Source organism: Microbacterium sp. BK668 (assembly GCF_004362195.1).
Lineage (GTDB): Bacteria > Actinomycetota > Actinomycetes > Actinomycetales > Microbacteriaceae > Microbacterium.
Genome location: NZ_SNWG01000001.1, coordinates 226695 through 284365, shown reverse-complemented (window position 1 = coordinate 284365; position 57671 = coordinate 226695). Strand labels below are relative to the sequence as shown.

Genomic DNA, 57671 nt, shown 5'->3' with positions numbered 1-57671 from the left:
GCCCGAGACGCTCAAGGACAAGCAGCTCTACTCCCTCGACCTCGGCTCGCTCATCGCCGGATCCCGCTACCGCGGCGACTTCGAGGAGCGCCTCAAGAAGGTCACGAAGGAGATCCGCACGCGCGGCGACATCATCGTCTTCATCGACGAGATCCACACGCTCGTGGGTGCCGGTGCCGCCGAGGGCGCGATCGACGCCGCGTCGATCCTGAAGCCCCTCCTCGCCCGCGGCGAGCTCCAGACGATCGGTGCCACGACTCTGGACGAGTACCGCAAGCACTTCGAGAAGGATGCCGCGCTCGAGCGCCGCTTCCAGCCGATCCAGGTCGCCGAGCCGTCGCTGCCGCACGCGATCAACATCCTCAAGGGGCTGCGCGACCGGTACGAGGCGCACCACAAGGTCCAGATCACCGACGGCGCGATCGTCGCCGCGGCCAACCTCGCCGATCGCTACATCAGCGATCGTTTCCTGCCCGACAAGGCCATCGACCTGATCGACGAGGCCGGCGCCCGCCTGCGTCTGTCGATCCTGTCGTCGCCGCCCGAGCTGCGCGAGTTCGACGAGCGCATCGCGAAGGTGCGTCAGGACAAGGAGCAGGCGTCGGAGGACCAGGACTTCGAGAAGGCCGCATCGCTGCGCGACGAGGAGAAGTCCCTCCTCGCCGAGCGCCTGCGCCTCGAGAAGCAGTGGCGCTCGGGCGACGTGGCCAGCCACGCCGTGGTCGACGAGGGCCTGATCGCCGAGGTGCTCGCACAGGCCACCGGCATCCCGGTCTTCAAGCTGACCGAGGAGGAGTCGAGCCGCCTCGTCTTCATGGAGAAGGCGCTGCACCAGCGGGTCATCGGCCAGGAGGAGGCGATCGCCGCCCTCTCCAAGACCATCCGCCGTCAGCGGGCGGGCCTCAAGGACCCGAAGCGTCCATCGGGCTCGTTCATCTTCGCCGGCCCCACGGGCGTCGGGAAGACCGAGCTCGCCAAGGCGCTCGCGGAGTTCCTCTTCGACGACGAGCAGGCGCTGATCTCCCTCGACATGTCGGAGTTCGGTGAGAAGCACACCGTCTCGCGGCTGTTCGGCGCTCCCCCCGGATTCGTCGGGTTCGAAGAGGGCGGCCAGCTCACCGAGAAGGTGCGGCGCAAGCCGTTCTCGGTCGTGCTGTTCGACGAGATCGAGAAGGCCCACCCCGACATCTTCAACTCGCTCCTGCAGATCCTCGAGGAGGGGCGTCTGACCGACGGTCAGGGTCGCGTGATCGACTTCAAGAACACCGTCATCATCATGACGACGAACCTCGGGTCTTCCGCCATCGCCGGCGGCCCCGTGGGCTTCCAGGTCGAGGGCAACAGCGGCACGACGTACGAGCGCATGAAGGGCAAGGTGAATGAGGAGCTCAAGCGCAACTTCAAGCCCGAGTTCCTGAACCGCGTCGACGACATCATCGTCTTCCCGCAGCTCGACAAGGACGAGCTGCGCCAGATCGTGGGTCTGTTCACCAAGCGTCTCGGCGAGCGGCTGCTCGACCGCGACATGACGGTCGAGCTGACGGATGCCGCAAAGGACAAGCTGATCGAGATCGGCTTCGACCCGACCCTCGGCGCCCGGCCGCTGCGCCGTGCGATGCAGCGCGAGGTCGAGGACCGCCTGAGCGAGAAGATCCTGCACGGCGAGCTCAACACGGGCGACCACATCACCGTGGACGCGCAGAACGGCGAGTTCGTCTTCGAGAACGGCCCGCGCGGCGAGAAGGTGTCGGTCGGCGTCGGCTCGACGCCCGAGATCACGGCGACGCCGGATCTGGCGATCACGTCGGACTGACCCGCACGGACGAGCACGAAGGGGCGGATGCTGCGGCAACCGCCCCTTCGCCGTCCGCGGCCCGCGCGCGCCGGGGTGGAAAGCAGCGCGGGAGCGGCGCGGCCGGTCCGTCCGGCCGCCGGTCGTAGGCTTGTCGGGTGACCTCCTTCCGCGTACGCCCGGCCCGGACGGCCGACGTTCGCGGCATCCAGCAGATCCTCGAGCCGTTCGTGCAGCGGCGGATCCTGCTGGGCAAGGACATCGTCGTCCTGTACGAATCGGTGCAGCAGTTCCTCGTCGCGGAGGACGACAAAGGCCGCCTGATCGGCTGCGGCGCGCTCCACGTGATCTGGGAGGACCTCGGCGAGATCCGAACGCTCATCGTCGTCGACGAGTGGCTCCAGCACGGCGTGGGCCGCGCGATCGTCGAGGGCCTCGAGGAGAACGCCCGTGAGCTCGGCGTCACGCGGCTGTTCTGCCTCACCTTCGAGGTCGACTTCTTCACACGGCGCGGGTTCTCGCCCATCGGCGAGCAGGTCGTCGACCCCGACGTCTATTCGCAGCTCATCCGCTCTCCCGACGAGGGTGTGGCCGAGTTCCTCGACCTCGCGCACGTCAAGCCGAACACGCTCGGCAACACGCGGATGCTCAAGCAGCTCGTACCATCCGGGTGATGGGCTTCAGTCGAAGAGCTCGCTGAGCCAGCTCTCGCGCTTCTTCTTCTTGCCGTGGTACCGCGGGTCGTAGCTCGCTTGTCCGTACCCGGGCTGCGACGGGTAGCCGGGCTCGGGGTAGCCCTGCGGGGGATACCCGGGCTGCGCACCGCCCGACCTGCTGCCGTAGCCGGAGTCGCTTCCGGACCCCGACGGCGCTGACTCGCGGGCGGCGCGCTCGAGGATCTTGTCGAGCTCACCGCGGTCGAGCCAGACGCCTCGGCACGTCGGGCAGTAGTCGATCTCGACGCCGGCGCGCTCGCTCATGACGAGGACGGCGCCGTCATTGGGACACTGCATTGTTCCTCCTAGGTCGGTTCGACCATATGCCAGACGCTAGGCGTCGTTCCTGAGCGAAGGCCCAGTCGGCGCGCCGAGAGCCGGCCGCGCGCGCCGGGGAGCACCGAGCGGCGCGCGCGCTTAGCCTGGAGTCATGCCCCCATCGAGCACGACGCGTCGGCGCGCCCACTCGGCCGCCGTGTACCGTCGGCGACGGCTCGCCGTGCTCGTCGTCGGGCTCGTCGTCGTTTCGGCGATCGTCTGGCTCCTCGTCGCCCAGCCATGGCGGGGCCTCGCGTTCGCATCGGATCCGATCCCGTCGCCGACGCTGTCGTCGACGCCGACCCCGTCATCCACGCCCACCCCGACTCCGACGCCCACTCCGACCCCGGAGCCGACGCCGACCGACACGCCGACGCCCGATGCCACCGGCACGGCGAAGCCCTGCCTCTCGAGCGCCGTGCTCGTCGAGACGGTGACGGATGCCGACACCTACGCCGCCGGACAGAATCCGCAGCTGTCGATCCGGCTCACCAACGAGGGCGCCGTCGACTGCACGCTGAACGTCGGGACGACGACTCAGGTCTTCACGATCACGAGTGGGAGCGACGTGTGGTGGCGGTCGACGGACTGCCAGACCGAACCGAGCGACATGATCGTGACGCTCGCTGCCGGTCAGACGGTCTCCAGTGCGGCGCCGCTCACGTGGGACCGCACACGTTCGTCCGTGTCGACCTGCGATACCGGCAACCGGCCGCTGGCGCCGGCGGGCGGAGCGTCGTATCACGTGACCGTCGAGATCGGCGGGATTCCCGCTACGGCCTCGAAGCAGATCCTGCTCTACTGACGGCCTCCTGCCTGACGGCCTTCCTCCGCGTGCCGGGCACCCGCGCGGCGGGCGAAGGGCCGGGCACCCCCGCGCCCGGCCCCGCCCCCCTGCCGGGTCGGATTCAGGGCTTGCCGTCGAAGACCTCGTTCTCCATCGCGTCGTAGCCCTCCGCCTGCGGGTCGCCGTGGTGGCCGCCCGACAGCGCGTACTCCTCCTCCGGCGACAGCACGAGGCGGTGGCGGAAGTAGAGCGCGAAGCCCACCAGGATCACGACGTACACGATGAAGATGGCGATGATCGCGGGGACGAACGTCGGGTTGAGGAGGAAACCGACGAAGATGAGCGCGGCGATGACGGCGGCGATCACCGCGCCCGGCACGCCCCACGGGCTGCGGTACGGGCGCTGCACGTTCGGGAACTTCCGACGCAGGATGACGAACGAGATCATCTGGAGGAGGTACGCCAGCACGGCGCCCCACACCGCGATGTTGAGCACGATCGCGCCGGCGACGGCTCCGGCGCCCTCGTTGACGGCCGCGACCGTGTCGAGCACCGCGAGAGCGATGAAGCCGATCACGGCGCCCACGGTGAGCGCGACCCACGGCGTCTGCCGCTTGCCGGTGAGCGAGAGGAAGCGGGGATAGTAGCCGGCGCGCGAGAGGGAGTACATGTTGCGTCCGTACGCGAACATGATGCCCTGCAGCGACGCGAGGAGGCCGACGAGCGCGAAGAGTGCGAGCAGGGCCGCGAGCTGGTCGCCGACGATCGCGCGGAATCCATCGAGGAGCGGCTCCGCCGCGACACCGGTCGCCTCAGCGCCGAGCACGCCGGTGTTGAGGAACAGGACCAGCAGGCCGGTGACGATGAGCGTGCCGCGGGCCCAGAAGCCCGCCTTCGGGATGTCGCGCACGGGGTCGTGCGCTTCTTCCGCGGCGAGCGGCAGCTCTTCGATGCCGAGGAAGAACCACATCGCGAAGGGCAGGGCGAACAGGATGGGCAGCACCCCGTGCGGCAGGAAGGCGGTCTGCCCGGGATCGGGCGCCATGTCCCACAGGTTCGCCCACTGGAAGGCGCCGGAGAAGATCGCCATCGCCGAGAAGACGAGGATGATGCCGATCGAGATGATCGAGACGACGATGGCGAATTTGAAGGAGATGTTCGCCCCCGCCGAGTTGAGAGCGATGAACACGACGTAGAGGATGATCCACCAGACCCACGTCGGCATGGAGAACTGCAGCAGCTCGCTCGTGATGGCATCCGCATAGGAGGCCGAGAAGTAGACGATGACCGCGGTCGTCGCGACGTACTCGATGGTCTCGGCGGCACCGGTCACCAGGCCGCCCCAGGGCCCCATCGCCGAGCGCGCGAACGAATAGGCGCCGCCGGTGTGCGGCATCGCGGCGGCCATCTCGCCGATCGAGAAGATCATGCCGTAGTACATCAGCACGAGGATCGCGAAGGCGATCAGCATCCCGCCGAAGCCGGCGAAGTCGATGCCGAAGTTCCATCCCGAGAAGTCGCCGGAGATGACGGCGGCGACGGCGAGACCCCACAGCCCCCAGATGCCGGCGGAGCGCTTCAGCGTCCGTTTCTCGAAGTACTCCTGCCCTGCACGGTTATAGGTCGCTCCGGCGACCTTCCGGGCTTCGCTCCTCGACTCAGTCATCGGTCCTCCGTGCGCTCGGGTGCGGCGCGGGGGATGCGCCTTGCGCAAGATTGTGACGCCATTGGTTGGTTCTGTCTACCTTTGCGGGGAACTTGCTGGTTATGGTGGACGGGCGCCACCGCCGGGAGGCGCGAGAGGAAGGTGACCGATGCCGGGGAACCTCAGCGTGCCGGAACTCGAAGCCGCCATCGCCGCCGGCGAGATCGACACGGTCGTCGTCGCCTTCGCCGATGCCCAGGGACGGCTCGTCGGCAAGCGCGTGTCGGCGCGCCTCTTCCAGGAGGAGGTTCTCCCGCACGGCGCCGAGGCGTGCAACTACCTCCTGTCCGTCGACGTCGACATGAACACCGTCGACGGATATGCGATGTCGAGCTGGGAGACCGGCTACGGCGACATGATGCTCGTGTCCGATCCCGCGACGCTCCGCCGCATCCCGTGGCTCCCCGGATCCGCCCTCGTCATCGCCGACCTCGGCTGGGAGAGCGGCGCCCCCGTCGTCCAGTCGCCCCGCGACATCCTCAAGGCGCAGCGGAAGCGCCTCTCGGACCGCGGTCTCGTCGCCTACTCGGGCACCGAGCTGGAATTCCTCGTCTTCGACGAGACCTATCGGGATGCCTGGGCCAAGGGCTACCGCGACCTGAAGCCGTCGACCGACTACAACGTCGACTACGACATCCTCGCCTCGGGGCGCCTCGAGCCCCTGCTGCGCGACATCCGACTCTCGATGGACGGCGCCGGCCTCTACACGGAGGGCGTGAAGGGCGAGTGCAACCTCGGACAGCAGGAGATCGCATTCCGCTACGCCGAGGTGCTCGAGACCGCCGATCAGCACACCATCTACAAGAACGGCGCGAAGGCGATCGCCGACCGGCACGGCAAGGCGATCACGTTCATGGCGAAGTTCAACGAGCGTGAGGGCAACAGCTGCCACATCCACCTGTCGCTACGGAGCGAGTCCGGCGAGCCCGTCATGGCGGGGGACGGCCGGCACGGCTTCAGCCCGCTCATGGAGCACTGGATCGCGGGCATCCTCGCGACGCTTCGCGAGTTCACGCTGCTCTATGCGCCGACGATCAACTCGTACAAGCGATACGCCAAGGGCTCCTTCGCGCCGACGGGAGTCGCGTGGGGCGTCGACAACCGCACGTGCGCACTGCGCATCGTCGGTCACGGGTCGTCGCTGCGCGTCGAGAACCGCGTGCCGGGCGGTGACGTCAACCCCTACCTCGGCATCGCGGCCATCATCGCGGGCGGGCTGCACGGGATCGAGCACGAGCTGCAGCTGCCCGAAGCGCTCACGGGGAACGCCTACGCGTCGGGAGTGGAGCACCTGCCGACGACGCTGCGCCAGGCTGCGCAGCTGTTCGACGAGTCCGCCATCGCGCGAGCCGCATTCGGCGACGACGTGGTCGAGCACTATCTCAATCAGGCCCGCATCGAGGTCGAGGCCTTCGATGCGGCAGTGACGGACTGGGAGCGCGTGCGTGGTTTCGAACGACTCTGAAGATCCCGCTCGCCGGACGCGACCCGCCGGTCCTGCGACGCCTCCCGTCATCGGACTGACGACCTATCTCGAGCAGGCGAAGCAGGGGGTCTGGGACGTGCGGGCCGCCTTCCTGCCCGAGCAGTACTTCCTCTCGGTGACGGATGCCGGCGGCATCGCGGTGCTATTACCGCCTCAGCGCGGAACCGCCACGGGGGTGGACACGGATGCTGCGGCCGCCGCCGTGCTCGACGGTCTCGAGGGCCTCATCCTGACCGGCGGCCGCGATGTGCAGCCCGAGCTGTACGGCGCCGAGCGGCATCCCCTCACCGACCCGGCCCGGGCCGATCGAGACGAGTGGGAGCTCGCCCTCTTCCGGGGCGCGGAGGAGCGCCGGATGCCGGTGCTCGCGATCTGCCGGGGGCTCCAGCTCGTCAACGTCGCGCGGGGCGGAACGCTCCACCAGCACCTGCCCGAGGCGCTGGGCACCGAGCGGTACCGCGTCGGCGGCGGGGTCTTCGCGACGAACACCGTCGAGGTGGCTGCGGGCTCGCGACTGGCCGGTCTCCTCGGGCCGGGGGCTTTCGACGTGCACAGCTACCACCACCAGGGCATCGACCGGCTCGGCGACGGCCTCGTGCCGGTCGCGGCGACCGACGACGGCCTCGTGCAGGCGGTCGAGTCCGACGACGAGCAGTACCTCCTCGGGGTGCAGTGGCATCCCGAGGAGAACTCCGACGACAAGCGGCTCTTCGAAGGGCTGGTGGCCGAGGCATCCGCGTTTCGTCTCGCTGCGCTCGCTCGACGACCGGAGTCCCGCTCGGTGAGCGAGGAGCGAAGCGACGAGACGAAACGCCTCGGACCGACGGGAGCGGTCGCATGACCTCGACGTTCACGCTCGTCGATCCTGCGACGGGTGAGGGCTTCCAGGACGTTCCGCGCGCATCCCTCGAGGAGGTGGATGCCGCGGTCGCCCGCGCGATGGTCGCGCAGCGCGCCTGGGCAGGCCTGCCTCCGCTGGCGCGCGCAGACGCGCTCCGGGCGTTCGCGCGCGTCGTCGAAGAGCATGTCGAGGAGCTCGCCGCCCTCGAGGTGCGCAATTCGGGGCATCCCATCTCGTCCGCCCGGTGGGAGGCGTCGCACGTCGCGCAGGTGCTGAACTTCTATGCGGGGGCGCCCGAGCGCCTGAGCGGGCAGCAGATCCCGGTCGCGGGCGGTCTCGACGTCACCTTCCACGAGCCGTACGGCGTGGTCGGGATCATCGTGCCGTGGAACTTCCCCATGACGATCGCGTCATGGGGCTTCGCGCCCGCGCTCGCGGCGGGCAACGCCGTCGTGCTCAAGCCCGCCGAGCTCACTCCCCTCACGGCGGTGCGCATCGGCGAGCTCGCGCTGCAGGCCGGGCTCCCGGAGGGGCTGTTCACGGTCCTCACGGGAGCCGGTTCGGTCGTGGGTCAGCGGTTCGTCTCGCACCCGGACGTACGGAAGGTGGTCTTCACGGGGTCGACGGAGGTCGGCGTCTCGGTGGCGGCCGGCTGTGCGGAGGGCCTCAAGCCCGTCACGCTCGAGCTCGGCGGCAAGAGCGCCAACATCGTCTTCGCCGACGCCGATCTCGAGAAGGCCGCCGCGTCGGCGCCCGGCGCGGTGTTCGACAACGCCGGGCAGGATTGCTGCGCCCGCAGTCGCATCCTCGTCGAGCGATCCGTATACGACCGGTTCCTCGAGCTGTTCGAGCCCGCGGTGCGCCGCTGGCGGGTCGGCGACCCCGGGCTCGAGACGACCGAGATGGGGCCGCTCATCTCGGCGGCGCACCGTTCCACGGTGGCAGGGTTCCTCGACGGAGCGGACATCGCCTTCCAGGGCGAGGCTCCGGCCGGTGCCGGCTTCTGGTTCCCGCCGACGGTGGTCCTCGCCGGGCGCCACGACCGCATCGCACGCGAGGAGGTCTTCGGTCCGGTCGTCGCGGTGCTTCCGTTCGAGGACGAGGCCGACGCCATCCGCCTGGCGAACGACACGATCTACGGTCTCGCCGGGTCTTTGTGGACCGAGAACCTCGGCCGAGCCGTCCGCGTCGCGCGCGGTGTCAAGAGCGGCGTGCTCTCGGTCAACTCGCACTCGTCGGTGCGGTACTGGACGCCGTTCGGCGGCATGAAGGCGTCGGGCCTCGGCCGCGAACTCGGTCCCGACGCCGCCGAGCACTTCACCGAGACGAAGAACGTCTTCTTCGCGACGGATGCCTGAGCCCCCAGAAAGGAACCCCACCACGATGGATCTGACGCAGCGCCTGAAGGACCGGGTCGCGATCATCACCGGCGGCGCGTCCGGGATCGGCCTCGCGACCGCGCGCCGGTTCGCCGCAGAAGGAGCCGCCGTCGTGATCGCCGACCTCGACCCGACGACGGGCGAGAGGGCCGCGGCGGAGGTGAAGGGGCTGTACCGTCGCGTGAACGTCGCGGACGAGGCATCCGTCGACGAGCTCTTCGACGGCGTCTTCGACCAGTTCGGGCGCCTCGACATCGCCTTCAACAACGCCGGCATCTCGCCCCCCGACGACGACTCGATCGAGACGACCGAGCTTCCCGCCTGGGACCGCGTGCAGGACGTCAACCTCAAGAGCGTGTACCTCTGCTCGCGCGCGGCGCTGCGGCACATGGTCCCGCAGGGCCGGGGGTCGATCATCAACACGGCCTCGTTCGTCGCGCTGCTCGGATCGGCGACGTCGCAGATCTCGTACACGGCGTCGAAGGGCGGCGTGCTTGCGATGACGCGGGAGCTGGGGGTGCAGTTCGCGCGCGAGGGCATCCGGGTCAATGCGCTCTGCCCGGGGCCGGTCAACACCCCGCTGCTGCGCGAGCTCTTCGCGAAGGACCCCGAGCGCGCGCAGCGCCGGCTCGTCCATGTTCCGATGGGGCGCTTCGCCGAGCCGGAGGAGATGGCGGCCGCCGTCGCGTTCCTCGCCTCCGACGACGCCTCGTTCATCACGGCGACGGCGTTCGTCGTCGACGGCGGCATCACCAACGCGTACGTCACCCCGCTCTGAGGCTTCGATGGGTGAGGCGCCCCTGCAGGAGGTGCGACGGGCCGTCTACCGGCCGGTGCGCGAGGGCAATGCGCTCGAAGACACCGTCGCCCGCATCGCGCAGACGATCCGACTCGGAGTCGTCGCGCCGGGGGAGTCCCTGCCGCCCGAGCGGGAGCTCGCGGCGCTCTACGCCGTGAGCCGCGACACCGTGCGCGAGGCCATCCGGGAGCTCGCCGACACGGGCTTCCTCGTGCGACGCCGTGGACGCTATGGCGGCACGTTCGTCGCCGACCCGCTTCCGCGTCCGTCGGAACCCGTCGTCGTGCCGGTCGCCGAGCTCGAGGACGTGCTCGGCCTCCGGCGCGTGCTCGAGGCGGGCGCGGCACGCACCGCGGCCTCACGAACGCTTCCTCCGGAGACGCGCGACGAGCTCTGGGCGCGTCACGAGGCGGCGGCTGCCGCAGGCGAAGGCGACTACCGCCGCCTCGACACCCTGCTGCACCTCACGATCGCGGAGGTCGCGGGCATCCCCTCCCTCGTCGCGCTGGTGGCTGACAACCGCGCACGCGTGAACGGCTGGCTCGACACGTTCCCCCTCCTGCCGCGCAACATCGAGCACTCGAACGAGCAGCATGAGCGCATCGTGACAGCGATCCTCGCCGGGCGAGCGGATGCCGCGGAGGCGGCGATCCTCGAACACCTCGCCGGGTCGGAGGCCCTCCTCCGCGGGTTCCTGGCCTGACGCCGTCCCCTCTCGAGCGCGGGGCGCGTTTCGTCTCCGCTTCGCTCCGCTCAACGACCGGGACGCTGGGCGAGTTTCGTCTCCGCTTCGCCCCGCTCGACGACCGGAGCGCCGCCGGTCCCTGAGCCGGTCGAACCGCCCGCGCCGGCCGACCGGGCGGCCGCGTCTAGGGTGGAGGGATGGCCGGGAAGAAGCGCCCGAAGAAGCCGGGGCCCGACGAGTTCCGCAACACCGCGCTGAGCGACGCTCTGCAGACCCAGGATGTCGCGGCCGTCGCCTTCGCGCTGCGCCACGGTCCGACGATCATGCCGCTCATGGCGCCCGGCGATCGCGACAATCCGCTCGACGTGGGCGAGGTCTGGACCTATCGCGACGCCAACACGGGCGACATCGCGCTGCTGCTGTTCAGCGACGCGAAGCACAAGCCGGCGGCCCTCCCGCCCGCCGTCGCGCTGCAGTCGCCCGCCGCGCTGCGGGCGTTCCTCGGGGCCCATGGCGAGTCCATCACGACCGTCTTCTTCGACATCGCCGGCCCGCACCCCATGCAGGCGACCCCGTCCGAGGTTCTCAAGGCCCTCGACGCCTGATCCGGGCGCCGGCTCTACTCAGAAGTCGGGCAGGCCCTCGTCGCCGCTCGGCACGCCGCGCGTCGCGAGGTCGCGCAGGGCCTTCGCCAGCGACTGGGACGAGGCATCCACCACCGTCCGGTACCCGAGCCGCGCGGCCTCAGCCCGCCGCTGCCCGCCCTGCGTCACGGGGCGGATCTCGCCCGCGAGACTGAGCTCGCCGATCGCGGCCGTGCCCTTCGGCAGGGCCTTGTCGCGCACGGCCCCGGCGACCGCGACCGCGATCGCCAGGTCGGCCGCGGGCTCGACGAGCCGCACTCCGCCGACGGTGGAGACGTAGACGTCCTGGTCGGACACCACGACTCCCGCCCGCCGTTCGAGCACGGCCAGCACCATCGCGACGCGCGCCGCATCGACCCCGCTCACGATGCGGCGGGGGTTCGGGCCGCTGTTCTTGATGGTCAGCGCCTGCACTTCGACGGGGAGGGCGCGACGCCCCTCGAGCGCGATCGTGACGCACGTGCCGGCGACCGGAGCGCCGTGCCCGAGGAACAGGGCGCTGGGGTCGGCGACCTCGGCGATGCCGGCGCCGGTCATGTCGAAGCATCCCACCTCGTCGGTCGGACCGAAGCGGTTCTTGAGCGCGCGGACGAAGCGCAGCGACGTCTGCCGGTCGCCCTCGAAGTGGCAGACGACGTCGACCAGGTGCTCGAGGATGCGGGGGCCGGCGATCGAGCCGTCCTTCGTCACGTGACCGACGATCACGACCGGCAGGTCGCGCTCCTTCGCGATGCGGATGAGGGTGGATGCCACTTCCCGCACCTGCGACGGGTGCCCGGCCGTGCCGTCGGACAGCGCCGACGAGACCGTCTGCACGGAGTCGACGATGAGCAGCTCGGGCTGCACGTCGTCGACGTGGCCGAGGATCGTGGCCAGGTCGGTCTCGCTCGCGAGGTAGAGCTCGTCGTGAAGGGCCGCGGTCCGCTCGGCGCGGAGGCGCACCTGCGCCGTCGACTCCTCGGCCGAGGCATACAGCACCCGCCGGCCCGCCCGCGCGGATTGGGCCGCCACCTCGAGGAGCAGCGTCGACTTGCCGACGCCCGGCTCGCCGGACAGCAGTATGGCAGCGCCCGGCACCAGGCCGCCCCCGAGCACGCGGTCGAACTCTCCGACGCCCGTGGTGCGGCGCGACGCCTCGCTCGTCGTCAGGTGCGTGATGGGGCGCGCCGCTCGGTCGGCAGGCGGCGAGAGGGGGGCGACCGATCGCACGATCCCCGTCTGCTCGGCGGCCTCGACGACCGTCCCCCACTGCTGGCACTCGCCGCAGCGACCGACCCATTTGACCGCCGTCCATCCGCACTCGGTGCACCGGTAGGGCGCGGTCGTCGGCCGTCGGGTCGCCATGCGTTCAGGCTAACCGGGGGCGGCGACATCCGTCCGCGGCTCGGCGTATCGTGAGCGGCATGCGGGTGGATTCCGCGTCGCGGCTCGTCCGCGGGACGCCCGATGAGGTGTTCGACGCCTTCACCGACGCGGAGCGACTGCTCGCGTGGCTGCCGCCCGACGGCATGACCGGCCGCTTCGAGCGGTTCGACGCGGACGGCGGCTATCGCCTCGTGCTGACGTACGAGACGCCGCCCGAATGCGGCGGAAAGGCGTCGGCCGACGCGGACGTCGTCGACGTCGCGCGCGTCGAGACGACCCGGCCGCGGCGGATCGTCGAGGTCGTCGACTTCCCCTCGGCCGACCCGGCATACGCCGGCACCATGACGATGACCTGGACCTTCGAGCCCGGCCCCGACGGCACGCTCGTCACGGTCGAGGCGACGGATGTGCCGTCCGGCATCGACCCGCACGACCACGCGGTCGGTCTCGCGTCCTCGCTCGCCAACCTCGCGCGCGTGCTCGGCTGAGAGCGGCAGCGCAGCCGTCGCCGCGCGTCGGCGGCCGGAGTCGCGGTCAGTCCCGGAGCGACCGGGCGACGTCGCGCAGCGCGTCCGCCGAGCGGCGAAGCAGTCCCAGCTCGCTGGGCGAGAACCGCGTCTCGCGGATGGGCGCCGCTCCCGACGCGCTCACGATCGACGGCACCGACAGGGCGACCCCGTCGACGCCGTGGAAATCGCTCAGCACCGTCGAGACCGGCATGACCGCGTGCTCGTCGTTCAGGATCGCCTCGATGATCCGCGCGGTCGACAGTCCGATCGCGTAGTTCGTCGCGCCCTTGCCCTGGATGACCTTGTACGCGGCATCCCGGACGTCCACGGCGATCGCGTCCAGCTCGTCCACCGTCATCGGAGGATGCCCGTGGTTCTTCCACTCGAGGATCGGCACCGTGCCGATCGTCGCTGCCGACCACATCGGGAACTCGGTGTCACCGTGCTCGCCGACGATGTAGGCGTGCACGCTGCTCGTCGACACCCCCGCGCGTCGCGCGAGCAGCCAGCGCAGGCGCGAGGTGTCGAGCACGGTGCCGGAGGCGAAGATGCGCTCGGGGGGAAGGCCGGTCGCCTCCTGCGCGAGCACCGTCAGCACGTCGCAGGGGTTGGTGACGATGACGTACACGGCGTTGGGTGCGGCCTCGAGGAGCTGGGGCATCATCGAGCGGATGATGCCCGCATTCACTCCCGCCAGCTCGATGCGCGTCTGACCGGGCTTCTGCTTGGCGCCCGCCGTGATGACGACGACGTGCGAGCCCTCGACGACCGACAGGTCGCTTCCGCCGACGATGTCGCTCGATCCGGTGAACTGCGTGCCGTGCGCGAGGTCGAGCACCTCGGCCTCGACCTTTTCGGTGGCGATGTCGTAGAGCGCGACGTGCCGGGCCGACCCGCGGATGAGCGCGGCATACGCCGCGCTCGAGCCGACGCTCCCCGCGCCGACGACGGTCACCTTCGAGTTCTCGATCACGCTCATGCCGTCAGTCTGGCAGTGGCGCTGGGCGGCGTGCCAGCCGGAGGGTGTCACCCCTCTCGGCCTGGAGAGAGAGGACACGGATGCCGCGTCCCGCCCCCTTCGCCGGTCCGCGCGGAGGGCGGGCTGGCGCCGATTCGCCTTGCCGCGCGGCGTGACGTAAACTCTTCGGCGGTGACGTGTCCGAGCGGCCGAAGGTGCAACTCTCGAAAAGTTGTGTAGGGTAACCCCCTACCGTGGGTTCAAATCCCACCGTCACCGCCATGAAAACCCCTGTTGATCAGGGGTTTTCTGTTTGCCCGGCCGCCGTTTGACAAGACTCGACAAGAACGCCGGCTTGTTTGCGGCCAGCTGCGGGCGCACCCGCCGCCCTCGAGGTGCGGAATTCCGCGGACTGGCGGCCACTTCGCGGCCTAAGTCGGATGTTTAGTGCTAAACTATCGTCGTGCGATCCCAGGCGACCTACGCAGCGATGCTGCGCTTCATCCACGCCGTCGCCCAAGAGGGTGCGGCGGAGCTGCGCGAGTTCGGGCTCACGCCGGCGCAGTACCAGCTTCTCGTGCAGGTGGGGCGTCGGCCGGGGGTGGCCCAGTGGCAGCTCGTCGAGGCGTTCGGGGTGACGAAGGGGAACGTGAGCCAACTCGTCAAGCGGCTCGAGCAGGCGGGGCTGGTGGAGCGGGCCCGGGTCAAGGCTTCCGATGAGCTGTCCTTGACCGACTCGGGTCGGGCGCTTCTAGAACGAGTCATGCCCGCGCATGACGAGTTCATGGACCGACAGTTCGCCGCGTTGGACCGCGGCGAGCTCGATACCCTCATGCGGCTGATCATGCGCCTCGCGCGGCCGTGAGCAGCGATGCCGCCGAAACTTCGGACATACAAATGTTTAGAACTAAACACTCGTTAGGAGAACCGATGACCCGTTCCACTCCCGCCACTCGCACCAGCGTGCCCTGGACGAGAGCGCTCGTTGCGGTGGGGATCGCCACCGTGCTCAACGTCGCGATCGCCGCGGTCGCGGCCGCCGTGCTGGACGCCGGAGAGTTCGTCGCCCTGCAACCCGGCCCGGTGGCGACCGTCACCGTGGGGACCATGCTCGCCGGAACCCTGTTCTTCGCGGTCCTCATCCGAGTCACGGCGCATGCTGCGCCATGGTTCACCGTGATCGCGCTCGGCGTCGCACTCGTCAGCCTCGTCGCACCCGTCGCTCTCGCCGTGGACAGCTCGGGCAGCTTCCCCGGCAGCTCGCCGGCCGCAGCCCTCGCATTGATCCCGCTTCACCTGATCCCGGCCGTCACGCTCGTGGCGGCACTCACCCGCACGCCTGAGGAGGCACGCTCATGAACACCCTGACCGGACGATCCGCAGTCGTGACCGGCGGCACCGACGGCATCGGTGCGGCCACCGCGCTCGAGCTCCGCGCCCGCGGCGCGGAGGTCACGATCGTCGGCCGTTCCGCGACCAAGGCCGACGCCATCGTGGCGCGCGCCGCCGCGCTGCCGGGGCCCGGCAGCCTGCGCGCGATCAGCGCCGATCTCAGCCTCATGCGTACCGCGCGAGACGTCGGGGAGCGGCTGGCCGACGAACTCGGCCATATCGACCTGCTGCTGAACGCCGTCGGCATTCTGATCACCCGCACCGCGCACACCGAAGAGGGCATCGAGCTCGACTTCGCCGTCGGCTACCTCTCCCGTTTCGTCATTCTCGAGACCCTGGCCGAGCGCGGCGCGCTCCGCCTCGAGGGCCGGGTGATCACGATCGCCGCGTCGGGCCGCGAGGTGCCGAAGTTCGCGCGGATGGAGTTCCACGACCTCGTCGCTGTCGAGGCGCGTACCGGGATGACGAGCCACGGCCAAGCGCAGCTCGCCAACGATCTGCTCACGGCCCAGGCGGCCGCCCGGTACGGCATCATCGCGATCGGCTACGGACCGGGAGCGGTCGACACCAGCATCCGCCGTGAGGTGCCTGATCTGATCCGCGCGATCATGAAGCCGTTCTACGCCCGCCGAACGCGCCGTCCGGAAGACGTCGGGCGTCAACTCGCGGACATCTTCGCCGATCCCGCACTCCAGCCGGGCGACACCGCGTTCTTCGATCGCGACGGGCGCTTCCCGACACCCGCGTTCATCGCGGACGATCAAAGGCAAGCGGACCTGCTCCGCGCCAGCCTCATCCTCGCCGACAAGGCCCTCACGCCTCGCTGAGCGCCGCTCGGCGAAGGCATCCTGAGGCCGATCATTCACGTCGTCTGGGCGGTCATCGTCGGCGCGGGCCCGTGGAGGCGCGTGCCACCAGCAGCGGCTCGGCTTTCATTTCCCGTGCGACGGGGCGGCCGCCGGAGAGCTGTGCGCTCATGGCCCGTGCGACTGCCGCGCTGATCCAGTCGAAGGGCTGGCGGACGCTGGTGAGCGTCGGCGTGGCGATCGTGCAGAGGACGGTGTCGTCGTAGCCGATGACACTCAGGTCGCGGGGGACGCCGAGCCCGGACTCGTGCGCGACGCGGAGCGCGCCGAGCGCCATCACGTCGCTTCCGGCTACGATCCCGGTCACCCCCGCTGCGAGCAGCTCCTCTGCTGCTTCGCGCCCTCCTTCCATCGTGTAGTGGGTCTCGGCGACGTGACCGTTCAGGCCCAGCCGCGCGATCTCAGCGCGGAACCCGGCGAGCCGGTGCACCGAGGGCCGGTAGAAGCCCTCGCCTCCGGCCAGCCCGATGACCTCGTGCCCGAGATCGGCGAGGTGGCGCACGGCGAGCACAGCGCCGAGCCGCTCGTCTGTGCTGATCGAGGGGATCGGCAGGCCCGGGACGCTGCCGTTGATGAGCACCATCGCGACGCGGCGGCGTGAGAGCTCGCGGTAGAGGCTGTGATCGGCCTCTGGGTTGGCGTGGGAGCCGGATGCGAGCACGAGACCGTGCACGCCGTGTCTGAGGAGGGTCTCGACGTAGTTCTCCTCCGCGTATCCGACGAGGGTCGAGCTGCCGATCATCGCGGTGACGCCGTACCGCGCCAGTTGAGTCTCGATCGCGAAGGCCAGGGAGGCGAACGCGGGGTTCTCGAGCTCGGGCACGATGATGCCGACGAACGGCGTCGACCGGCCCGGCTGAGGTGCCGTGGGGTAGCCGTCGGCGCGGATCGCGTCCAGGATGCGCTGTCGCAGCTCGGGGGAGACGCCGGGCCGATCGTTGAGGACGCGACTGACGGTGGCCGGGCTGACATTCAGATCCCGCGCGAGCTGTCTGACCGAGGTAGCCAATTCGCCTCCCAGAAACATGTTGCAGATTTGTTGCCCAGCGTTTCGGGCAACTCTACCGTGGGTGCCATGCAGTCCGGAAGCACCCACCGCATCGACGTGGCGCCAGAGCAGGCCATGAAAGGCCACGAGTGGGCAGACCGCTGGGCGCTGGATGTGCTCGAGATCGCCACGTCGCGAGGGAAACGAACTGTTCGCGTGTTTCACCCTTCGCCCCTCGACGCGTCCGTCACGCTCCCGCTCGTCGTGTTCCAGGACGGCCAGCGAGTGTTCGCGACGGAGGGTGCGTCGTGGCGTGCAGCCGAGACGATCGCGAGCCTCGTCGAAGCGCGGCTCATCCCGCCGGTCGTCGCGGTCGGGATCGACAACGCGGGACCGGAGCGTGCGGTGGAGTACTCCCACGTCGTGCCGTTCCCACGCCAGCCGGGAGCGCCCGCCGAGGGCGAGCGCTACGAGGAGCTTGTGATCGACGAGATCATCCCTGAGCTGCGCGAGCGCTACCCGCTGACCCGGGATGCGGCACACACTGCGGTGATCGGCTCCTCACTCGGCGGACTCGTCTCGTACCACCTCTCGTTCCGGCATCCCGAGGTGTTCGGCCTCGCCGGCATCCTGTCCCCATACCTGGCGCACATCGATCCCCATCGGGGAAGCGAGCACCGGGTGTGGGCGTCGTTCCCCCAGGCCGGTCCGCGACGGATCTGGCTCGATGTCGGCGACACGGAGGCGACGCTCACCGTGGCGCAGATCACCGACCTGCGCGATCACCTCCTCGACCTCGGCTACCGCGACGGCGAGAACCTCGCCTGGAGGCTCCACCGCGGCGGGACCCACAACGAAGAGTGCTGGGCAGAACGACTTCCGAGCGTGCTCCTCCACCTCTTCGCACCCCCGGCGCCGATCGTCGAGGCAGGCCTCGACCTCCCGCACGAGATCCCCGTGGGTCAGCGCCGGATGCCGGTCGCTCCGCTCGTCACGCACGAGAACGGGATGCAGCGCAACACGCTCCTGCCCGTCCAGGTGTTCGACGATCACACCGCCACGGCCGGCCGCCTCGGCGACGTCCTCGTGCGGGAGCCAGGCCAGTTCGCGGCCGCCATCTCGACCTCGATCGGGGACCTCCGCGGAGCGGTCGAGGTCACCCCCTCCCCGCACGTCGCGCGGCTGCAGGTCACCGTGCACGGCGAGGGACTCGACGGCGAAGACGCGCTCACCTACTCGTGGCTGCCGCTCGAACGACTCAGCCAGAACACCTTCGGCGGCGTCTTCCACCTGCCGGTCGGCCTCGCATTCGACGGAAGCCTCACTCGACATTCCGACTCCTTCACACCCGCCGACAGCAACGGCAACCCGGAACGGTGGCCCCTCCGCCTCCTCGCGGACGACACGGTCGACATCACCGTTCACCGGTGGATGCCGAGCCCCGACCCGCTGTGACCTCTCCCCATCCAGCACGCAACGAAAAGGAACGCCGATGTCCCGAACAGCTAGACATCTCACCCGCTCACCCCTGATCCGCCGCCGACTCGGCGTCGGCGCGGCGGCCGTCGCGCTCGCCGTCGCGCTCGCCGCCTGTTCGGCCGGTGGCTCGGCCGAGTCGACCGGCGACGCCGACGGCGGAGGCGCGGCCACGTCCGAACTGACCGTCTGGGCCGACGCCAAGCGCGTCGCCGCCCTCGGCGACCTCGCCGCCGCGTGGGGCGAGGAGAACGGGGTGTCGGTCACGTTCGAGGAGATCTCCGAGGATCTGCAGACGAACTTCGTCACCGCGAGCCAGGCCGGCACAGCTCCGGACGTCGTGATCGGCGCACACGACTGGATCGGCAACCTGGTGCAGAACGGCGTCATCGCCCCGGTGAACCTCGCCGATCCCGACGCGTTCGATCCGGTCGCGGTGGAGGCGGTCACCTTCGACGGGCAGCCCTACGGGGTGCCGTACGCGGTCGAGAACCTCGCCCTCTTCCGCGACGTGTCCAAGGCGCCCGACGCGCCCGCCACCGTCGAGGAGATGGTCGCCGTCGGCCAGGCGGCCATCGCCGAGGGCGTCGCGACCGAGGCGGCGATCCTGCCCGTCGGCCAGAACGGCGAGGTCTACCACATGAACCCGCTCGTGACATCGACCGGGGGCGGCATCTTCGGCACCACAGCCGACGGCGACTGGGATCCCGATAACGTCATCGTCGACTCCGCGGAGACGAACGACGCGATGACCCGGGTGCAGGGCATGGCGGAGACCGGCCAGAACGTCTTCAAACGCTCGATCGGCCCGGAGAACGCGATCGCGACGTTCACCTCCGGCGCATCCCCGTTCCTGATCTCGGGTCCGTGGGCTCTCACCGACATCCGCAATGCGGGAATCGACTACGCCATCTCGCCCATCCCCGGCTGGGAGGGTGCGGGCCCCGCCCGGCCGTTCGTGGGCGTTCAGGTCTTCTATGTCGCCGCGCAGGACGAGAACCAGGCCCTCGCTCAGGAGTTCGCGACCGCGTTCGGATCGCTGGAGTCCACCCAGATCGCCCTCTACGAGGCGGAGCCTCGCCCGCCGGCGCTGCTCGCCGCACGTGAAGCGGTCGCGGCCGACGACCCCGACCTCGCCGCATTCGCCGAGGCCGGCGCAGGCGGACAGCCCCTGCCGTCCATCCCGCAGATGGCTGCCGTGTGGGACCCGCTCGGAAAGGCCGAAGCCGCGATCGTCGGCGGCGCGGACGTCGCCAGCACGCTGTCGGCAGCGGCAGAGGCGATCCGCACCGCGATCGGATAGGACCATCCGATGACCGCAGTCGCCTCCGGGCCCCGTCGCTCCGTGCCGAGAGTCGCCCTCTCGGCACGGAGCACCGCGGGCCTCGTCGCCAAGATCGGCGTGCTCGCCCTCGTCACCGCCCTCGCCGTCGCCCTCACCGTCCCCCTCATCGCCGAAGGATCGTGGGGTCTCGTCGCGATCCTCGTCGCCGTGACCCTGGCCATCTACGCCATCTACCTCATCCCAGGACTCATCCCGGCGAAGTACCTCGTCCCCGGAACGCTCCTGCTGATCGCGTTCCAGGTGATCCCGGTGATCTTCACGATCTTCATCGCGTTCACCAACTACGGCGACGCGCACCGCGGCACGAAAGAGCAGGCGATCACCGCCATCCAGACGAGCTCCGTGCGCCAGGTCGAGGGAGCGCCGGCTTATCGACTGGCCGTCGCCGTGCCGGCCGATGACCCTGGCGGTGATGTCGTCTTCCTCCTCCAGGATCCGTCGACCGGCGAGGTGCTGCTCGGCACCGTCGACGGCCTCGAACCCATCGACGCCGAGGTAAGCGCCACCGGAGGGATCACGGCACCCGGCTACACCACCCTCACCGTCGCGGAAGCCTCCGCGCGGAGCGCCGACGTGCAAGCCCTCATCGTTCCTACCGAGAACGGCGGCATCGCTGCCCAGGGATTCTCGCAAGCCTTCGAAGGCGTCGCGACCCTCTCCTATGACCCGGACTGCGACTGCGTGACCTCGGTCGACGGCGACGTCTACTCCGCGGACGAGACGCGCGGTGCCTTCGTCAACGAGGAGGGCGATCGGCTCGCGCAGGGCTGGCAGGTCCCGGTCGGACTCAGCAACTTCGCACGAGTGCTCACCGACCCCATCATCCGTGCGAACTTCCTCAGCATCCTGGTCTGGAACCTCGTCTTCGCCACGGCGGTCGTCGGGGTCACCTTCGGGCTCGGACTCGTGATGGCGCTCGCGCTCAACTCGCCGCGCGTCCGCGGGCTCAAGACCTTCCGGGCCTTGATCGTCCTCCCGTACGCGATGCCCGCGTTCGCGATGATGCTGCTCTGGCGAGACATCTTCAACCGTGACTTCGGCCTGATCAACACCCTCCTGGGGATCGACGTCAACTGGTTCGGCGACCCGACCACCGCCCGCATCGCCGTCGTGCTCATCCAGGTCTGGCTGGCGTACCCCTACATGTTCCTGGTGTGCACCGGCGCGCTGCAGGCGATCCCCGCCGAGCTGAGCGAAGCGGCGACCCTCGATGGGGCGGGGCGATTCCAGAACTTCCGGCACGTGATGTTCCCGCTGCTGCTCGTCGCCGTGGCGCCGCTCCTCATCGCGAGCTTCGCGTTCAACTTCAACAACTACAACGCCATCGCCCTCACCACCGAAGGCGGGCCGTTCCCGCCGGACTCCCCGCAGGCGGGCGCCACGGACCTGCTCATCTCCTACACGTACCGACTCGCATTCGGGTCAGCCGGCGCCGACTACGGTCTCGCGGCGGCGGTATCCGTCTTCATCTTCCTCATCGTCGCGGTCATCTCCCTCATCGGATTCCGCCGCACGGCCGCGCTCGAAGAGATCAACCGAGGAGGCTGACCATGTCCCCCTTCCGCCGCTTCACGACACTGTGGTTCCCCGAAGTGGGATGGCGCTACCTGGTCGCGATCGCCGCCGTCATCGTTTCGCTCTTCCCCGTCGTCTTCGTCGTCTCGGCCGCGCTCAACCCGCAGGGCACGCTCTCGTCGGCGAAGCTCATCCCCGACGAGATCTCCGCGACCAACTTCCAACGGCTGCTCACCGAGACGGACTTCCCCCGCTGGTTCGCCAACTCGATCCTCATCGCCACGTTCTCGTCGTTCGGCGCGGTGTTCGTCTCCGCCCTCGCCGCCTACGCGTTCTCGCGCTTCCGGTTCCGCGGCCGACGTCCAGGGCTGATGTTCCTCCTGCTCGTGCAGATGTTCCCGCAGTTTCTCGCCGTGGTGACGATCTACCTGATCTTCGCGAGGGTGACCGAGCTGTACCCGCCGCTCGGGTTCAACTCCGGCTGGGGGCTGATGCTGCTGTATCTCGGCGGGGCGCTCGGCGTGAACACCTGGCTGATGAAGGGGTTCTTCGACACCGTCCCGTCGAGTCTCGACGAAGCCGCCACGATCGACGGGGCCAGCCACGCGCAGACGTTCTTCCGCATCCTGCTGCCGCTGGTCGCACCCGTCCTCGCTGTGGTGGGGCTGCTGTCGTTCATCACGATCATGAACGAGTTCCTGCTCGCGAACATCTTCCTCACGCAGTCGCCGTCGAAGACCCTCGCGGTGGGGCTGTACGGTCTCGTCGCCTCCCAGCGCGACAACAACTTCGGCCTGTTCTGCGCGGGGACCCTGCTGACGGCGATCCCCACGGTCGCGATCTTCTACGGGCTCCAGCGGTTCATCGTCGGCGGTCTCACCGCCGGCGCTGTGAAGGGATGATGACCATGCACGCACACCACGACGGATCTTCTCTCTACGTGTCGACCCGCTCCCCCCGGCTGGGCGAACGCGTGACGCTCTGGCTGCGCGTCACCGACGCCGAGGCCCCACCGGCCGTCTGGGTGCGATCCGCGCCCGACGCCGAACCCTGGTACGACGCGGCCGAACGCGTTGGCGAGCACGCGGGATGGTGGTGGTACCGCGCCCGCGTCACCGTGCACAACCCCGTCATGCGGTACCGCTGGCTGCTCAGCGCCGACGAGGGATACTCGTGGTTCACCGGTGGCGGGCTGGTCGCGCACGACGTGCCGGACGATCAGGACTTCACCCTGCTGGTCAGCGACCCTGCCCCCGAGTGGGTGACGAGCGCCGTCGTGTACCAGATCTTCCCCGACCGCTTCGCCCGCTCGGATGCCGCCTCCGAGCGCGAGCTCCCGTCGTGGGCTGTCGCGAGCGGGTGGGATGACCCGGTCGAGCAGCGCCGCCCGGATGTCGCCTACCAGGTATACGGAGGCGACCTCGACGGGGTCGGCGGCAAGCTCGACTACCTCGAAGACCTCGGGGTGGACGTGATCTACCTCACCCCGTTCTTCCCCGCGGGGTCCTCGCATCGCTACGACTCGACGACCTTCTCCGAGGTCGACCCGCTGCTCGGAGGCGACGATGCTCTCTCGCGACTCACCTCCGCGGCCCACGCCCGGGGATTGCGGGTGATGGGCGACCTCACCACCAACCACTCCGGCTGGGAGCACGAGTGGTTCCTCGCGGCACGGGCGGATGTGGATGCCGCGGAGCGCGACCTGTACTTCATGCAGCCGGATGGCACCTACGTCGGCTGGTACGCCCTTGCCACCCTGCCGAAGTTCCGCCCGAGCGACGAGTTCTTCGATCGCCTGATCGACGGCCCCGACTCGGTCGCGCGGCGATGGCTTGCCCCGCCGTTCGAGTTGGACGGGTGGCGCATCGACGTCGCTAACATGACCGGCCGGCAAGGAGAGGTGGACGCGAACCGGGAGGTCGCGCATCGACTACGCACCGCGATGGTCGAGGAGCGCAGCGACGCCTACCTCGTCGCCGAGCACTGCCATGACGCCAGCGCCGATCTGCGCGCCGGAGGCTGGCACGGCGCGATGAACTACGCGGGATTCCTCCGCCCGCTGTGGTCGTGGCTGCGCTACCCGGGCTACCGCTCGAACTTCCTCGGCCTGCCCGCCGACGTTCCACGGTCGTCCGGCGAGTCGGCGGTGGCCACGGTCACGGCCTTCATCGCGGCGACCCCGTGGCGCGAGATGACCGCATCATGGTCACTGATCGGATCGCACGACACCGCGAGGGTCCGCACCGTGCTCGGCGACTGTGCGGGCGTCGCGGCCGGCATCCTGTTCACCTTCCCCGGAGTCCCGATGATGTTCATGGGAGACGAGTGGGGCGGCGAAGGGGTGGACGGAGAGGACTCGCGGCGCCCGATGCCGTGGGACCGGCCCGAGTCCCGCGACGCCGACACCTTCGCGCGCTACCGGGCCCTGATCGCCCTGCGACGGGGGAGCACCGCTCTCCGCGAAGGCGGACTGCGCTGGGTGCATGCGAGCGACGACGCGATCAGCTACGTGCGCGAGCACCTCGACGAGACCATGTGGTGCGTCGCGGCGCGGGGCGGCACACAGCGAGTGGCCATCCCGTGCGAGGCGCTGGGCCTCTTCCGGGCGGAAGACGCCGCGCTCGTCCACGGCGAGGCCGCGCTATCTGTTGCGGACGGGGAGGTCAGCGCCACGGTGACGGGTCCGGCTTTCGTCGCGTGGCGGCTCCCCGGTGTCACGCGTCCGGCCGGCCAGTAGACGGTGCCGCCGGCGGCATCCGCACTCGCATGCTGGGCCGCGACCGCGACTCGGTGTTCAGTGTCACCAAGCCCGACGCGACGATGACTCGATGAAGCGACGCCTCCACACGAAGGAACCGCAGATGACCCAGACCTACTCGCTCCCCTCCCTGCCCTTCGCTCTCCACGGCTCGGAGGAGTGGGAGTGGCGGATCGCGGCGAACGTCGTGGAGGTGGCGGCGAAGCCGCACAGCGACCTCTTCGTGGAGCCGAGCGATTCGGACAGCGTCGGCGCGGGAACCCAGCTGAACGCCGTCACCCTCACCGGGACTCCGCCTGAGGGAGACTTCCAGCTGAGCGCGCGCGTCGACGTCGACTTCCGTTCCACGTTCGACGCTGGCGCCCTCGTCGTGTGGATCGACCACTCCCGCTGGGCGAAACTCTGCCTGGAATACGCGCCGGGCGGCGAGCCGATGGTCGTCTCGGTGGTCACGCGGGACGTGTCGGACGATGCGAACGGCTTCGCACTGGACGAGGCATCCGTCTGGCTGCGCGTGGCTCGCGTGGGGGAGGTCTTCGCGTTCCACGCGTCCGTCGACGGTGCGCGGTGGAGGTTCGTGCGCGCGTTCGTGCTCGAGGGCGAACCTGTGGCAGTCGGCTTCGAAGCGCAGAGTCCCCTCGGCTCCGGCTGCCGCGTGTCCTTCCGCGACATCGACTTCGCATCCGAGACCCTCGCCGACCTCCGCGACGGATCCTGAGCCGGACGACCGAGTCAGCGTAACCCGGTCAGCCTCGCATCTACCAACCTGGGGAGTATGGTTTCAAATCCCACCGTCACCGCCAGGGAAGCCCCTGCTCAGCGGGGGTTTCCTATTCGTCAGAGGACCCGTTGACGAGGAGTGAAGAGACTCTGCGCTGCAGGAACTCACGTTGACATCGGGAGTGATCGGGGCAACGCCCCAAGGCGACTCACGGCGGCTCTACTCTCGCATGGTGAGGCTTCATGATGATCAGGTCGACATCGAGATCGACTCGGTACGACGCCTGATCGCTGAGCAGTTCCCGGAGTATCGGCAGCTGGAGGTGCGACCCGTATCGGGATCGCCTGCGACCGTGAGCAAGCTCTTTCGCGTGGGCACCGCGCTGGCGGCGAAGTTCCCGCTGCGGCGCCAGGATCCGGAGCATGCGGCTTCGTGGCTGACGAGGGAAGCCGACGGTCTGCGCTCGTTCCACGCCGTCTCACGTCTTCCCAGTCCGGTGCCGGTTGGCATCGGGGATCCGGGACATGGCTTCCCCATGCCGTGGATGCTGCAGAGCTGGGCCGCCGGTACGACGGCGACTCCGACGGGCGTGGCCGACGCCACCGCGGTCGCGGAGGACGTGGCGGAGCTGATTCTCCGTATGCGTGGAACGGATCCTTCCGGATTCCGCGTGAACGGTTCCGGTCGCGGCGGGGATCTCAGCTCCCACGACGCGTGGGTGCAGGAGTGCCTCCGCCGGAGCGAGGGCCTGCTCGAGCGTGACCGCGCGGCGGAACGGTGGCAGCAGTTCCGCGTTCTCCCGCCGCCGGCGGAATCCGTTCTGTGTCACGGCGACCTCACTCCGTTCAATCTCCTCGTGCGGAGGAACCGGCTTGTGGGCGTGCTCGATGGCGGCGGGTTCGGTCGTGCGGACCCGGCGCTCGACCTGATCGTCGCGTGGCACCTCTTCGATGCGCCCGCCAGAGCGGTGTTGCGCGATCTGGTGGGCAGCGACGAACTCGAGTGGCGGCGCGGCGCGGCATGGGCATTCGAGCAAGCCATGGGTGTGGTCTGGTACTACCGGGACACGAATCCCGCGATGTCGGCGTTGGGGCGAACGACGCTGGCCCGCATCCTCGACGCCGCGGACCTGTGAGCCGTTGCCCGGGCTCGCCATCGACAGCTGTTCCGCAGCCGCCCGACTTCGGCTCTTCCACCTCGTCCAGCCGAGTGGCAGGATGCCCGCGTGATCGCACGCGCATGGGTCGCTGATCGGTCGACGACGACCGCGATCAGCGTCGGCATCCCGGTCCTCGGCGTTGCCGTCGGCATCCCGGCCGCGCTCGCCAGTCCGTCCGCGTCGTCGTATGTGTCCTGGTTCCCCGACTTCCTGGTGGGGTTGCTGTTCTTCGCCGCGGCCGGACTGTCGTCCCGGTCGTCGCGCGTGTTGACGATTTACGCGCTCCTCATCGGATGTCTGTGGTTCCTGGGGAGCGCCCTCCCGGTCGCGAGCCTCTGGCACCGCGGCGCGATCGCCCACCTCGTGATCGCCTTGCCGCTGATCGCCGTCGCGCCATGGTTCGCGGTGGTCGCGGTCGTAGCCGGGTACGCGGTCAACCTGATCCCGAGCTTCGGGGGCCGGCCCGACGTTTCTCTCGCCCTCGCCGCGGCCCTCATCGTCGTGGCCCTCCTCCGCATGCGCACTCGACGCTCCGGGTCGGCCCCGCTTGCGGTCGCGCTCGCTTTCGGCATCGGCGTCGCCGGATACCAGGTGCTGGGAAGCATCGTCCCGGGGCCGACCGGCGTCTATGCGGGTCTTCTCGTCTACGACGCGGCGATCGCAGCGATCGCCTTCATCCTGGCGCTGTCGACGCTGCGCCCCGACGTGTCGGATCCGGCCGACCTGATCATCGAGATCCGGCGCCGTTCGCCCGCCGCGGAGGCGGCGCAGGCGCTGCGCGATGCGCTGGGGGATGTCGATGATCCTGCGATCATCCACGCCCTCGCCACCGCAGACCGCCTCGCTGCAACGAATGCCCGGCTCCAGCGGGAGGCGGACGGGCGGCTGCGCGCGCTCGCCGAGTCGCTGGACAGGCTCGCGGCAGCCGACACCGAGGAGCGTGCGCGCATCCTTGACCTCCTCAGCGAGGAACTCGATCCTCTCTATTCGGAAGTGGATGCCGCGCTCGCGGCACTGCCGCCCTCACCCGCTTCCGAGCGGATCCGGCAGCGAGTCGCCGAGTCTGCGGACGAGCTCGCCGCGCTCCGGGCCGACCTGTCGGCAGCCGGCGACCCCAGCCTGGCCGACGGCATCCTCCGGCTTGCATCGCAGAGCCCCATCCCCGTCCGGGTCGGCGATCTGCCTCGCCTCCCGCTCGCGTGGGTCGAACCGGTACTCCGGATGTGCGCGGAAGCGATGACCAACGCCGTCAAGCATTCCGGTGCGACCACGATCCGGATCGGCGGACGTCGTCGAAGGGGCGCATGGACCCTCGACGTCGTAGACGACGGCCGCGGCGGGGCAGACGAACGACGGGGGACGGGCCTGCGCGGCATGATCGAGCGCGCAAGCGAGATCGGTGCTCGGATCGAGGTGACGTCGCCTGTCGAGGGCGGCACCTGGGTGTCGATCCGGCTGCCGCGGTTCAGTGGTCGGGTCGTGCCGCGTCGCCCGTCCGCGGACGGCAGAGCTCCGGGGGCTCGTACTCCCGAGCAGGGTGCGCGCTGACAGCATCCCGCATCGCCTCCACGACCGGAGCATGCGCCGGATCGGCGAGGAGCCCTCGAACAGCGGGCGACACTCGCTCCGCGAACGCGTCGCGGGCCGCCGCGCTCGTGACGGCGACCCGGTAGCCGAGGGCGCACGCGCGAGTGGCGGCGTCATCCCGGTCGATGGGCGACAGAGCGAGGTCTTCAGCGACGGCTCTCAGCGCCTCCCGCTGTGCATCGCTCAGGGCCTCCCACGCCTCGGAATCGGCGACCAGCACGTCGAATTTCACCCAGAGATCGATGTCGCCCGTGATGGTCAGGTTGCCGGCGAGGGTCGGAAGCCACCCGAGGCTCGTCTCGGCGGCGTCAACCTCGCCTGAAGCGATCCCACTCGGCGGCGCGTCCGCGACCGGCGTCGCTCCCAGCGCGCCGAGGAGATCGGCCTCGAACAGAGCGTCCGCCTGAGCGGTCCGGAAGCGCAATGCACGGAACTGGTCCGGATGCCGCAGGGGGGAGAGGGATGCCGGATGCCGGATCTCTTCGGGGATCGCGGCGATCCCGACGAGACCGACCGACTCGAGCCGGGACAGGTAGTCGGCCACGGCCCCGCTGCGCGCAACGGCCGCAGCCTGCTCCATGGAGTGAAGCTGGAACGGCGCCGACAGCGCGGGCAGCGAGGCCTCGGGCCAGCGATCGAAAGCGCGGGCGGGGATGAGGCCGAACGAGGACGCACCTTGTGCAACAGCTTCCGCCAGGTCGGCCTCGCGGTAAGGGTCGGGAGTTCCGTCGTCCCATGCCGGTTCCAGCACGATGCCGGCCTCCGGTCCGCGGGGATCGAGGGCGACAGCCTGCGCCAGACGACCCGTCGGGCTGCTCCGCCCCTCGGGGACCGCGAAGCCGTGCACGTTGGCCAGCGCGCCCGACCCGCCCTTCGTCCCGCTGTAGTCGGCTGCGAAGTCGCAGCCGACCAGGAGTGCGAGCGCGCAGATGAGGATCGCCGGCGTGCCGGCGACCCTCATCCCCGCGCGCGCCCTGCTCACTGCACCTTGATCCAGGGGGTGGCTGTGATCGCCAGCACGTCGATCTCGGGGAAGTCGCCGAACGGCGTGACCGTGAGGTTGCCGGCGGCGTCAGGCCGCACGACCATGGAGAGAGCCTGATACCCGCTCTCCTCCTTGATCAGGTTCTCTCCGTCGAACGACCACGTGCCGTGTGCAGACACGGACTCGCCCTTTCCGTCCGGATCCTCCCACCGGTGGGTCCACGTGCCGTCGGCCACGAGGGTCTGCGTGTAGATGCCGCAGACTTCGGGGCACCACTGGTCGGCTGACACGCCCGCGGCTTCGAGCACCTCCGCGGTTACCTCCCAGCGGTAGGTGCCGGCGATGGAGGTGTCCGACCCTGGGCCGGCCGTCGTCGTCTCGCACCCCGTAACGGGGTCCGGCGCGGAAACGCCGGCGACGACCTCGGAGATCGCCGCGATGATGTCGGCGTTGCCGCCATTCGCGGCGATCGCGTCGACGACCGGCTGAGCGGCCGCCCGGAAGGAGGCGACCTGGTCCGCGGTGGCCGCCACGATCGAGCCGCCGCCCGCGCACCACGCGTTCGCGGCGTCGGCGTCTGTGGGCTGGTTCTCGCGCACCCACTCCCGGGTCGCGCCCGCGGCCTCGGTGATCGCCTGCCGGGCCCGCTCGTCGAGAGACGCCCACGCATCGGCGTTCGCGACGAGCACATTGACCTTCGGGTAGAAGACGACGTTCCCCGTCGCGGTGCCGTACGGATCCAGCAAGTAGGAGGAGTCGGTGCCGAGGTGCTTCTCGAAGTCGGGGTGCTCGTCGGTCACCGCGCCGGCCCCGAGCGCTTCGTAGAGCGCTCGGTTCACCTCGGCGGTGGCTGAGCGGACGGTTCCGCCCGCATAATCCTTGGGATCCACCAGCGGGCCGTGATAGCCGAACGGTCGCCGCAGCCCTTCGGGCATCGCCGCAATCCCCACCAGCCCCAGCTCATCCAGGCCCTGAAGCATCGGCGTCATCACCGCATCGTCGCTGAGCACGGCATCCAGCGCCTCATCGCTCTGGATCAGGAAAGGGGTGGTGAGCGGGTCGAGGCTGGTCACGCCCAGGCTCGCCCACGCCCGCGACGGGACCACCGCCAGGTCGAGCTCGCTGTCCACGACCATCCGGGCGATCGCCTGGTCCCAGTCGGCGGTGTCGCCGGCGGCGTGCCACACCGGCTCGAGCACGACGTCTCCCGACTTCGCCGCTTCGGCCGCCAGTGCGGTGATCTGGTCGGCGGCGGGCACGCCGGGGCTGTCGTCCGTTCCGATGGTGAGGGTGACCGCCTCGGCCGCCGCCTCCGCCGTGGGGTTCGCCGTGCACGCGGCGCTGCCGAGCGCGATCGCCGTCAAGGCGGCGATCGCGGGGAGTGTCCGGATGGCCATCGTCGGCTCCTTACAGGATCGATTGTGTCCGATGAACCGACGCTATGGGGAGGCAGATCCTCGACCCACCGTGCCCGCACCCGGTTCTCCGCGGTGTCTCCGTGCTGGCACGGGTCATCGTCCGGAAGCGTTGACGGCGTCCGCCCGCGCTTCCAGAATCAGACCATGCGGCGCCAGGCGCGCATATGGGGTGCGATCGCGATCCTCTTCGCGATCGCCGCCATGCTCGTGGCGGGATGGCTCGGCGCCACGTCCGAGCCACGCGCGTCGTCGACGGCGAGCGAGGTGCTGTTCGCCGCCCACGTCATGGCGGGTGCGATGCTGATCGCAGCATCCGCTGTCCTCGCCGTCACCGGAATCCGGCCGGCTCAGGTCATCGCCCTTTCCGCATCCGCGCTCGCGCTGCAGGCCGAGATCCTCCGGAACGCGCCGCTCACACCACCCGTCGCCCGCACGGTCCTCACCGCGATCGGTCTCGCGGCGCCCGTGGCCGTGGTCGTGCTCACGCTGCCCCCGCGGAACTCGGCGCCTGCCTCCGGTGCGGCGGAGCAGGAAGCGCTCTGGGTGGGGTGGCTCCGCCGCGCGTCCATCGGCGTTGCGGTGGCCATCGGTGTGCTCGCGGCCGCAATCGCGCTGGTGAGGGTTCCGCTCTACGATCTCGCCTGCAGGTACGACTGCGGGCTCGACAGCTGGATCGCCGTTCCCTCGCCCGCGACGTCGGCGGCTCTCTCGGGGTGGTATCTCGCCGCACTCGCCGCCTCATCCGCGCTGGCGGGGGCTCTGCTGTGGGCACGCGCGCGTACAGGCGCACCTGCGGCCGACGCGTGGTTCGGCCCGGCAGTCCTCGGGGCCGCGACCGCGACGCTGCTCGCCGAGACGATCCGGGGGGTCGCCGTACTCGCCCGCTCGGATGCTCTGCTGGCCTGGGACCTGGTGCGTCTGCTGGCCTACGTCGCGCTGGGGGCGACCGCCCTGGTCGCGGGGGCGGCGCTCGCGAGACGGCTGCGGGCGGTCCGCGAGCTGACGCGCCGGATCGGGCACGAGGCCGAGCCTGGAGGGCTTCGTGCTCGCCTTGCGGCGATCCTCGACGATCCGTCCCTGTCGCTTGGATTCTGGATCCCGGAGGCCGGACGGTTCGTCGACGAACAGGGGGCCTTCGCCGACGCGCCCCACGGTGCAACCCGCATCCGGCTGTCGCGCCGTGGTCGACCGCTCGCGATGATCGCCACGAGCCGCCGAGCGGACGAGGCCGCCGTCGCCGTCCGGTCGATCGGCGAGAGCGCTAGCCTCGCGATCGACAACGAGCGGTGGTTCGCCGAGATGGCTCACCGCAGCCATCAACTCGAGGCGACCCGACGGGCGATCGTCGACCGATCCTCGACGGAGCGGCACGCCATCGAGAGAGGACTGCACGACGGCGTGCAGGCGGGTCTCGTGGCGGCGCTCTTCGAACTCGCGCGACTTCGCGCGGACAAGGGCCCGTCACCCGAGGCGGATCGCCTGGAACGAGCGCTGACCCGCGCCCACGGCCGCGCGCGAGAGCTCGCGCACGGCGTCTATCCCGCACTGCTGGACGGCGTCGGCCTGAGCGAAGCCCTGCGCGAACTTGCGAGCACGCGGCCCCTGTCGGTCACCGTTGCCGGCGAGCGGGCTCCCATGCCGGTCGAACACGCGCTCTACCGACTGGTGCGAGCCGCGAGCGACGGCGGTGCGCCGCTCACGGTCGACGTCTCGATCGGCGGCGATGCACGGGTGGTGCTGTCGGGCGCTCGCGAGTCGCCTCCCGCCGCGATCCTCGACGAGATCGGCGTCCTCGGCGGCCGAGTCGACAGGCATGGCGACACGGTCACGGCGGTGGTCCCATGCGCGCCGTGATCGCCGATGACACGCTCATCACGAGGGAGGGCCTCGCGTTCCTGCTCGCCGACGCCGGCTTGGACGTCGTGGGAGCGGCATCCGATGGTGCGGCCCTGCTCCGACTCGTGGCCGAGTATCGGCCCGATGTCGCGATCGTGGACATCCGCATGCCGCCGACCTACCGCGACGAGGGGATCGTGGCCGCCCGTGAGATCCGTCGCGACTATCCGGGCACGGCCGTTCTGATCCTCTCGCAATACCTCGAGCCGGCGTACGCGATGCGGATGCTGACCGACTATCCCGAGCGCACGGGGTATCTGCTCAAGGAGCGTGTGAACGAGCTGGCGGTCCTCACGGACGCCCTGCGACGCCTGTCTGAGGGCGAGACGGTGGTCGACCCGACCATCGTCGCGCGGCTCATGCATCGGCCGCGGCCCGATGGGGCGTTGGATGCTCTCACCCCGCGCGAGCGGGATGTGCTGGCCTGCGTCGCCGAGGGGCTCACCAACGAAGGGATCGGAGCCAGGCTTTTCATCAGCGAGCGGACGGTCGAATCGCACGTCGCCAACGTCTTCGACAAGCTCGGGCTCACCGCGAGTACCCATTCGCATCGCCGCGTGCTGGCCGCGCTCCTCTACCTGCGGGAGACGAGGCAGTGACCGCGGCGAACTCGACCGCGGAACGGGAGGCGATGTCCGGCCCTGCCGACGGCCCGTGAGGGCGAGAGCGCTGCCCTCGCCCCCACGGTGTCGTCATCTCGACCGGGATGCCGGCTGGGGCGTCACCCCTCGAACAACCGCGGCAGGAAGTCGATCAACGCCTTCTGCCAGACGTCCCAGCTGTGCGGACCGGGGATGATCGGCGCGAACTCGTGCTCGATCCCCCGGTTGTTCAGCGCAGTGACCAGGCCCAGCGTCTGCTGGTAGGTGAAGTCCTGGATGTCACCCGAGTAGATGCGCAGGAGCTCCGTGCCGTCGTTGATCGCCGTCACATCGGCACTCGCCGGAGGATTGGTGAATGCAGACATCGCACCGATGTAGGCGAACTGGCCGGGGAACGTGTACATGGTGCTCAGTGCCGCCTGCGATCCCATGGACAGGCCCGCAAGGGCACGATCCGCGGGGTCGCCGCTGACGTTGTACTGCGCCTGGGCGGCCACCGTGATGCGCTGCGTGATCTCGTTGGGGAAGTTCACGCCGTTGCCGTTGGCCATCACGACCACCATCGGGACGATGTTCCCCTTGGCGTAGTAATTGTCGAGGATCTGGGCGGCGAAGCCGACCTGGATCCAGTCCGTCCACGTCTGTCCGCCACCGTGCTGGAGGTACAGCACCGGATAGGCCTCGGCGCGCTCGGGGTCGTAGTCCGGGGGCGTCCACACGTACGCCGAGCGAGTGGGGTTGCCGCTCGCGCTGCTGGTGTAGTCCATGACCTGGACGTGGCCCCGCGCCTCGGGTGCGACCGGCGTCGTGTACTCGCCACGGAGCGTCTCGCCGCCGGGAACCTGGAACGTGCTCCAGTTGGGCTCCGAGAGCACGGTCGTCGGGTTGGCGGTGTCCTTGCGGTCCGAGCCCTCGACGACGAACTTGTAGTAGTACGAACCCGCCTCGACCGGCATCGTGAGGCGCCAGCGCCCGTCCGGCTGCTTGGTCATCGGCGTGCGCGGCCAGCTCCCGGCGGGGCCGAAGTTGCCCCACACCGTGACGTTGTTCGCGCCGGCGAACTCGGTGCCGGTCTCGAACGTCACGACGCCGTTCTCATCGATCCACGGCGTCGGGGTCGTGCCGGGCGCCGGAAGCGCGTGCGGCTCGAGCGCGAGGTGGCCCTCGCTCGGTCCTGTGTCGCCCGGCTCCTGGAACACACGCTGCGCGAAGTCGTGCAGATTCTTCTGCCACGTGTCCCACGTGCCCCCCGTCTCCGGGTCGGAGCCGTCCGACTGGAACTCGACGCCGGCCTTCGCGAGCTTGTCGGCGAGGCTCACGGTCGCGTTGTATCGCGGATCGGTGACGTTGCCGACGTAAAGACGGATGAGGTCGGTCGCGTTGTTGATCTGCCGCGCCTTGCCCTTGCCGATGTTCTGCTCGAGCCGGCCTGAGAACGAGCCGACATTCGCGAACTCTCCCGTCGCGTTCACCTGGAGCTGAAGAGCCTGCGAAGCCCCTCGCCCGATGCCGGCGATGGCGCGATCGTCGCCGTCGCTCGAGATGTTGAACGACCCTTCCGCGGCCGGCAGCAGGTTCTTGACCACCTCACCGCGGATCTCATCCGACTGGCCGTCACCCATGACGACGACCATCGGCTCGGCGTCGCCGTCGACTGTCAGGTTGTCGAGGATCTGCTTCAGTCGCCCGAGCTCCACCCATTCGCGATAGCTCTGGCCCTCGTCCTGCAGGAGGTAGAGCACGGGGTAGGGTTCAGCGCGGTTCTCGTCATAGCCCGGGGGCGTCCATACGAGCGCCGAGCGCTCTCCGCCGGTGACGGAGCTCCGGTACGTGAGATCCGTCAGCGCCCCTCCGTCGGGCACGTCGGCGAGCCACTCGGCGCCCGGACCGTCGACGAACAGGGTGTTCCAGGTCGGCTTCGAGGTCACCTCCTGCGGACTCGCCGGGTTGCGGAAGGCGATCGCATCCTGGTTCCAGGCCGGACGAGCGGAGTACTGGTAGTAGTACAGGCCGGGCTCGAGAGGTCCGAGAGTCGTCGACCAGACTCGGCCGTTCGGCGTATTGCTCGAACCCATGTTGAGCGTGGTCCACGTCTTGCCGGGGGCGAAGTTGCCCTCCACCGCCACGACGCTCCCGTTGATGCCCGTCGCCGGCTGGATCGCCGAGTCGGGGACGGAGAAACGGTAGACGTCCGGGACGACGTTGTCGACCTCGGCGACCCACGGGTCCTCGGCGGCCGCGGCCGGCTGCGCCGCGAGGAGGGTGGATACGCCCAACGCCGCAGCGGTGGTCATCGCCACCAGTATTCGACGGGAGCGCGTCTGCATGCCCCGTCCTCGCTCTGTCCACATCAACATCGATTTCCTCTCGGATTACAACGTCGTAAATTCCCGTGCACGCCCATCGTGTCTTTCGGGCGCGTCGGCGTCAAGAGAAAATTGCAACGTTGTAGAGACGGCGGGCGCGGCGCATCACCGGATGGTGTGCGGGGGTCGCCGACTACTTCTTGCCGAGGTCAGCGGCGATGTCGGGCACGTAGTGGAACTGCTCGATGGGAGGCCGCTCATAGTCGTCGGCCTTCGGCCGGTCCGGGATCGTGATCTTCGGCCGGTCCAGGTGACGATAGGGGATGCTGTCGAGCAGGTGGCTGATCGAATTGAGTCGCGCGCTGCGTTTGTCGTCGCTCTCGACGACCCACCACGGGGAACCGGGGGTATCCGTCGCGGCGAACATGGCATCCTTCGCGCGTGAGTAGTCCTCCCACCGGCGGATCGATTCCAGGTCGGTCGGAGACAGCTTCCAGAGCTTCATCGGATCCTCCAGCCGCGCCGCGAAGCGCGCCTGCTGCTCGTCATCCGAGACCGAGAACCAGTACTTGATCAGGATGATGCCGTCCTCGATCAGATGCTGCTCCACGAGCGGCGCCTGCCGCAGGAACCTCTGGTACTCCTCCTCCGAGCAGTACCCCATGACCCGCTCGACCCCCGCGCGGTTGTACCAGGACCGGTCCATCAGCACGAGCTCGCCCTTGCTCGGGAGATGCTCGATGTACCGCTGGAAGTACCACTGGCCGCGCTCGCGCTTGGTCGGCTTCGTGAGCGCGACGACGCGCACATGCCGGGGGCTCAGGTACTCGGTGACCCGTTTGATCGCTCCGCCCTTGCCGGCGGCATCACGGCCTTCGAAGATCACCAGGACACGGGCGTCGTTCTTCGCCACCCACCGCTGCATCTCCACCAGCTCGACCTGCAAGCGCTTCAGCTCCGCCTTGTACGGCCCCTTGGGGACCCGCTTCACCGTCGTCTTGCTGCTGACCTTCTTCGCCATCGCACCCCTTCGTGAGCACCGCGTCGGCGGCGACGATCTCGCGATGAGCACGCAGACCCTCGGTCGTCACTGACGTCGCCACCCTACCGACTCCGGCCGCGCAAGTAGAGTCGGCGCATGCGGGTTCGCGTCCGGAACTGCACGAAGCTGTTCGACATGCGCGACGGCTACCCCTTCGCTCGCAACGTGCTGGGATTCAGCGACCCGAGCGTCGCGCTGGTGGGGGATCGGTGGACGATGTTCATCGGCGGGATGGCGCCGACGTTCCGGACGAACATCTACTCGTTCGAACTGCCTCCGGGCGCGCCGGTGACGAGCGACGAGTGGCGTCCCAGCCCTTCCGCCGTCCTGTCGGCCCGGCGGATTCGACCCGTCATCGACCAGCCGAGGAGGCGGTCGTGGAACCGCTGCATGCACTCGGTGTGCTTCGTGCGCGGCGTCGCAGACGCGCATACGGTCGAGCGCATCTACCACGCCGGTCGCGCCTCGGAGACCGTGCTCAACAGGCGGCTCCCATACCGCATCGGGTATCTCGAGCGTCGGCCGGGAGAACCGTGGCGCAGCATCGATCAACCGCTCGCACTGCACGGTCCCGGGCTCGACAGCATCCTCGAGCCGAAGGTCGAGTACCACAGCGGCCGATGGCACATGCGATTCCTGACGCTTCCCGCTTCCCGCCCAGGATCGGAGGACCCGACCCGGTTCCGGATCATGTACACGACGAGTCCGAACGGTCGCGACGACTGGACGGCACCCGTCGAGTGGTTCGGCACGACGACGGCTTCTACGACAGCGTCGTCGTCGCCGATGACGAAGGAGCGCTGATGGTCATCACGCGCGACTCGGACCTCGAGGGACGGGCGGACAATCCGCCGCAGGGCGTGTGGATCAGCCGCGCCTCCGCCGCGAGCGATCCGCGGCCGGACTGGTCGGACCCGGTGAGGATCTTCGCGGCGGAGGACGCCGGGTACGGATGGACGGCCAGGGGATGTGCGCGCCGACCGCGGTCTGGAGCGACGCCGCCCACCGCACCCTGAGCGTCTTCTTCGCCGGCGCCCCTGCCGAGCGTGCATGGCATCGCCTGGCGGTTCAGGCTGTGCGCCGTGGCCGGCGCCCGCCGTTCCCCTCGCCGCTCTACTTCACGATCGGCCGCCTCGATCTCGAGGTGGGCCGCAGCGAGTAGCCGCGACACCGTGAACCCGGTCCGCGCGCACGAGCGGCGGCATCCGGTGGTCGTTCATCGGATGCCGCCGCTGCCGGCCCGCCGGGTCAGCTCTTCTCGACCACCACGACGCTCGCGAAGTCCTTGCGGACGAAGCGCGTGCTGCAGGTCGGGCTGAAGCCCGTCGCCGTGATGGTGAACGAGTAGCTGCCCGGGATCTTGGTGCGCTCATAGCGACCTGCGGAGACCCCCACCAGCTTCGGACGCAGGATGAGCCGCGGGTCGATCACGGCGACGCGGTTCGGATTGACCGCGATCGTCGCGCCGGTGGTCGTCCCGCCCGTGCTGGAGCCCCCGCTCGTCGTGCCGGCCGCACCGCCGCCGCCGGTGACGCCGCCGGTGACGCCGCCGGCCACGATGCCGCCGATTCCGCCGCCTCCCGCGACGACGGCCGCGCCCTCGACCAGACCCCCGCCCGTCGATCCTCGCCCGAACCCGGTCAGACGCGGGGAACGGAGCGTGGCCGCGCCGAGCGCGAGGTCGTCGATGCGGGGCGCGAGGATGTCCTCGCCCGTGTCGGCGAAGAGCCGGTCCCGCAGCAGCACCAGCTGGGCGAGGCGGGCGCGTGCCTTGTCGGGCTTGCCGTCGGCGAGGAAGTCGTCGGGCAGCTTGATCCGCGAGAGGCGCCCGCGATGCTTGTCGAGGAGGTCGGCCGTGGACACATCCGGTGCGGCGACGGTCGCGCGCACGCGCACCCCGTCGATGCCGCCGCGACGATCCGCCACCGTGGCCTTGACCCCGATGACGTCCCCGAGCCCGACGAGGGTGGGCACGGCGAGCTGGAGCTTGAGCGGCGAGCGCACGAAACCCCCGACCGTGTACGGCGTGTGCTGCCGGCGGTCGGTCGCCACCTCGACGGTCCACTGCCCCGGCTGCGGATCCTGGATCGTGAAGCTGACGTAGCCGTCCCGAGCGTTGCGCACGAACTCGGTCGACGACCGCGGCAGCCACCTGCCGCCCGGCGAGCGCAGTCGCACGCCGATCTCGCCCGGCCCCTTCGGCTCGCGCGGAACGTAGCGCAGCGAGGTGTCATGCCACGCGACGGTGAACAGCACCGAGTCGGCGCAGCCGTCGACCCAGCCCGACACCTGCGACACCGAGGCCATCGACGACTCGTTGACGATCACGCCGTCGCCCGTGACCTGACCGCGGACGTAGTTGTAGATCTCGAAGAGGTCATCGATCGTGGGCATGAAGTAGTACCTGCCCCCGGTGTCGTCGGCCAGCTGCGCGAGGAGGGTCTGGTCGGATGCCGGGCCCATCGCCGCGCTGTAGATCGGCAGGTCCGCCGGCAGCGCCGCGGCCGCGTCGAGCGCCCAGGGCTTGGCCGGGTTTCCCTCGTCGCAGCCCTTGTTGTCGTAGCCGTCCGACAGCAGCACCATGGCCCGTCGCGTCCCGGCGCCCGAGAGCATGCTCCCGGCCTCCTGGATGCCCGCACCCATGAAGGTGCAGCCGCCGAACCCGATGCCGTCGACCGCCGCGGTCGCGGCATCCCTCGTCGCCTGACCCGTGATCAGCTGCGGCGCACCCGTCCCGGGGTACTCCTCGTCGCCCGAGTCGCCGAAGCTGACGACGCCGACGGAATCGTCGACCCCCATCAGGTCGATGAACTGGCGGGAAGTCTGCCGCGTGATGTCGACGTAGCCGAACACCTGCATCGAGCCCGACCGGTCGAGCACCGTGACGACGCTCACGGGATCCGCCGAGGGCACCTCGGCGTTGTCGATCACGAGCGCGAAGTCCTGCCACGTGCCCGCGATGTCGGTGCGAGCGGATGCCGCGATGCTGGCCGCGACGACGGTGACCTCGTAGACGCCGGCCGGGGTCTGGATGACGACGCCCTCGGTGTTGTTCAGGTCGTCCGCCGTTCCTCCGGTGGTGGAGAACGCCCCGGAGAACACGTTCCCGCGGAAGAGCTGGCCCGTGTCGACGTGGCGCACCTCGAGGTCGAGGTCGTTGACGAGCGCGGGATTCGCTCCGACCGCGCCCGCGGCGTCCGACCATGACAGCGCGACCCGCAGGGGCCGGGCGCCGTCGGCGGCCGCGACCCGGATCGTGTACTCCTGACCCGTCGCCGTGAACGCCTGCCGCTGATCGACGAAGATCTTCGGCCCACGGTCGGACGCAGGCGCCTGGAGGAGCGCGTTCTCGACGGAGACGCGGCCCCAGCCGACGTTGTTGTTCGGGCCGGCCGCGATCGTGCCTCCCGCACCGTCGGTGCCGCCCGCGACCGACTCCGTGGTCGAGGCGAGCAGCGCCTTGATGAGCGCGGGACTCGGCGTCTTCCCGTTGCGCGTCTGCCGCCACCAGTCGATGAGCAGCGCGGCGTTGCCCGCGACGTGGGGCGAGGCCATCGAGGTTCCCGACATCGGCGCGTGCACCGCGTGCAGGGTGCCGCCCGTGTCGGTGTACGGACCGCTGCGAAAGCCCACGGGGCTGTAGGTCGAGATGATGTCGGTGCCTGGCGCGACCACCGTCGGGAGCATCCGGCCGTCGGCGGCGGGGCCGCGCGACGACGTGGAGGCGAGGCCCCGGATGTCGTCGTTCGCGGTCATCTCCCCCGGACGGGCGTTGAGGGAGTTGCCGACGAGGATCGCGTTCTTGGGATTCTTCGTCACCGTGCCCGCGCCCGATCCGCTGTTCCCCGCGGAGAACACGATCACGAGCGGTGTCTGGTCCGTCGATGTCGCGTCGGCATCGCGGACGCCGAGGTCGACGGTGCGGTCGTCGGCGGAGTAGGTCGCCCCGTTCATCGCCCACGAGTTGTTCATGACGTCGCCGCCCTCCAGCGCCGACCGCCGGATGCGCGCCGCCACGGTGCCCCCCAGCTCGACGAGCCCCACGTCGGCCCCGGGTGCCACCCCCATGCCGAGAAGGAACCCTTGCGGGTCGGTATCCCCGGAGTCGCCGTCCCCGGCGGCGATGCCTGCGACGTGCGTGCCATGCCCATCGGTGTCGGCGCCGACCACGGCCGCTCCGGCCGAGTCGACGAGGAACGCCACCCTCCCGGCGAGGTCGTCGTGCATCGTCGTCGTGTCGTTCGTGTCGATGCCGGTGTCGCACACGGCGATCGTGACACCGGTGCCGTCGACGCCCAGAGCGGCCAGATTGGCCGCATAGCCGGTGTTGGGCAGGGTGTTCGGCGCGGCCGTGCCGTTGAGGTCCTCGTAGACGATCTGCGAGCTGCGCTCGTCCTCGACGACGGGTGCGTGCACGGCGTCGATCCAGCGAACGTCGTCACGCGCCGCGATCTCCGGCAGCGCCTCGGTGGGCAGCTGCGCGCGGACGCTTCGGAACACGTCGGGGGACTCCGGCGCGACCTCCACGACGGTTCCCCCCAGGGAGAGGACCAGTTCGGCGATCTCGTCGACGTTCCCCTCCGCCAGCACGCCGATGTCGACGGCCTCGATGGGCCCGAGTCCTCTGTCGGTGCCGGCCTCGGGATCCCCCGCCAGCAGCTCGGGATTGACCTTGTACGCCGGTGCGAGCGGACCGGTCCACTCCACGAACGGCAGCGCCTGCGCGGAAGCGATCGTCCCGGCGTCGGCGCGGACGAAGTACGCGTGCGGGCTGACCGCTTCGATCACGCGGATGCCGCGCTCGGCGAGGATGGCCAGCCACGACTCCTGGACGGGGCCGACGAGCTGGACCAGGTGATTCACCCCGTCGCCCTCCACCTGCTCGAAGCCCGGCGGCGTCGGCGGCGGATCGCCCCCTGCCGTGTCGATCTCGTAGCTGAACATGCGGATCGTGTGCGGATCTCGCACCGCCTTGACGCGCCATCCCTCCTTCTCCAGCCGCTCGACCTGACCCTCGTCGGCGTCGACGACGAAGCCCCGGTCGAGCGGACTGACGACCGACACCCCGTCTGCCGCGACGTCCGGCCTCGCCGCCTCGGCGCCTGTGGCGTCGGCTCGATGGGTGATGACATAGCGTTCGGACATCTCTGTGCCCCCTCTGTTCCGGCTCGATGTCGCCGAGCCCACGGCTCGGCATCACGGGAGAGGCGCGCACCGGCCCCGGTGATACATCAGCGGGCGAGCCGCTGTGCACCTCCGGGTTCACCTCTCGCGCCAGCGGGTGAGGAACTCCTCCACCGTCGACGAGGCGAGCTCCTCCCGGGCGCGGGTGAGGAGCTCGCCGGCCTCACGGAGCGTGCCCGCCGACCGGCGGATCACCGGTCGCCCGGTATCGCGCCGGATGACGACGAGGTCCGTCGCCGAGGGTCCGGCCTCCAGGTCGAAGGTCAGAAGGCCGACGGCGATCGTGGCGACGGAGCGGAGCGCCCTGGCCCACCACCGTCCCTGGCGCGGGGCGAGGAAGGCGGACAGGTGGTCCGCCGCGACATCCCTCGCTGCGCCCGAGCCTTCCGAGTCCGCGGGAGCGTCCGACATGCCGCAAGTCTGGCGGGGGTCCATGGCGGACGGAAGGGCATCGGACCGGTGTCCTCACCCGACCGGGGCCGGGCCCGCCGGGTTGCGGTGCGCCTCGCGCCAGCGCAGCGGAGAGGTGCCGCATTCGCCGAGGAACGTCTCGTGGAACGAGCTCGCCGAGCCGAAGCCGGCCCGCGCGCCGACCGCTTCCGACGTGAGGTCGGAGGTGAGCAGCAGGCGCTGCGCCTCGGAGACGCGCAGCTGTGCGAGATAGCGGAGGATGCCGATGCCGAAGATCCGCCGGAAGATCGCCGCAGCGCGGTTGGGGCTCAGATGCACGGCGGTCGCGACATCCTTCACGCGCACATCCGTGGTGAGGTTCTCGGCGAGGTAGGTCGCCATCGCAGCGGCGCGCTGCAGGTCGAGCGTGGATCGCGCGCGGTCGGTCGTCGTTGCGGCCCATTCTCCGAGGATCATCCGCAGCAGCAGCGCCTCGACCTCGAGCGCCGTCGCCCGCATCGGGACCTCCCTCCGCTCGAAGAGGTCGCGCGCCCACCGATCGAACGCGGAGGGGAGTCCCTCCCACGGCTCGTCGTCGGGCCCGACCAGGATGAAGCCCTGGAGGAGCCGTCTCGTGGCGGGGGCCGGAACGGCCCACGACATGAATCGCGCCAGCGGGATCGTGACGAAGGCGTGCGGCTCGCTCTCGGAGATGTCGACGAGCTGATGAGGTCGCGAGCCCCAGAAGGCGGCGGGGACGCCACCCGGCACGGTGTATGAGCCTCCTGCCGATTCGTACGTGACCGGCGCCGCGCAGAAGTTGACCTCGATGTCGTTGTGGGCGTGAGGGGCCGTCATGGCGGAGGTCTGGCCGCGCCATGCGGTGAAGCCGAACGAGGTCCCGCGCTGCTGCGGCTCCGGCGGCACGGGAAGCGTGGTGGAAATGCGGAATCTCTCGATCTCTTCGCGGAACGATGCCGAGAACTCTATCCCTAGCGTGGCTGGAGGAAAGGACGACCGATGACCCTCCCCACTTCCTCCCTCGCCTCCGCCGGCCTGCCGGACGCCGCTGCGATCCCCTCGCGTGACCACCGTCTGACCCCGGACGAGGTCGCCCACTTCGACGAGCACGGCTACGTCATCCTGCGCGACCGCATCCGGCCCGCGCTTCTCGAACGCCTGCAGAGAGCATCCGAGCGCTGGATCGCCGACGGCCAGGCCCGCGGCGAAGGAGGCGCCGACGACGGCGACTACAACTGGGCGAGCCGCCCGTCGGGGCGTGTGCTGTACCGCGTGAACTACCTGCACAACAAGGGCGAGTCGGCCTCGCTCGAACTGCTCGGAAGCCCCGAGATGCTCGGCATCGCCGAGAGCCTCGCCGGAGCCGACTTCGTGCCGACGTACGAGTCCCTCGTGTTCAAGAACACCGGCGACGGCGCGCCGATCGACTGGCATCAGGATGCCGTGCACCCGCGCAATCACCGGATCTTCAACGTCGACGTGTATCTCGACGAGAGCCGGAAGGGGGCGGGTTCGCTGCGGGTCGCCCCGGGCTCACAGAAGCACATCGTCGATGTGTGCGACCTCCAGGAGAGGTACGGGTGGGACGCGCCCGGCGTCGTCCAGACCGAGCTGAATCCCGGCGACGTGCTCGTGCACGACGTGATGCTCGTGCACGGCTCGGAGGCGACGATTGCGAACAAGCTGCGCCGCACGATCTACTACGAGTTCCGTCCCGCGCAGCAGATTCTCGAAGAAGGCCCCTGGGATGCGTCCTTCATCGAGCAGCGGCTGCGTCTGGTCTCACTGGGCATCGACGAGTGGCGCCGGCACCATCCCGGCGACGAGGGCTTCCGGTGGAACATCGCCCCCGCGCTGCGGCCGATCCTCAGTGACGACGTCGAGGCCGAGCTGAAAGTCGCCCACGGCGTGCACACGCCGGGCTCGTGGTGCAGCGCCGGCAGCGTCACCATGTGACGCGGGCCGCCGGCGGAGACGTCCGCCGACGGCCCGCGTCCTCGGGGTGATCTACTGCCAGTACCCGACGTTGAAGAGGATCTTCTTCGCCGTCTCCGTCAGCGGTGCCGCCTGCTCGGCGGTCAGCTTGCCGGCGGACTGGAACGCGCTCACCTGGGTGACGAAGCCGTTCATCACCTCGAGGGCACCCGCGCTGTCGTCCTTCGCGACGAGTTTGAGTGCCTGGTCGAGCTTGACCGTGAGGGCGTTGGTGTTGCCCGGGTTGAGCTTCGCCGCGGCCACGCCTGCCTTGAGCGTGTCGATCTCATCCTTCAGGAACGCCTCCGGCTGCCAGAGGTAGTCACGCGCGAAGACCGTGAACAGCTGGTTCCACGCATTGAAGTCGTGCGCACCGGCGACGACCGTGTTCTCGATGAACCCGACCTCGTCGAGAGCGGCGACCTGCGCCGGGTTCGGGAGGCCGAAGTCCCACGCGCCCCCGCCGAAGTGGATGTACGGGGCGGCGAGGTTGGGAGTCGTGGCACGGACGCTCACGCCACCGCTCCACGGGCCGTAGTACCCGAAGGCATCCGCGTCGAAGTTGATCAGATTCTGCGTCACGAACGAACCGGCCGACAGACCGGCGAACGCCCGGTCGATCGCGTCGGTCGAGACGTTGTAGTTCGTCTCGACGAATGGGATCACGACGTTGCGCAGGTTGGGGTAGCCCTGGCCTGCCGCACCGAGGGAGTTCGTGTTCGTCGTGATAACGACCGCGGGCTCGGTGGTGCCGTCCTGGATGAGGTTGTCCATGATGACCGGCACGTTGCCCATGTTCATCCAGTCGGACTGGTCCTGACCGCCACCGTGCTGCATGTAGATCGTCTTGTACGGCTCGGCACGGTCCGGGTCGTAGTCCGGCGGGAGGTAGACGCCGATGGTCCGCGGGATGGTGCCGCCGAGCGGGGGCAGACCCGGGACCTGGACGTACGTCCACTCGCCCTTGGCCGAGTCCTCGCGAGGAAGCTCGATCTGGCGCGCCGCGAGCGGTGCGAAGTTCTGCTTCGCCTCGTCGTAGGGCACGAACACCTTGTTGAAGGCGCGGCGGGCGTTGCCCGTGAGGCCGTCGGGAGCGTAGATCGGTGAGTTCGCAGGATCGGCGACCCAGAGGTTGGTGTTGTTGTTGACGTAGAACCAGTACTGGTTGGCTCCGGCGGCGAGAGGCACGTCGGTCACCCAGTAGCCGCCACCGGCGTTGGTCATCTGGACGTCGTACCCGCCACCTCCGCGCATCAGGCCCGGCTTGTACTCCTGCGGCTGGTAGACCTTCGTGTCGCTCGGGTCGGCCCAGTTGCGCAGGAGGATGTCGGCGACGAAGCGCACGCTCGTCGCGGTGGGGTTGTAGTACACGAAGTGGCCCGTGTACCCGGTCGGCGACGACGGATCGGCGATGACCGTCGGGCCCGGCGTCAGGCTCTCGTCCGCCTGTGCGGCCAGCGGAGCGGTCGTCAGGACGATCGCGGCAGCGAGCCCCAGCGCTGCCATGGCTTTCACGCGGCGCCGTCGCCCGCCGCCCTCCGTCGCGTCGTGCGTCGTCCGCGAGTGCAGAGCTCTCATCACTGTTCCTCCTTGAATAGCCGCCGAGCGCCCCAACGCCGCTCGACGTCGCCAGGCTAGTGACGGTTTACGACGTTGTAAAGGAGAAATTTACGACGTTGTAATTCGCTGCGCGCACGGCTGACCGCCGCCCGCGATCGACGCGCGAGCGGTTCATGCCGCCTTCCCGAGATGAGGCTAGTCATGCGATTACTACGTTGTAAAGTAGCATCGCTTCCGCGATCCCGACGCGCGCAGTCGCCGTGGTCCCCGACCGATAGGAATGCCCATGGCCCGTGATGCCACCTCGTCCCGCGGCAGGCCGAGCATCTACGACGTCGCCCACCGCGCGGGCGTGTCGCATATGACGGTCTCGAGGGTGATCAACGACCACCCCAACATCAGGGAGTCGACTCGCCGGCACGTGCGGGAGGTCATCGCGGAGCTCGGGTATCAGCCGAGCTCCGTGGCCCGGGCCCTGGCCAGCCGGCATTCCCGGAGCATCGGCGTCATGGTCGACGCCGCCGATCACTACGGGCCGAAGAACACGCTCCTCGCGATCGAGCGAGCCGCGAGATCTGCTGGATACACCGTCGCCACCTTCTCGCTGAGCGGGTGGGAGGAGGGAAGCGCCCGCGAGGGTCTGGCCGATCTCACCGGACACGGCGTGGATGCCGTGTGCCTGATCGCGCCGCGCATGTCGTCGCTGCTGGCGGTGACTGCTCCGCCGCTGGACGCTCCCACGATCGTGATCGGCGACGTCGAAGGCGATCCGTCGCTGACGACGGTCGCCGTCGACCAGGGCCATGGGGCCTCGCTCGTCGCGGAGCATCTCACCGCGCTCGGGCATCGCTCGCTGCTCCATCTCGCGGGTCCGCTCGACTGGATCGACGCGAGTGCGCGCGAGCGCGCGTGGCGCAGGGAGATGGATGCCCGCGGCCTTCCCCCGCACATGCTGATCGGGGACTGGACCTCGGATTCCGGGTTCGAGGTGGGGGCGAGGCATCCCATCATCGACGACGTCACGGCGATCTTCGCCTCCAACGACCAGATGGCGCTCGGACTCCTGCACGGCCTGACCACGCGGGGCCTCCGCGTGCCCGAGGACATCGCGATCGTCGGATACGACGACGCGCCGGAGTCGCGGCACCTCATCCCTCCGCTGACGACGGTGCGGCAGGACTTCGACGAGGTCGGCCGACTCGCGCTCGGCACCGTCTTCGACGTCTTGGCCGGCCGGACGGTGGAGTCCCGGCAGCGCGTTCTCCCCGAGCTGATCGTGCGCGCCTCGTCGATCCCGTTCGCGCTGCCCACGGGGTGAGGCGGCGGCCGCCTGCGGCCTACTCCGGGTCGGCGCTGGCGAACCCGGTCGACTCGCGCCGCACGATCCGGAAGTCCGGCTTGAAGGTCTCGGGCGGGCGGCGCTCGCCCTTCTCGTTGATCCGCTCGATCAGGCGGTCCACGGCGATCGCGGCGATCTCGTCGCGTCCTGTGTCGACCGTCGACATCGACGGCACCGAGTAGCTGCTCTCGTCGATGTTGTCGAACCCGATCACGGCGACGTCGTCGGGGACTCTGCGTCCTTCCTCGCCGAGGGCGCGGAGCACACCCAGGCCGAGGGTGTCGTTCAGCGCGAAGACGGCGTCGAAGTCGACGCCCTCCGCGATCATCCGATGGGTTGCGGCGGCACCGCCCGCGCGGTTCCACTGCGACATCGCCGTCGGCCGAACCAGCGTCGGATTGAGCTCGATGCCGGCGGCCTCGAGCGCTCGGAGGTACCCGCGCAGGCGGAGGTTCGCCGAGTTCGGCTCGTCGCCTCCCTGCAGATCGGCGCCGATCAGCGCGATGCGGCGACGGCCGATCTCGAGGAGATGCTCGACGGCGGCCTGCGCCGACGACATGTTGTGCATCGTGACGTGGTCGGTGGGCCCGTCGAAGATGCGCTCGCCGAGAAGAACGAGGGGTCCGTCGACGGTGAGGGCCTCGGCGTCGGCCTGTCCGAGGCTCACCGGGCTGAAGAGCAGCCCGTCGAGGAACCGCGGCCTGCTCGTCGACACCGCGCGCAGCTCGGCATCGCGCTGTCCGCTCGTCTGCTCGACCATCACGCCCAGGCCTCGCTTCTCGGCGGCGCGGATGACGGCGTCCGCGAGCTCGGCGAAGTAGTTCTCGCGCAGGGACGGCACCGCAAGGCCGATGACACCCGTACGACCGGATCGCAGACCGCGCGCGGACAGGTTCGGACGGTAGTCGAGCTGCACGATCGCCTCGTTGACCCGATCCCGTGTGCCGGGTCGCACGTGCGGGTAGTCGTTGATGACGTTCGACACCGTCTTGATCGACACGCCGGCGACCCGCGCGACGTCGTGCATCGTCGGTCCCATCGGTGCTCCCCTGCCCTCTGAACGTCTGTACTCTACTGCGTTCGCACCGTCGGGGCCGCTGCAGGCCGCGCCGCGGACAGCGCCTCTGCCACGTTGTATGCAACGTTGTAGATCAGTGTATCCTGCCGATGTGCGCGTCACTGACGACCCGAAGACGCTGACCGCGAGCGACTGGCCGATCGCGGCGGCGATGCTCCCGCTCGGCGACGCCCACCCGTCGGCTCCGGACTCATCGCCGACCGAGCGGTGGCTGAGCGATCTGCAGGAGGTGGAGGACGCCGGGTTCACCGAGGTCGACCTCACCGATTCGTGGGTGAGGTACGGCGACCTCGCTCCCGGCGACGCCTCCGATCTCGGCGAGGCGCTCGCCTCGACCGGGCTGACCCCCGTCTCGCTGTCGGCCATCCGCAGGAGCGTGATCGACGAGCGCCGCGGCGACGAGCACCTCGCCTATGCGCACCGCACGATCGACTTCGCGGCATCGCTCGGCATCCCGGTCGTCTCAGTCGGCCTGCACCGCGAGCTCACCGCCGACCAGCGCGCGCAGCTGTGGTTCTGGACCGTCGAAGGTCATCGCGATCCGCTCGGCGACGGCGAGGCCTGGTCGCTCGCCGTCACGCGGCTGCGCGAGCTCGGCCGCCACGCGCAGGATGTCGGGCTCCTGCTGTCCCTCGAGCTGTACGAGCACACCCTCCTCGGCTCCTCCGACTCCGCTGTGCGGCTGGTCCAGGACATCGGGCTGGATGCGGTGGGCCTGAATCCCGACATCGGCAACCTCATCCGCCTGCATGAGCCGGTGGAGCATTGGCGCGATATCGCCGAATCGACGATGCCCTATGCGAACTTCTGGCACGTCAAGAACTACACGCGGGACGAGGATGCCGCGGCCGGCTTCGTCTCGACGATGCCGACGTCGCTCGAGCTCGGCGTGATCGACTATCGCGAGACGGTCAAGATCGCACTGCGCGCCGGATTCCAGGGCGTGATCTGCGTGGAGCACTACGGGGGCGACGGGCTGAGCGTCAGCGCGACGAACCGCGACTACCTGCGCAGCCGCGTGCTTCCGCGCCGGGGGTACACGCGCGGCAGAAGCCTCGTGCGGCAGTCGCACGCGGTCGAGGGCCGATCGTGACCCGCATCCTGGGCGACCCCGACGCATTCGTGGCCGATGCCCTGCGGGGCTTCGCGAGAGCGCATCGCGACCAGGTGTCGCTCATCGACGGCGGCGTGGTGCGCGCGCAGCCGCTCGCACGGGGCAAGGTCGCCGTGCTCATCGGCGGCGGATCGGGCCACTACCCGGCGTTCGCCGGCTTCGTCGGCCCGGGACTCGCCGCGGGGGCGGTGTGCGGCAACATCTTCACGTCTCCCTCCACCGCGCAGGCGCTGCGCGTCGCACACGCCGCCGACGCCGGCGGGGGAATCCTCTTCACCTTCGGCCGGTACGCCGGCGATGTCATCCACTTCGGCGAGGCGCAGCGACGCCTGCGCGCCGACGGGATCGATGCGCGCACGGTGCTCATCACCGATGACGTCGCCAGTGCGCCGCCAGAGCTGCTCGACGAGCGCCGCGGCATCGCGGGCATCCTGTGCGTCTTCCACATCGCCGGCGCGGCCGCGGAGCGCGGCGACTCGATCGACGAGGTCGAGCGCCTCGCCGCCCTGGCCAACAGCCGCACCCGCAGTCACGGCGTCGCCTTCGCCGGCTGCACGCTCCCCGGCGCGGACGAAGCCCTGTTCGCGGTGCCCGAGGGGCAGATGTCGATCGGGCTCGGCATCCACGGCGAGCCCGGCGTGCGAGATGTGCCCCTGCAGGCGGCGCCCGACCTCGCCGCCACGCTCCTCGCCCCGCTGCTCGCGGAGCGGCCCGAGGGCGCGGAACGGGCGGCCGTGATCGTCAACGGCCTGGGCTCGGTGAAGTACGAGGAGCTCTACGTGCTGTTCGGCTTCGTCGTCGATCAGCTCGAGCGGGAGGGCATCGAGGTCGTCGAGCCGGAGTGCGGCGAGTTCGTCACCAGCCTCGACATGGCCGGCGCCTCGCTGACGCTCCTCTGGCTCGATGACGAGCTCGAGGAGCTGTGGACCGCCCCTGCGTCGTCGCCGGCCTTCCGTAAGGGCGCGTTCGCTGGCCCGGCAGCCGCTGCGACCACCGCGAGGACGCACGTCGAGCCCGACGTCCGGTCGGCACCCGTGCCGCCGGCGACAGCCGCCTCCCGTTCAGCGGCCGGAACCGCCCGACGACTGCTCACCCGGGCGCGCGAGGCGATCGCCGCGCAGGCGGACCACCTGGGGAGGCTGGACGCCGTCGCGGGCGACGGAGATCACGGCATCGGGATGCTGCGCGGACTGAGCGCGGCGGTGGATGCCGCCGACGCCGCCGACGAGGGGACCGGCGTCAGAGAGCTCCTGCAGATCGCGGGCGACGCGTGGTCGGAGACGGCCGGCGGGACCTCCGGCGCGCTGTGGGGTGCCGCGCTCGCGCGGATGGGCGAGTCGCTCGGCTCGCCGGAGGCGTTCAGCTCCGCCGATGTCGCGCGTGCCGTCGCGGACGCGCGCAGCCGAATCGCCGAGCTCGGCGGCGCGGATCTCGGCGACAAGACGATGCTCGACGCGATCGGTCCGTTCGACGAGCGCCTCGCCGCCGGCGTGCGAGCGGGAGCGGGGCTGTCGGAGGCTCTCTCCGACGCGGCCGCCGCCGCGCGGACCGGTGCCGACGCGACGGCCGCGATGACGCCGCGCCGCGGACGTGCCCGCCCGCTGGCCGAGCGCAGTCTCGGCCACCCCGACCCCGGCGCGACCTCGTTCTGGATCATCGTCGACGCGGTCGCCCGTGGCGGCGACACCTTCGAGGAAGGGGAGTGACCGATGGGCTGGACGATCGTCGTCGGAGCGGATGACGCGGGCTACACGTACAAGGAGGCGCTGCGCGAGCTGCTCTCCACCGACCCGCGGGTGACTGCCGTCGTCGATGTCGGGGTCGACTCCGCAGACGCGACGCCCTACCCCAGCATCGCCGTGCGCGCCGCCGCCATCGTGGCCCGCGGCGACGCCGACCGCGCTCTGCTCATCTGCGGAACCGGGCTCGGCGTCGCGATCGCAGCCAACAAGGTGCGCGGCATCCGGGCGGTCACCGCTCACGACAGCTACTCCGTCGAGCGGTCGGTCAAGAGCAACAACGCGCAGGTGCTGACGCTCGGCGCTCGCGTCATCGGCCTCGAGCTCGCGAAGAAGCTCGTCGACGAGTGGCTGGACCACCGCTTCGATCCCGGATCGGCCTCTGCGGCGAAGGTCCGGCTGATCGACGACTACGAGGGGAGCCACCGATGATCTCGACGACAGCCGTGGTGGGATCGGGCTACATGGGCGGCGGCATCGCACAGGTGCTCGCCCTGGCGGGCAGGGATGTCATGCTCGCCGACGTCCGCGCCGAGATCGCGGCGACCAATCGCGAGCGCCTCATCGAGCAGGCCGCCTCCTACGCCGAGCGCGGGATCTTCCCTCCGGACGCACGGGATCGTGTGGCCGACCGCCTCATCGCCGCACCGTCGATCGAAGACGCGGTGACCGACGCCGACTTCGTGGAGGAGGCCGTGCCGGAGGTGCTCGAGGTCAAGCACGAGACGCTCCGGCGGATCAGCGCCGCCAGCAGACCCGACACCCTGATCGGCAGCAACACCTCGACGATCTCGATCGGGACGCTGGCGGAGGCCGTGTCGGGTCAGGAGCGCTTCCTCGGCGTCCACTTCAGCAATCCGGCCCCCTTCATCCCCGGGGTCGAGGTCATTGCGCACGCGGGCACCGGATCGGATGCCGTGACCCGCGTGGTCGAGCTGCTGGACGACTGCGGCAAGGTGGGCGTCCCGATCGCCGATGTCACCGGTTTCGTGCTGAACCGCCTGCAGTACGCGCTCTTCTCCGAAGCGGCGCGGCTCGTGGAGGAGGGGGTCGCATCCCCGGAGGCCATCGATCTCATCGCGCGCACGACATTCGGCTTCCGGCTGCCCTTCTTCGGTCCCTTCGCGATCGCGGACATCGCCGGCCTCGACGTCTACCGGTTCTGCTACACGTCTCTGCACAGCGCGTACCCCGAGCGCTTCAGCGCGCCCCAGGCCCTTCTCGAGCACGTCGAGCGAGGCGAGAACGGACTCAAGACCGGTCGCGGCTTCCTCGCCACCCCGCCTGAGCGTGCGTCGGAGCTCACGGCGTACCGGGACGACGCCTACGCGGCGCTCTCGCGGCTGCTCACGCGCCTGGGGGACGCGCCCGTCGATTACTGACGGATCACAACTTTCGGCATCCGGCCGGAAATTCCCGTCGATTCCTTGACACCGGGGCCGGTGAGTGCCACAGTTTCTACAACGTTGCTCTACAACGTTGTAGACCACTTCCCGCCCGGAGCCGCTCACCCCGAGAGCCCCGCCGGGAACCGGTCGCGCACCGACGAAGAAGTCCCGCAGAACCGAAAGGAATACCCAGTGAAGACGAAGCCTGTTTTTGCTGCGATGGCCGCGTTCGCGCTGGTCGGCGGCCTCGCCGCCTGCTCCGCCGGCGGCGACGGCGGCAGCACCGGCGGCGGCGGCGGAAACGCCGACGCGAACTGCACCAACGAGATCAAGAACCCCGACGCCCCTCTCGTCACCCTGTGGGCCTGGTACCCCAACTCGGAGGATGTCGTCGACAACTTCAACGAGGAGAACGACGACGTCCAGGTCTGCTGGACCAACGCAGGAGCCGGCGGCGACGCGTACGACAAGTTCCAGACGGCCATCTCGGCGGGCAGCGGCGCTCCCGACGTGATGATGGTCGAGGCCGACCGCATCGCCTCGTTCCAGGCTCAGGACGCGCTCGTCGACCTCACCGACCTGGGCTACGAGGACGTGAAGGACAACTTCAGCGAGGGCGCATGGAAGGACGTCTCGGTCGGCGACGGCATCTACGGAGCACCGATCGACGGCGGTCCGATGGGCATGATCTATCGCACCGACATCTTCAGCCAGTACGGCCTCACCCCGCCGACCACCTGGGAGGAGCTCGAGGCGACGGCCCAGAAGCTGAAGGACGCCGGCGGACCGGTGTTCGCGAGCTTCGCAGCCAACCAGCCGGCGACGGCCACCGCGTACTTCTACGGCAACGGCGCCGAGCCGTTCACGTACGACCCGGCGGACGAGGGGCAGATCGGCATCACGCTCAACAGCCCCGAGATCAAGGAGGTGCTGGACTACTGGGACGGCCTGGTCGACAAGGGCCTCGTCGGCACAGAGGACCAGTTCACCCCCGAGTACATCGCCGGCGTGATCAACGGCAACTACGCCACCTACCTCTCGGCGGCGTGGGCTCCCGGCTACCTGCAGGGCGCGGGCGTCGGTGAGGGCGCGGATGCCGGTGTGTGGGCTGCGGCCCCCATGCCGCAGTGGGATCCCAGCAACCCGATCGCCATCAACTGGGGCGGTTCGGCCTTCTCGGTGAGCAGCCAGGCGCAGAACAAGGAGCTCGCCGCGAAGGTGGCCTTCGGGGTCTACGCCGACCAGGCTTCGCTCGACCAGGGCTGGCAGGAGCAGATCATCTTCCCGCTCAACGTCGACGTGCTGGAGGCACCGGAGTTCCAGGACTACGAGGTGCCGTTCTTCAACGGACAGCAGGCCAACAAGGAGGTGTACGTGCCCGCGGCCAACGCCTACGAGGGCATGACCTACACCCCGCTCGGTCAGTACTACTACTCCGCGCTGACCAAGCAGCTGGCCGCCATCATCGAGGGCTCGGCCACGGGCTCCGAGGCCGCCGACGCCCTCCAGAAGGACGTCGTGGCGTACGCCGAGGAGCAGGGCTTCACCGTCACCGAGTGATCAGAGCTCGGGGGCCGGTCCGTGCTCGCGCGGACCGGCCCTCGGGCATCCCTCACAGACCCGGAGAAATCATGACCGCCACACTCGACAGTCCAGCTGTCTCGACGAAGCATCGCAGGTCCACGGTCGTTCGTCAGAATCTGACCGGCTGGGCGTTCGTCGCTCCGTTCGGGATCATCTTCCTCGCGCTGCTGGTGCTTCCCATCGGCTATGCGCTCTACCTCAGCCTCTTCCAGAAGTCGCTCATCGGCGGCACGCGATTCGTGCTCTTCGGCAACTACGTCAAGGCCTTCAGCGACCCCTCGTTCCTCGACGGCGTGTGGTTCGTGGTGCGCTTCTCGATCGTGCTGATCCCCCTGCAGATGGCGGTCTCGCTCGCCATCGCGCTGATCCTCGACATCGTCGTCACGCGCTTCGCACGATTCAGCCGCCTCATGATCTTCATGCCGTACGCGATCCCGACCGTCATCGGCGCGCTCATGTGGGGGTTCCTTTACAGCGACAACTTCGGTCCGCTCGCGGAGATCTTCGAAAGTTTCGGTCGCCAGGCGCCTGATTTCCTGAGCAGCAGCCTCATCTTCTACGGGCTGCTCAACATCGTCACCTGGCAGTGGGCCGGGTACTACATGATCATCCTCTACGCCGCGCTCCAGGGGATCGACCCGACGCTGTACGAGGCCGCGCGCATCGACGGGGCCTCCCAGTGGCAGATCATCCTGCGCATCAAGATCCCGCTGGTCACCCCGGCGCTCGTCCTGATCCTCGTCTTCGCCCTCATCGGCACGCTCCAGTTCTTCAATGAGCCCAAGATCCTTCAGGACCTCGCGGCGGGAGCCATCCCGAACGACTTCACGCCGAACATGTACGCGTACCAGCAGGCGTTCTCGCTCGCGAACTACAACTACGGAGCGACGATCTCGTTCGCGCTGGGCGCCGTCGTGTTCGTGTGCGTCTACATCTTCCTGTTCGCGACCCGCAAGCGAGGGGGCTTCTTCTCATGAGCGTGACACCCGTCGAGGTGACCGGCACCCGGACGCCTCCGCGCCGGGTCATCGAGCGCCGTCGCACCCCCCGCGAGCGCGGCCGCATTCCGCTGAGCATCGTCCTCGCCCTGCTGATGATCTACTTCCTGGTGCCGTTCTGGTGGCTCATCGTCAACAGCTCGAAGACGGCGGCGGGTCTGTTCGGCGGTGGCAGCTCGCTGTGGTTCGCCGACGACATCAACTACCTGGGCAACCTCGTCGACCTCTTCACGTACGGCGGGGGGATCTACGGGCGCTGGCTCGCCAACTCCGCCCTCTACGCGATCGTCGGCGGAGTGGGCGCGACCGTGCTCGCGGTGCTCGCGGGGTACGGGTTCGCGAAGTACCGCTTCGCGGGGCGCAACCTCTCGTTCGCGATCCTCCTCGGCTCGGTGATGGTGCCGACGACCGCTCTGGCCATCCCGACCTTCGTGCTGTTCGCCCAGCTGGGGCTGACGAACACGATCTGGGCGGTCATCTTCCCGAGCCTGCTGAACCCGTTCGGGGTCTACCTCATGAACGTGTACGCGAGGGATGCCGTGCCCGACGAGCTGCTCGACGCCGCCCGCGTCGACGGCGCCGGCGAGTTCCGGTCGTTCTTCGTCGTGGCGCTTCCGCTCCTGCGGCCGGCGATCGTGACGGTGCTGCTCCTGTCGGTCGTGGCGTCGTGGAACAACTACTTCCTGCCCCTCGTCATGCTCTCCGACAACCGCCTGTTCCCCGTCACCGTCGGCATCGGCCTGTGGCAGTCCACGGCGTCCACCTATGGCGCCGCGGGCGGACAGAGCCTGTGGAGCATCATCGTGCTCGGGTCGCTCGTGTCGGTGATCCCGCTGATCATCGCGTTCCTGACGCTTCAGAAGTACTGGCGCGGGGGCCTCGCCATCGGAAGCCTCAAGTGACCCGGGCCCCTCTCCGGCACCCTCAGAACACCCCACCATCCTCTGGAAGATCAGCATGATCCGAGCGCACCTGACCATCGACCCGCACTTCACCGTGGGTCCCATCAACCGCCGGCTCTTCGGGTCGTTCGTCGAGCACCTCGGCCGGTGCGTCTACGACGGCATCTACGAGCCCGGCCACGAGTGCGCCGACGAGAACGGCTTCCGCACGGACGTCATCGAGCTGGTGCGAGAGCTGGGCGTCTCGACGATCCGCTACCCCGGCGGCAACTTCGTCTCGGGGTACCGCTGGGAGGACGGCGTCGGCCCTCGCGAGAAGCGCCCGCGGCGGCTCGACCTCGCCTGGCACTCGACGGAGACCAACGAGATCGGCCTGGACGAGTTCGCGACGTGGCTCGAGAAGGTGGGCAGCGAGCTGATGTACGCCGTGAACCTCGGCACTCGCGGCGTGCTCGAGGCGCTGGACGTCCTCGAATACGCCAACCTGCGCTCGGGGACGGAGCTGTCGGATCGCCGCGTCGCGAACGGGCACCCCGAACCGCACGGGATCCGGATGTGGTGCCTCGGCAACGAGATGGACGGGCCCTGGCAGCTCGGCCACAGCACCGCCCAGGAGTACGCCCAGCTCGCCTCCAAGACGGCGCGGGCGATGCGGCAGGTGGATCCCGATCTCGAGCTCGTCGTGTGCGGCAGCTCCGGCGCGCAGATGCCGACCTTCGGCGAGTGGGAGCGCGTCGTGCTCGAGGAGACGTACGACAGCGTCGACTACATCTCGTGCCACGCGTACTACGAGCCGGTGGGCGAGGACTACGGCAGCTTCCTGGCATCCGCGGTCGACATGGACCGCTTCATCGAAGCCGTCGTGGCCACCGCCGATCATGTGAAGGCGGTGCGCGACAGCGAGAAGACGATCAACATCTCCTTCGACGAGTGGAACGTCTGGTATCAGGTCCGCTACAACGAGGTCGACAAGATCACCGACGTGACCGAGTGGCCGGTCGCGCCCCGGCTGCTCGAGGACTCGTACTCGGTGCTCGACGCCGTCGTCTTCGGCAGCCTGCTGATCTCGCTCATCCGGCACGCCGACCGGGTCACCTCGGCGAGCCTGGCGCAGCTGGTCAACGTCATCGCTCCGATCATGACCGAGCCGGGAGGGCCTGCGTGGCGGCAGACGACGTTCTACCCCTTCTCGCTCACCTCGCAGCTGGCCCGCGGAGTGGCACTGGAGCTCAAACTCGAGAGCCCGCACTACGACACCGACCGCTACGGCGAGGTGCCGGTCGTCGACGCCGTGGCGACTCACGACCCCGAGCGGGGCGGCACGACGGTCTTCGCGGTCAATCGCAGCCTCTCCGAGAGCGTGACGCTCGAGATCGACTCGCGCGCCCTGGGTGCCGTGACGACGGCGCGAGCGTCATCGCTTCACGACGACGACATCTTCGCCGCGAACACCCTCGCCGAGCCGAACCGCGTGAGCCCGACGGGCAACGACACGGTCGAGGTCTCCGAGGGGACGGTGTCCGTGACGCTCCCGCCCTGCTCGTGGACGGTCCTCACCCTCGACTGAACGACGTCCGCGCGCCGCGCGGACCCAGGAAGGAGAAGGATGCCGACGCGGGCCCAGCGGGTGACGCTCAAGGAGATCGCCTCCCAGACCGGCGTCTCATTGACGACGATCTCGAAGGTGCTCAACGGGGCCGCCGATGTGTCGTCCGCGACGCGGGAGCTCGTCGAGGAGCACCTCCGCAAGAGCGGCTACCGGCGGCGCAAGAGCCGGAAGCGCCACGAATACATCGAAGTGGTCCTGCACGAGCTCGAGGGCGAGTGGGCGCTCGCGATCATCGAAGGGGTCCGGGAGGCCGCAGCCGAGAGAGGACTCGCGGTCTCGCTCTCGGTGAGCGGCGACCGCCACGCGCCGGCGAGCGTGTGGCTCGAGTCGGTGATCCGCCGCGGGCCCACCGGCATCATCCTCCTCTTCGCAGGGATCCCGGCGGAGGGCCGCGAGAGGCTGGAAGCGCGCGGCATCCCTTTCGTCGTCATCGACCCGGCGGGCGATCCGGCTCCCGGCATCCCCTCCGTCGGCGCCTCCAACTGGGCGGGCGGTCTCGAGGCGACCCGGCATCTTCTCGGACTGGGACACCGACGGATCGCCGCGATCTCCGGGCCCGAGGACGTGATGTCGTCGCTCGCGCGGCTGGACGGATACCGCTCCGCCATGCGAGCGGCCCGGCTCCCGGTCGATCCGGCGTGGATCCGCTACGGCGAGCTCGATCGCTCGAGCGGTGAGCGGGAGGCTGCGGCGCTGCTGGCACTGCCGGACCCGCCGACCGCGATCTTCGCCGGCAGCGACATCCAGGCGC

The 57671-nt window shown here is 69.6% G+C and carries 50 protein-coding genes and 1 tRNA gene (2 of these 51 cut by a window edge); 37 read left to right on the top strand and 14 right to left on the bottom strand.

The window, feature by feature from the left end; translation table 11 throughout:
- Together EV279_RS01280 and EV279_RS01275 are read left to right on the top strand one after the other, a co-directional pair.
- Positions 1-1813, top strand: partial view of an ATP-dependent Clp protease ATP-binding subunit gene (locus EV279_RS01280; protein WP_133541139.1) — the 3' portion only. 713 nt of this gene lie to the left of the window's left edge; only the last 1813 of its 2526 coding nucleotides appear in the window; its start codon lies beyond the left edge, outside the window; the stop codon is at positions 1811-1813.
- 137 nt (positions 1814-1950) lie between these two features.
- Positions 1951-2466 (top strand): amino-acid N-acetyltransferase, encoded by a 516-nt coding sequence (locus EV279_RS01275; protein ID WP_133541138.1) that lies wholly within the window; start codon positions 1951-1953, stop codon positions 2464-2466.
- 6 nt (positions 2467-2472) lie between these two features.
- Here EV279_RS01275 and EV279_RS01270 read toward each other — a convergent pair whose 3' ends face one another.
- Entirely contained in the window at positions 2473-2805 is a 333-nt protein-coding gene (locus EV279_RS01270; RefSeq protein ID WP_133541137.1) for a zf-TFIIB domain-containing protein, read from the bottom strand.
- A 133-nt stretch (positions 2806-2938) separates the two neighbouring features.
- Here EV279_RS01270 and EV279_RS16755 point away from each other — a divergent pair, with 133 nt between their 5' ends.
- Entirely contained in the window at positions 2939-3631 is a 693-nt protein-coding gene (locus tag EV279_RS16755; RefSeq protein ID WP_166644410.1) for a hypothetical protein, read from the top strand.
- A 103-nt stretch (positions 3632-3734) separates the two neighbouring features.
- Here EV279_RS16755 and EV279_RS01255 read toward each other — a convergent pair whose 3' ends face one another.
- Positions 3735-5279, bottom strand: a complete 1545-nt coding sequence (locus EV279_RS01255) for an amino acid permease (protein ID WP_133541134.1) — start codon at positions 5277-5279, stop codon at positions 3735-3737.
- Positions 5280-5427: 148 nt separating this feature from the next.
- Between EV279_RS01255 and EV279_RS01250 the strand changes: the two genes are divergently transcribed.
- The 6 genes from EV279_RS01250 (at position 5428) to EV279_RS01225 (ending at position 11113) form a co-directional block, all read left to right on the top strand.
- Entirely contained in the window at positions 5428-6783 is a 1356-nt protein-coding gene (locus EV279_RS01250) for a glutamine synthetase family protein (protein ID WP_133541133.1), read from the top strand.
- 49 nt (positions 6784-6832) lie between these two features.
- Positions 6833-7645 (top strand): gamma-glutamyl-gamma-aminobutyrate hydrolase family protein, encoded by an 813-nt coding sequence (locus tag EV279_RS01245; RefSeq protein ID WP_243728585.1) that lies wholly within the window; start codon positions 6833-6835, stop codon positions 7643-7645.
- A complete protein-coding gene (locus tag EV279_RS01240) occupies positions 7642-9003 on the top strand; it encodes an aldehyde dehydrogenase family protein (RefSeq protein WP_133541131.1) in 1362 nt (453 codons plus the stop codon). The genes EV279_RS01245 and EV279_RS01240 overlap by 4 nt, the downstream gene beginning before the upstream one ends.
- Before the next feature lie 25 nt (positions 9004-9028).
- Positions 9029-9802, top strand: coding sequence for a 3-oxoacyl-ACP reductase (locus tag EV279_RS01235; RefSeq protein WP_133541130.1), 774 nt, complete (start codon positions 9029-9031; stop codon positions 9800-9802).
- 7 nt (positions 9803-9809) lie between these two features.
- Positions 9810-10526 carry a GntR family transcriptional regulator gene (locus tag EV279_RS01230; protein ID WP_133541129.1) on the top strand — a complete coding sequence of 239 codons (717 nt, stop codon included), beginning with the start codon at positions 9810-9812 and terminating at the stop codon, positions 10524-10526.
- A 179-nt stretch (positions 10527-10705) separates the two neighbouring features.
- Entirely contained in the window at positions 10706-11113 is a 408-nt protein-coding gene (locus EV279_RS01225) for a dehydrogenase (RefSeq protein ID WP_133541128.1), read from the top strand.
- Positions 11114-11131: 18 nt separating this feature from the next.
- Here the strand turns inward: EV279_RS01225 and radA are convergent, their stop codons facing one another.
- Positions 11132-12496 carry a DNA repair protein RadA gene (gene radA / locus EV279_RS01220; protein WP_133541127.1) on the bottom strand — a complete coding sequence of 455 codons (1365 nt, stop codon included), beginning with the start codon at positions 12494-12496 and terminating at the stop codon, positions 11132-11134.
- 59 nt (positions 12497-12555) lie between these two features.
- Here radA and EV279_RS01215 point away from each other — a divergent pair, with 59 nt between their 5' ends.
- A complete protein-coding gene (locus EV279_RS01215) occupies positions 12556-13005 on the top strand; it encodes an SRPBCC domain-containing protein (protein ID WP_133541126.1) in 450 nt (149 codons plus the stop codon).
- Positions 13006-13051: 46 nt separating this feature from the next.
- Here the strand turns inward: EV279_RS01215 and EV279_RS01210 are convergent, their stop codons facing one another.
- The gene (locus EV279_RS01210) at positions 13052-14005 is read right to left on the bottom strand and encodes an L-lactate dehydrogenase (RefSeq protein ID WP_133541125.1); all 954 of its coding nucleotides are present in this window, start codon (positions 14003-14005) and stop codon (positions 13052-13054) included.
- Positions 14006-14175: 170 nt separating this feature from the next.
- Between EV279_RS01210 and EV279_RS01205 the strand changes: the two genes are divergently transcribed.
- The 4 genes from EV279_RS01205 to EV279_RS01190 all read left to right on the top strand — a co-directional run bounded on the left by EV279_RS01205 (position 14176) and on the right by EV279_RS01190 (position 16203).
- Positions 14176-14266: transfer RNA gene (locus EV279_RS01205), tRNA-Ser, on the top strand.
- A 181-nt stretch (positions 14267-14447) separates the two neighbouring features.
- The gene (locus EV279_RS01200) at positions 14448-14849 is read left to right on the top strand and encodes a MarR family transcriptional regulator (RefSeq protein WP_133541124.1); all 402 of its coding nucleotides are present in this window, start codon (positions 14448-14450) and stop codon (positions 14847-14849) included.
- 65 nt (positions 14850-14914) lie between these two features.
- Positions 14915-15343, top strand: coding sequence for a DUF6069 family protein (locus tag EV279_RS01195; RefSeq protein WP_133541123.1), 429 nt, complete (start codon positions 14915-14917; stop codon positions 15341-15343).
- On the top strand, positions 15340-16203 hold the full coding sequence (locus EV279_RS01190; RefSeq protein ID WP_133541122.1) for an SDR family NAD(P)-dependent oxidoreductase: 864 nt from the start codon (positions 15340-15342) through the stop codon (positions 16201-16203). Before EV279_RS01195 ends, EV279_RS01190 begins: the two co-directional genes overlap by 4 nt.
- Positions 16204-16255: 52 nt before the next feature.
- Here EV279_RS01190 and EV279_RS01185 read toward each other — a convergent pair whose 3' ends face one another.
- The gene (locus EV279_RS01185) at positions 16256-17251 is read right to left on the bottom strand and encodes a LacI family DNA-binding transcriptional regulator (protein WP_208109446.1); all 996 of its coding nucleotides are present in this window, start codon (positions 17249-17251) and stop codon (positions 16256-16258) included.
- A 66-nt stretch (positions 17252-17317) separates the two neighbouring features.
- Here EV279_RS01185 and EV279_RS01180 point away from each other — a divergent pair, with 66 nt between their 5' ends.
- From EV279_RS01180 to EV279_RS01145, 8 genes are all read left to right on the top strand, one after another.
- Entirely contained in the window at positions 17318-18685 is a 1368-nt protein-coding gene (locus EV279_RS01180) for an alpha/beta hydrolase-fold protein (RefSeq protein ID WP_133541120.1), read from the top strand.
- A gap of 37 nt (positions 18686-18722) precedes the next feature.
- Entirely contained in the window at positions 18723-20009 is a 1287-nt protein-coding gene (locus tag EV279_RS01175; protein ID WP_133541119.1) for an extracellular solute-binding protein, read from the top strand.
- Positions 20010-20018: 9 nt separating this feature from the next.
- Complete coding sequence (locus EV279_RS01170) at positions 20019-21599, top strand: ABC transporter permease subunit (RefSeq protein WP_133541118.1); 1581 nt, start codon at positions 20019-20021, stop codon at positions 21597-21599.
- A 2-nt stretch (positions 21600-21601) separates the two neighbouring features.
- Positions 21602-22468, top strand: coding sequence for an ABC transporter permease subunit (locus EV279_RS01165; protein WP_133541117.1), 867 nt, complete (start codon positions 21602-21604; stop codon positions 22466-22468).
- A 38-nt stretch (positions 22469-22506) separates the two neighbouring features.
- Positions 22507-24303, top strand: a complete 1797-nt coding sequence (locus EV279_RS01160; protein ID WP_208109445.1) for a glycoside hydrolase family 13 protein — start codon at positions 22507-22509, stop codon at positions 24301-24303.
- Between the two features lie 124 nt (positions 24304-24427).
- The gene (locus EV279_RS01155; RefSeq protein ID WP_133541115.1) at positions 24428-25042 is read left to right on the top strand and encodes a DUF1349 domain-containing protein; all 615 of its coding nucleotides are present in this window, start codon (positions 24428-24430) and stop codon (positions 25040-25042) included.
- Positions 25043-25226: 184 nt separating this feature from the next.
- Positions 25227-26180: a phosphotransferase gene (locus EV279_RS01150; protein ID WP_243728391.1), complete on the top strand. Its 954-nt coding sequence runs from the start codon at positions 25227-25229 to the stop codon at positions 26178-26180.
- Positions 26181-26270: 90 nt separating this feature from the next.
- Positions 26271-27752: an ATP-binding protein gene (locus EV279_RS01145; protein WP_133541114.1), complete on the top strand. Its 1482-nt coding sequence runs from the start codon at positions 26271-26273 to the stop codon at positions 27750-27752.
- On the opposite strand, the gene EV279_RS01140 is transcribed toward EV279_RS01145, so the two are convergent.
- Both EV279_RS01140 and EV279_RS01135 read right to left on the bottom strand, forming a co-directional pair.
- Entirely contained in the window at positions 27670-28773 is a 1104-nt protein-coding gene (locus EV279_RS01140; RefSeq protein ID WP_133541113.1) for a hypothetical protein, read from the bottom strand. The genes EV279_RS01145 and EV279_RS01140 overlap by 83 nt on opposite strands.
- Positions 28770-30173, bottom strand: coding sequence for a hypothetical protein (locus EV279_RS01135; RefSeq protein ID WP_133541112.1), 1404 nt, complete (start codon positions 30171-30173; stop codon positions 28770-28772). Before EV279_RS01135 ends, EV279_RS01140 begins: the two co-directional genes overlap by 4 nt.
- A gap of 165 nt (positions 30174-30338) precedes the next feature.
- On the opposite strand from EV279_RS01135, the gene EV279_RS01130 reads away from it, so the two are divergent.
- Both EV279_RS01130 and EV279_RS01125 read left to right on the top strand, forming a co-directional pair.
- Positions 30339-32048 (top strand): histidine kinase, encoded by a 1710-nt coding sequence (locus tag EV279_RS01130; RefSeq protein WP_133541111.1) that lies wholly within the window; start codon positions 30339-30341, stop codon positions 32046-32048.
- Positions 32036-32689: a response regulator transcription factor gene (locus EV279_RS01125; protein WP_133541110.1), complete on the top strand. Its 654-nt coding sequence runs from the start codon at positions 32036-32038 to the stop codon at positions 32687-32689. The genes EV279_RS01130 and EV279_RS01125 overlap by 13 nt, the downstream gene beginning before the upstream one ends.
- 122 nt (positions 32690-32811) lie before the next feature.
- On the opposite strand, the gene EV279_RS01120 is transcribed toward EV279_RS01125, so the two are convergent.
- Positions 32812-34986: an alpha/beta hydrolase-fold protein gene (locus EV279_RS01120; RefSeq protein WP_166644408.1), complete on the bottom strand. Its 2175-nt coding sequence runs from the start codon at positions 34984-34986 to the stop codon at positions 32812-32814.
- A 205-nt stretch (positions 34987-35191) separates the two neighbouring features.
- Entirely contained in the window at positions 35192-36019 is an 828-nt protein-coding gene (gene ppk2, locus EV279_RS01115) for a polyphosphate kinase 2 (protein ID WP_133541108.1), read from the bottom strand.
- 117 nt (positions 36020-36136) lie between these two features.
- On the opposite strand from ppk2, the gene EV279_RS01110 reads away from it, so the two are divergent.
- Together EV279_RS01110 and EV279_RS01105 are read left to right on the top strand one after the other, a co-directional pair.
- On the top strand, positions 36137-36844 hold the full coding sequence (locus EV279_RS01110) for a hypothetical protein (protein WP_133541107.1): 708 nt from the start codon (positions 36137-36139) through the stop codon (positions 36842-36844).
- A gap of 58 nt (positions 36845-36902) precedes the next feature.
- Positions 36903-37202 carry a hypothetical protein gene (locus EV279_RS01105; protein WP_208109444.1) on the top strand — a complete coding sequence of 100 codons (300 nt, stop codon included), beginning with the start codon at positions 36903-36905 and terminating at the stop codon, positions 37200-37202.
- Between the two features lie 86 nt (positions 37203-37288).
- Here the strand turns inward: EV279_RS01105 and EV279_RS01100 are convergent, their stop codons facing one another.
- The 3 genes from EV279_RS01100 to EV279_RS01090 form a co-directional block, all read right to left on the bottom strand.
- Positions 37289-41185, bottom strand: coding sequence for a S8 family serine peptidase (locus EV279_RS01100; RefSeq protein ID WP_133541105.1), 3897 nt, complete (start codon positions 41183-41185; stop codon positions 37289-37291).
- Positions 41186-41302: 117 nt separating this feature from the next.
- Complete coding sequence (locus EV279_RS01095) at positions 41303-41635, bottom strand: hypothetical protein (RefSeq protein WP_133541104.1); 333 nt, start codon at positions 41633-41635, stop codon at positions 41303-41305.
- Positions 41636-41689: 54 nt separating this feature from the next.
- Positions 41690-42472, bottom strand: coding sequence for a helix-turn-helix domain-containing protein (locus EV279_RS01090; RefSeq protein ID WP_133541103.1), 783 nt, complete (start codon positions 42470-42472; stop codon positions 41690-41692).
- Between the two features lie 162 nt (positions 42473-42634).
- Between EV279_RS01090 and EV279_RS01085 the strand changes: the two genes are divergently transcribed.
- Positions 42635-43591 carry a phytanoyl-CoA dioxygenase family protein gene (locus tag EV279_RS01085; protein WP_133541102.1) on the top strand — a complete coding sequence of 319 codons (957 nt, stop codon included), beginning with the start codon at positions 42635-42637 and terminating at the stop codon, positions 43589-43591.
- A 51-nt stretch (positions 43592-43642) separates the two neighbouring features.
- Here the strand turns inward: EV279_RS01085 and EV279_RS01080 are convergent, their stop codons facing one another.
- Positions 43643-45187, bottom strand: a complete 1545-nt coding sequence (locus EV279_RS01080; protein ID WP_208109443.1) for an alpha/beta hydrolase-fold protein — start codon at positions 45185-45187, stop codon at positions 43643-43645.
- Between the two features lie 268 nt (positions 45188-45455).
- Between EV279_RS01080 and EV279_RS01075 the strand changes: the two genes are divergently transcribed.
- Positions 45456-46487 carry a LacI family DNA-binding transcriptional regulator gene (locus tag EV279_RS01075; RefSeq protein WP_133541101.1) on the top strand — a complete coding sequence of 344 codons (1032 nt, stop codon included), beginning with the start codon at positions 45456-45458 and terminating at the stop codon, positions 46485-46487.
- A 19-nt stretch (positions 46488-46506) separates the two neighbouring features.
- On the opposite strand, the gene EV279_RS01070 is transcribed toward EV279_RS01075, so the two are convergent.
- Entirely contained in the window at positions 46507-47547 is a 1041-nt protein-coding gene (locus tag EV279_RS01070) for a LacI family DNA-binding transcriptional regulator (RefSeq protein ID WP_133541100.1), read from the bottom strand.
- 130 nt (positions 47548-47677) lie between these two features.
- On the opposite strand from EV279_RS01070, the gene EV279_RS01065 reads away from it, so the two are divergent.
- From EV279_RS01065 to EV279_RS01025, 9 genes are all read left to right on the top strand, one after another.
- Positions 47678-48679 carry a sugar phosphate isomerase/epimerase family protein gene (locus EV279_RS01065; RefSeq protein ID WP_243728390.1) on the top strand — a complete coding sequence of 334 codons (1002 nt, stop codon included), beginning with the start codon at positions 47678-47680 and terminating at the stop codon, positions 48677-48679.
- Positions 48676-50406 carry a dihydroxyacetone kinase family protein gene (locus EV279_RS01060; protein ID WP_133541099.1) on the top strand — a complete coding sequence of 577 codons (1731 nt, stop codon included), beginning with the start codon at positions 48676-48678 and terminating at the stop codon, positions 50404-50406. Before EV279_RS01065 ends, EV279_RS01060 begins: the two co-directional genes overlap by 4 nt.
- 3 nt (positions 50407-50409) lie before the next feature.
- Positions 50410-50871, top strand: a complete 462-nt coding sequence (locus tag EV279_RS01055; protein ID WP_133541098.1) for a ribose-5-phosphate isomerase — start codon at positions 50410-50412, stop codon at positions 50869-50871.
- Complete coding sequence (locus tag EV279_RS01050; RefSeq protein WP_133541097.1) at positions 50868-51821, top strand: 3-hydroxyacyl-CoA dehydrogenase family protein; 954 nt, start codon at positions 50868-50870, stop codon at positions 51819-51821. The genes EV279_RS01055 and EV279_RS01050 overlap by 4 nt, the downstream gene beginning before the upstream one ends.
- Positions 51822-52019: 198 nt before the next feature.
- Entirely contained in the window at positions 52020-53387 is a 1368-nt protein-coding gene (locus EV279_RS01045) for an extracellular solute-binding protein (protein WP_133541096.1), read from the top strand.
- Between the two features lie 71 nt (positions 53388-53458).
- Positions 53459-54388 carry a sugar ABC transporter permease gene (locus EV279_RS01040; protein ID WP_133541095.1) on the top strand — a complete coding sequence of 310 codons (930 nt, stop codon included), beginning with the start codon at positions 53459-53461 and terminating at the stop codon, positions 54386-54388.
- Positions 54385-55311: a carbohydrate ABC transporter permease gene (locus EV279_RS01035; protein WP_133541094.1), complete on the top strand. Its 927-nt coding sequence runs from the start codon at positions 54385-54387 to the stop codon at positions 55309-55311. The genes EV279_RS01040 and EV279_RS01035 overlap by 4 nt, the downstream gene beginning before the upstream one ends.
- 55 nt (positions 55312-55366) lie before the next feature.
- A complete protein-coding gene (locus tag EV279_RS01030; RefSeq protein WP_133541093.1) occupies positions 55367-56878 on the top strand; it encodes an alpha-N-arabinofuranosidase in 1512 nt (503 codons plus the stop codon).
- A 39-nt stretch (positions 56879-56917) separates the two neighbouring features.
- Positions 56918-57671, top strand: the 5' portion of a protein-coding gene (locus EV279_RS01025) for a LacI family DNA-binding transcriptional regulator (protein WP_133541092.1). It continues 263 nt past the right edge of the window; only the first 754 of its 1017 coding nucleotides appear in the window; the start codon lies at positions 56918-56920; its stop codon lies off the right edge, out of view.

Bases quoted from the DNA above. Each gene is read 5' to 3' on its own strand.
- EV279_RS01270 (WP_133541137.1), bottom strand. From the start codon at position 2,805: ATGCAGTGTCCCAATGACGGCGCCGTCCTCGTCATGAGCGAGCGCGCC.
- EV279_RS16755 (WP_166644410.1), top strand. From the start codon at position 2,939: ATGCCCCCATCGAGCACGACGCGTCGGCGCGCCCACTCGGCCGCCGTG.
- EV279_RS01255 (WP_133541134.1), bottom strand. From the start codon at position 5,279: ATGACTGAGTCGAGGAGCGAAGCCCGGAAGGTCGCCGGAGCGACCTAT.
- EV279_RS01250 (WP_133541133.1), top strand. From the start codon at position 5,428: ATGCCGGGGAACCTCAGCGTGCCGGAACTCGAAGCCGCCATCGCCGCC.
- EV279_RS01240 (WP_133541131.1), top strand. From the start codon at position 7,642: ATGACCTCGACGTTCACGCTCGTCGATCCTGCGACGGGTGAGGGCTTC.
- EV279_RS01235 (WP_133541130.1), top strand. From the start codon at position 9,029: ATGGATCTGACGCAGCGCCTGAAGGACCGGGTCGCGATCATCACCGGC.
- EV279_RS01230 (WP_133541129.1), top strand. From the start codon at position 9,810: ATGGGTGAGGCGCCCCTGCAGGAGGTGCGACGGGCCGTCTACCGGCCG.
- EV279_RS01225 (WP_133541128.1), top strand. From the start codon at position 10,706: ATGGCCGGGAAGAAGCGCCCGAAGAAGCCGGGGCCCGACGAGTTCCGC.
- radA (WP_133541127.1), bottom strand. From the start codon at position 12,496: ATGGCGACCCGACGGCCGACGACCGCGCCCTACCGGTGCACCGAGTGC.
- EV279_RS01215 (WP_133541126.1), top strand. From the start codon at position 12,556: ATGCGGGTGGATTCCGCGTCGCGGCTCGTCCGCGGGACGCCCGATGAG.
- EV279_RS01210 (WP_133541125.1), bottom strand. From the start codon at position 14,005: ATGAGCGTGATCGAGAACTCGAAGGTGACCGTCGTCGGCGCGGGGAGC.
- EV279_RS01195 (WP_133541123.1), top strand. From the start codon at position 14,915: ATGACCCGTTCCACTCCCGCCACTCGCACCAGCGTGCCCTGGACGAGA.
- EV279_RS01190 (WP_133541122.1), top strand. From the start codon at position 15,340: ATGAACACCCTGACCGGACGATCCGCAGTCGTGACCGGCGGCACCGAC.
- EV279_RS01180 (WP_133541120.1), top strand. From the start codon at position 17,318: ATGCAGTCCGGAAGCACCCACCGCATCGACGTGGCGCCAGAGCAGGCC.
- EV279_RS01175 (WP_133541119.1), top strand. From the start codon at position 18,723: ATGTCCCGAACAGCTAGACATCTCACCCGCTCACCCCTGATCCGCCGC.
- EV279_RS01170 (WP_133541118.1), top strand. From the start codon at position 20,019: ATGACCGCAGTCGCCTCCGGGCCCCGTCGCTCCGTGCCGAGAGTCGCC.
- EV279_RS01165 (WP_133541117.1), top strand. From the start codon at position 21,602: ATGTCCCCCTTCCGCCGCTTCACGACACTGTGGTTCCCCGAAGTGGGA.
- EV279_RS01155 (WP_133541115.1), top strand. From the start codon at position 24,428: ATGACCCAGACCTACTCGCTCCCCTCCCTGCCCTTCGCTCTCCACGGC.
- EV279_RS01135 (WP_133541112.1), bottom strand. From the start codon at position 30,173: ATGGCCATCCGGACACTCCCCGCGATCGCCGCCTTGACGGCGATCGCG.
- EV279_RS01130 (WP_133541111.1), top strand. From the start codon at position 30,339: ATGCGGCGCCAGGCGCGCATATGGGGTGCGATCGCGATCCTCTTCGCG.
- EV279_RS01125 (WP_133541110.1), top strand. From the start codon at position 32,036: ATGCGCGCCGTGATCGCCGATGACACGCTCATCACGAGGGAGGGCCTC.
- EV279_RS01120 (WP_166644408.1), bottom strand. From the start codon at position 34,986: ATGACCACCGCTGCGGCGTTGGGCGTATCCACCCTCCTCGCGGCGCAG.
- ppk2 (WP_133541108.1), bottom strand. From the start codon at position 36,019: ATGGCGAAGAAGGTCAGCAGCAAGACGACGGTGAAGCGGGTCCCCAAG.
- EV279_RS01110 (WP_133541107.1), top strand. From the start codon at position 36,137: ATGCGGGTTCGCGTCCGGAACTGCACGAAGCTGTTCGACATGCGCGAC.
- EV279_RS01100 (WP_133541105.1), bottom strand. From the start codon at position 41,185: ATGTCCGAACGCTATGTCATCACCCATCGAGCCGACGCCACAGGCGCC.
- EV279_RS01095 (WP_133541104.1), bottom strand. From the start codon at position 41,635: ATGTCGGACGCTCCCGCGGACTCGGAAGGCTCGGGCGCAGCGAGGGAT.
- EV279_RS01090 (WP_133541103.1), bottom strand. From the start codon at position 42,472: ATGACGGCCCCTCACGCCCACAACGACATCGAGGTCAACTTCTGCGCG.
- EV279_RS01085 (WP_133541102.1), top strand. From the start codon at position 42,635: ATGACCCTCCCCACTTCCTCCCTCGCCTCCGCCGGCCTGCCGGACGCC.
- EV279_RS01080 (WP_208109443.1), bottom strand. From the start codon at position 45,187: ATGAGAGCTCTGCACTCGCGGACGACGCACGACGCGACGGAGGGCGGC.
- EV279_RS01075 (WP_133541101.1), top strand. From the start codon at position 45,456: ATGGCCCGTGATGCCACCTCGTCCCGCGGCAGGCCGAGCATCTACGAC.
- EV279_RS01070 (WP_133541100.1), bottom strand. From the start codon at position 47,547: ATGGGACCGACGATGCACGACGTCGCGCGGGTCGCCGGCGTGTCGATC.
- EV279_RS01055 (WP_133541098.1), top strand. From the start codon at position 50,410: ATGGGCTGGACGATCGTCGTCGGAGCGGATGACGCGGGCTACACGTAC.
- EV279_RS01050 (WP_133541097.1), top strand. From the start codon at position 50,868: ATGATCTCGACGACAGCCGTGGTGGGATCGGGCTACATGGGCGGCGGC.
- EV279_RS01040 (WP_133541095.1), top strand. From the start codon at position 53,459: ATGACCGCCACACTCGACAGTCCAGCTGTCTCGACGAAGCATCGCAGG.
- EV279_RS01035 (WP_133541094.1), top strand. From the start codon at position 54,385: ATGAGCGTGACACCCGTCGAGGTGACCGGCACCCGGACGCCTCCGCGC.
- EV279_RS01030 (WP_133541093.1), top strand. From the start codon at position 55,367: ATGATCCGAGCGCACCTGACCATCGACCCGCACTTCACCGTGGGTCCC.